The sequence below is a fragment of the Wolbachia endosymbiont (group B) of Dolichovespula media genome, from assembly GCF_947179505.1.
Lineage (GTDB): Bacteria > Pseudomonadota > Alphaproteobacteria > Rickettsiales > Anaplasmataceae > Wolbachia.
Map to the genome: position 1 here is coordinate 230686 of NZ_CAMXBR010000003.1, position 57671 is coordinate 288356.

The 57671-nt window shown below is 34.0% G+C and carries 48 protein-coding genes, 1 tRNA gene and 5 pseudogenes (2 of these 54 only partly in view); 26 read left to right on the forward strand and 28 right to left on the reverse strand.

The annotated features are described in order from the left end of the window. Positions 1–124: the beginning of a BON domain-containing protein gene (locus OM967_RS03665; RefSeq protein WP_211908509.1), read on the reverse strand. Its footprint begins 476 nt before the window's first position; 124 of the gene's 600 nt are visible here — the first part of the coding sequence; its start codon is at positions 122–124; its stop codon lies beyond the left edge, outside the window. A 256-nt stretch (positions 125–380) separates the two neighbouring features. Between OM967_RS03665 and OM967_RS03670 the strand changes: the two genes are divergently transcribed. The 5 genes from OM967_RS03670 (at position 381) to lon (ending at position 6348) form a co-directional block, all read left to right on the forward strand. Beyond that, a tRNA-Leu gene (locus OM967_RS03670) sits at positions 381–462 on the forward strand. A 155-nt stretch (positions 463–617) separates the two neighbouring features. Further along, a complete protein-coding gene (tig, locus tag OM967_RS03675; protein ID WP_264337641.1) occupies positions 618–1961 on the forward strand; it encodes a trigger factor in 1344 nt (447 codons plus the stop codon). Positions 1962–1972: 11 nt separating this feature from the next. Continuing rightward, positions 1973–2599, forward strand: coding sequence for an ATP-dependent Clp endopeptidase proteolytic subunit ClpP (gene clpP / locus OM967_RS03680; RefSeq protein ID WP_007301999.1), 627 nt, complete (start codon positions 1973–1975; stop codon positions 2597–2599). After that, positions 2599–3876 carry an ATP-dependent Clp protease ATP-binding subunit ClpX gene (clpX, locus tag OM967_RS03685; RefSeq protein ID WP_010406852.1) on the forward strand — a complete coding sequence of 426 codons (1278 nt, stop codon included), beginning with the start codon at positions 2599–2601 and terminating at the stop codon, positions 3874–3876. The genes clpP and clpX overlap by 1 nt, the downstream gene beginning before the upstream one ends. A gap of 15 nt (positions 3877–3891) precedes the next feature. Continuing rightward, positions 3892–6348, forward strand: coding sequence for an endopeptidase La (lon, locus tag OM967_RS03690; RefSeq protein WP_264337642.1), 2457 nt, complete (start codon positions 3892–3894; stop codon positions 6346–6348). 100 nt (positions 6349–6448) lie between these two features. On the opposite strand, the gene OM967_RS03695 is transcribed toward lon, so the two are convergent. Together OM967_RS03695 and OM967_RS03700 are read right to left on the reverse strand one after the other, a co-directional pair. Then, the gene (locus tag OM967_RS03695; RefSeq protein ID WP_211908515.1) at positions 6449–8005 is read right to left on the reverse strand and encodes a penicillin-binding transpeptidase domain-containing protein; all 1557 of its coding nucleotides are present in this window, start codon (positions 8003–8005) and stop codon (positions 6449–6451) included. Then, complete coding sequence (locus OM967_RS03700) at positions 7960–8796, reverse strand: polysaccharide deacetylase family protein (RefSeq protein ID WP_211908517.1); 837 nt, start codon at positions 8794–8796, stop codon at positions 7960–7962. The genes OM967_RS03695 and OM967_RS03700 overlap by 46 nt, the downstream gene beginning before the upstream one ends. 120 nt (positions 8797–8916) lie before the next feature. On the opposite strand from OM967_RS03700, the gene OM967_RS03705 reads away from it, so the two are divergent. The 4 genes from OM967_RS03705 to OM967_RS03720 all read left to right on the forward strand — a co-directional run bounded on the left by OM967_RS03705 (position 8917) and on the right by OM967_RS03720 (position 10626). Beyond that, entirely contained in the window at positions 8917–9039 is a 123-nt protein-coding gene (locus tag OM967_RS03705; protein WP_264337643.1) for a hypothetical protein, read from the forward strand. Positions 9040–9123: 84 nt separating this feature from the next. After that, positions 9124–9783 (forward strand): JAB domain-containing protein, encoded by a 660-nt coding sequence (locus tag OM967_RS03710; protein ID WP_012673223.1) that lies wholly within the window; start codon positions 9124–9126, stop codon positions 9781–9783. Positions 9784–9887: 104 nt separating this feature from the next. Then, positions 9888–10220, forward strand: coding sequence for a helix-turn-helix domain-containing protein (locus tag OM967_RS03715; RefSeq protein ID WP_041582615.1), 333 nt, complete (start codon positions 9888–9890; stop codon positions 10218–10220). A gap of 34 nt (positions 10221–10254) precedes the next feature. Then, a complete protein-coding gene (locus tag OM967_RS03720) occupies positions 10255–10626 on the forward strand; it encodes a helix-turn-helix domain-containing protein (RefSeq protein ID WP_041582616.1) in 372 nt (123 codons plus the stop codon). A gap of 136 nt (positions 10627–10762) precedes the next feature. On the opposite strand, the gene OM967_RS03725 is transcribed toward OM967_RS03720, so the two are convergent. Then, a complete protein-coding gene (locus tag OM967_RS03725) occupies positions 10763–11845 on the reverse strand; it encodes a hypothetical protein (protein ID WP_012673224.1) in 1083 nt (360 codons plus the stop codon). Positions 11846–12043: 198 nt separating this feature from the next. Between OM967_RS03725 and OM967_RS03730 the strand changes: the two genes are divergently transcribed. The 7 genes and pseudogenes from OM967_RS03730 to OM967_RS08130 form a co-directional block, all read left to right on the forward strand. After that, on the forward strand, positions 12044–12967 hold the full coding sequence (locus OM967_RS03730; RefSeq protein ID WP_264337644.1) for a hypothetical protein: 924 nt from the start codon (positions 12044–12046) through the stop codon (positions 12965–12967). 51 nt (positions 12968–13018) lie between these two features. Further along, positions 13019–13348: a helix-turn-helix domain-containing protein gene (locus OM967_RS03735; protein ID WP_007549995.1), complete on the forward strand. Its 330-nt coding sequence runs from the start codon at positions 13019–13021 to the stop codon at positions 13346–13348. Between the two features lie 22 nt (positions 13349–13370). Next, positions 13371–13745, forward strand: coding sequence for a helix-turn-helix domain-containing protein (locus OM967_RS03740; protein WP_007549999.1), 375 nt, complete (start codon positions 13371–13373; stop codon positions 13743–13745). Between the two features lie 297 nt (positions 13746–14042). After that, positions 14043–14174 (forward strand): ankyrin repeat domain-containing protein, encoded by a 132-nt coding sequence (locus tag OM967_RS03745; protein WP_007551899.1) that lies wholly within the window; start codon positions 14043–14045, stop codon positions 14172–14174. A gap of 9 nt (positions 14175–14183) precedes the next feature. After that, positions 14184–14303, forward strand: coding sequence for an ankyrin repeat domain-containing protein (locus OM967_RS08125; RefSeq protein WP_353285524.1), 120 nt, complete (start codon positions 14184–14186; stop codon positions 14301–14303). Positions 14304–14362: 59 nt separating this feature from the next. Next, positions 14363–14623: pseudogene (locus OM967_RS03750) on the forward strand (hypothetical protein); the annotation flags it as partial. Between the two features lie 50 nt (positions 14624–14673). Continuing rightward, a pseudogene (locus OM967_RS08130) lies at positions 14674–14793 on the forward strand (zinc ribbon domain-containing protein); the annotation flags it as partial. A 452-nt stretch (positions 14794–15245) separates the two neighbouring features. Here OM967_RS08130 and OM967_RS03755 read toward each other — a convergent pair. Next, positions 15246–18026 (reverse strand): ankyrin repeat domain-containing protein, encoded by a 2781-nt coding sequence (locus tag OM967_RS03755; RefSeq protein ID WP_264337645.1) that lies wholly within the window; start codon positions 18024–18026, stop codon positions 15246–15248. A gap of 617 nt (positions 18027–18643) precedes the next feature. Here OM967_RS03755 and OM967_RS03760 point away from each other — a divergent pair. Further along, complete coding sequence (locus tag OM967_RS03760; RefSeq protein WP_264337646.1) at positions 18644–19666, forward strand: IS110 family RNA-guided transposase; 1023 nt, start codon at positions 18644–18646, stop codon at positions 19664–19666. A gap of 287 nt (positions 19667–19953) precedes the next feature. Here the strand turns inward: OM967_RS03760 and OM967_RS03765 are convergent, their stop codons facing one another. Then, positions 19954–22212, reverse strand: coding sequence for a hypothetical protein (locus tag OM967_RS03765; protein WP_264337647.1), 2259 nt, complete (start codon positions 22210–22212; stop codon positions 19954–19956). 9 nt (positions 22213–22221) lie between these two features. Further along, positions 22222–23586, reverse strand: a complete 1365-nt coding sequence (locus OM967_RS03770; RefSeq protein WP_264337648.1) for a hypothetical protein — start codon at positions 23584–23586, stop codon at positions 22222–22224. A gap of 281 nt (positions 23587–23867) precedes the next feature. Here OM967_RS03770 and OM967_RS03775 point away from each other — a divergent pair, with 281 nt between their 5' ends. From OM967_RS03775 to OM967_RS03785, 3 genes are all read left to right on the forward strand, one after another. Continuing rightward, on the forward strand, positions 23868–24194 hold the full coding sequence (locus OM967_RS03775) for a hypothetical protein (protein WP_007549972.1): 327 nt from the start codon (positions 23868–23870) through the stop codon (positions 24192–24194). 391 nt (positions 24195–24585) lie between these two features. After that, positions 24586–25203: an ankyrin repeat domain-containing protein gene (locus tag OM967_RS03780; protein WP_007549519.1), complete on the forward strand. Its 618-nt coding sequence runs from the start codon at positions 24586–24588 to the stop codon at positions 25201–25203. 24 nt (positions 25204–25227) lie between these two features. After that, entirely contained in the window at positions 25228–25548 is a 321-nt protein-coding gene (locus tag OM967_RS03785) for an ankyrin repeat domain-containing protein (protein WP_191111447.1), read from the forward strand. Between the two features lie 15 nt (positions 25549–25563). On the opposite strand, the pseudogene OM967_RS03790 reads toward OM967_RS03785, so the two are convergent. Beyond that, positions 25564–26417 (reverse strand): annotated as a pseudogene (locus OM967_RS03790) (IS630 family transposase). Positions 26418–26534: 117 nt separating this feature from the next. Between OM967_RS03790 and tnpC the strand changes: the two are divergent. From tnpC to OM967_RS03805, 3 genes are all read left to right on the forward strand, one after another. Beyond that, positions 26535–27881, forward strand: a complete 1347-nt coding sequence (tnpC, locus tag OM967_RS03795) for an IS66 family transposase (protein ID WP_264337649.1) — start codon at positions 26535–26537, stop codon at positions 27879–27881. A gap of 46 nt (positions 27882–27927) precedes the next feature. After that, positions 27928–28101, forward strand: coding sequence for a hypothetical protein (locus OM967_RS03800; RefSeq protein WP_007549098.1), 174 nt, complete (start codon positions 27928–27930; stop codon positions 28099–28101). A gap of 72 nt (positions 28102–28173) precedes the next feature. Beyond that, positions 28174–28419 (forward strand): hypothetical protein, encoded by a 246-nt coding sequence (locus OM967_RS03805; RefSeq protein ID WP_264337650.1) that lies wholly within the window; start codon positions 28174–28176, stop codon positions 28417–28419. 310 nt (positions 28420–28729) lie between these two features. On the opposite strand, the gene OM967_RS03810 is transcribed toward OM967_RS03805, so the two are convergent. The 7 genes from OM967_RS03810 to OM967_RS03840 all read right to left on the reverse strand — a co-directional run bounded on the left by OM967_RS03810 (position 28730) and on the right by OM967_RS03840 (position 45721). Beyond that, complete coding sequence (locus OM967_RS03810; RefSeq protein ID WP_264337651.1) at positions 28730–29818, reverse strand: hypothetical protein; 1089 nt, start codon at positions 29816–29818, stop codon at positions 28730–28732. A 212-nt stretch (positions 29819–30030) separates the two neighbouring features. Beyond that, entirely contained in the window at positions 30031–30282 is a 252-nt protein-coding gene (locus OM967_RS03815) for an Hsp20/alpha crystallin family protein (protein ID WP_319606908.1), read from the reverse strand. A gap of 11 nt (positions 30283–30293) precedes the next feature. Beyond that, complete coding sequence (locus OM967_RS03820; RefSeq protein WP_264337652.1) at positions 30294–30485, reverse strand: hypothetical protein; 192 nt, start codon at positions 30483–30485, stop codon at positions 30294–30296. Between the two features lie 442 nt (positions 30486–30927). Then, positions 30928–33768 (reverse strand): ankyrin repeat domain-containing protein, encoded by a 2841-nt coding sequence (locus OM967_RS03825; protein ID WP_264337653.1) that lies wholly within the window; start codon positions 33766–33768, stop codon positions 30928–30930. A 380-nt stretch (positions 33769–34148) separates the two neighbouring features. Next, a complete protein-coding gene (locus OM967_RS03830) occupies positions 34149–41573 on the reverse strand; it encodes an ankyrin repeat domain-containing protein (protein ID WP_264337654.1) in 7425 nt (2474 codons plus the stop codon). Between the two features lie 372 nt (positions 41574–41945). Then, entirely contained in the window at positions 41946–43025 is a 1080-nt protein-coding gene (locus OM967_RS03835; RefSeq protein ID WP_174516910.1) for an ankyrin repeat domain-containing protein, read from the reverse strand. A 95-nt stretch (positions 43026–43120) separates the two neighbouring features. Continuing rightward, a complete protein-coding gene (locus OM967_RS03840; RefSeq protein ID WP_264337655.1) occupies positions 43121–45721 on the reverse strand; it encodes an ankyrin repeat domain-containing protein in 2601 nt (866 codons plus the stop codon). A gap of 516 nt (positions 45722–46237) precedes the next feature. On the opposite strand from OM967_RS03840, the gene OM967_RS03845 reads away from it, so the two are divergent. Then, entirely contained in the window at positions 46238–46390 is a 153-nt protein-coding gene (locus tag OM967_RS03845; protein WP_174516912.1) for a hypothetical protein, read from the forward strand. 201 nt (positions 46391–46591) lie between these two features. Here OM967_RS03845 and OM967_RS03850 read toward each other — a convergent pair. Continuing rightward, positions 46592–47143 (reverse strand): annotated as a pseudogene (locus OM967_RS03850) (patatin-like phospholipase family protein); the annotation flags it as partial. A gap of 220 nt (positions 47144–47363) precedes the next feature. Here OM967_RS03850 and OM967_RS03855 point away from each other — a divergent pair. Beyond that, the gene (locus tag OM967_RS03855) at positions 47364–48377 is read left to right on the forward strand and encodes an IS110 family RNA-guided transposase (RefSeq protein WP_264337377.1); all 1014 of its coding nucleotides are present in this window, start codon (positions 47364–47366) and stop codon (positions 48375–48377) included. A gap of 45 nt (positions 48378–48422) precedes the next feature. Here the strand turns inward: OM967_RS03855 and OM967_RS03860 are convergent, their stop codons facing one another. The 3 genes and pseudogenes from OM967_RS03860 to OM967_RS03870 all read right to left on the reverse strand — a co-directional run bounded on the left by OM967_RS03860 (position 48423) and on the right by OM967_RS03870 (position 50280). After that, entirely contained in the window at positions 48423–49352 is a 930-nt protein-coding gene (locus OM967_RS03860) for a patatin-like phospholipase family protein (RefSeq protein WP_264337378.1), read from the reverse strand. Between the two features lie 318 nt (positions 49353–49670). Continuing rightward, positions 49671–50057, reverse strand: a pseudogene (locus OM967_RS03865) (patatin-like phospholipase family protein); the annotation flags it as partial. Positions 50058–50061: 4 nt separating this feature from the next. Next, the gene (locus OM967_RS03870; protein ID WP_191110950.1) at positions 50062–50280 is read right to left on the reverse strand and encodes a hypothetical protein; all 219 of its coding nucleotides are present in this window, start codon (positions 50278–50280) and stop codon (positions 50062–50064) included. Between the two features lie 124 nt (positions 50281–50404). Between OM967_RS03870 and OM967_RS03875 the strand changes: the two genes are divergently transcribed. Beyond that, complete coding sequence (locus tag OM967_RS03875; RefSeq protein ID WP_264337656.1) at positions 50405–50941, forward strand: ankyrin repeat domain-containing protein; 537 nt, start codon at positions 50405–50407, stop codon at positions 50939–50941. Here the strand turns inward: OM967_RS03875 and OM967_RS03880 are convergent. The 9 genes from OM967_RS03880 to OM967_RS03920 form a co-directional block, all read right to left on the reverse strand. Then, complete coding sequence (locus OM967_RS03880; protein WP_264337657.1) at positions 50918–51886, reverse strand: phage late control D family protein; 969 nt, start codon at positions 51884–51886, stop codon at positions 50918–50920. The two genes, OM967_RS03875 and OM967_RS03880, sit on opposite strands and share 24 nt — an antisense overlap. A gap of 1 nt (position 51887) precedes the next feature. Then, positions 51888–52061, reverse strand: coding sequence for a tail protein X (locus tag OM967_RS03885; protein WP_255586148.1), 174 nt, complete (start codon positions 52059–52061; stop codon positions 51888–51890). A gap of 10 nt (positions 52062–52071) precedes the next feature. Next, positions 52072–52488 carry a phage tail protein gene (locus tag OM967_RS03890; protein WP_191110947.1) on the reverse strand — a complete coding sequence of 139 codons (417 nt, stop codon included), beginning with the start codon at positions 52486–52488 and terminating at the stop codon, positions 52072–52074. A 3-nt stretch (positions 52489–52491) separates the two neighbouring features. Continuing rightward, positions 52492–54663 (reverse strand): phage tail tape measure protein, encoded by a 2172-nt coding sequence (locus OM967_RS03895; RefSeq protein WP_264337658.1) that lies wholly within the window; start codon positions 54661–54663, stop codon positions 52492–52494. Positions 54664–54775: 112 nt separating this feature from the next. Then, entirely contained in the window at positions 54776–55027 is a 252-nt protein-coding gene (locus OM967_RS03900) for a phage tail assembly protein (protein ID WP_015588509.1), read from the reverse strand. A gap of 16 nt (positions 55028–55043) precedes the next feature. Beyond that, positions 55044–55544, reverse strand: coding sequence for a phage major tail tube protein (locus OM967_RS03905; protein WP_065094343.1), 501 nt, complete (start codon positions 55542–55544; stop codon positions 55044–55046). 14 nt (positions 55545–55558) lie between these two features. Then, a complete protein-coding gene (locus OM967_RS03910) occupies positions 55559–56716 on the reverse strand; it encodes a phage tail sheath subtilisin-like domain-containing protein (protein ID WP_208571641.1) in 1158 nt (385 codons plus the stop codon). Positions 56717–56731: 15 nt separating this feature from the next. Then, positions 56732–57289, reverse strand: a complete 558-nt coding sequence (locus tag OM967_RS03915; RefSeq protein ID WP_264330657.1) for a hypothetical protein — start codon at positions 57287–57289, stop codon at positions 56732–56734. A gap of 6 nt (positions 57290–57295) precedes the next feature. Continuing rightward, a protein-coding gene (locus tag OM967_RS03920; protein ID WP_264337659.1) for a coiled-coil domain-containing protein crosses the window boundary here: on the reverse strand, positions 57296–57671 show its 3' end. 1100 nt of this gene lie beyond the right edge of the window; only the last 376 of its 1476 coding nucleotides appear in the window; its start codon lies off the right edge, out of view — the gene reads right to left on this strand; its stop codon occupies positions 57296–57298.

A 57671-nucleotide genomic window follows, 5' to 3' on the forward strand; every position in this document is an offset into this window, starting at 1 on the left:
TATCTTGCATTGTTATTGCTGTAGCCGCTGCAGTTGCTGTTACCACTATACCACTCACAAGAGTCGTACAGCCACTCTGTGTAATCAGAAAAATTGCGAGTAAGAAGCTTGCTATTAATCTCATTATTAATCTCCAGAGTTTAGAGCTTTAATTAAAGAATATTAATAAGCTTTTTTTATTGTGTAAATACTATAAATTGAATAAGCCTTGAATATTTCTAAGACAGTACTTATCTTAATAATGTTAGTTAAAGTAATTCAGGCTTAGATTCATAGTGGAGTTAACCAGTATTATAAGTTCAGTCTGTAGTATTAAAATCTAATCTTTAAATTGCATAAGATGATAGAAGTGGTTATCTATAAGTTAATGAAGGGTTCTTGCGGATATGGCGAAATTGGTAGACGCGCCAGGTTTAGGTCCTGGTGAGCTTGCTCGTGGGGGTTCAAGTCCCTCTATCCGCACTTAAAGTCATGTAACTCAGGTTTTAAGAGAAAATTTATAATTACTAAGTACACTTTTGTTTGTATAAGAACCTGTTCTTAAGGATTGTATTTAACTTAAATTCTGGTAAAATGGCTTTATTAAAACATAAATAAAATATTGATAACAGGTTGTAATGTCTAGTAATATAACTCAAAATGCAGTCGAAGCAGATACATTAAGTAATATATATACCTATAAGGAACTTAGTGTAGATAAACTAAAGTATGAGTATGAAATCACAGTTAGTAGTGATTATATAGAACAAAAGATAAACTCTAGATTACAAGAAATAGCGAAGGATGCAAAACTGCCTGGATTTAGATCTGGAAAGATGCCTTACGATCTTGTTGTTACAAATTATAAAAACGAAGCTTTGGAATATGTGATAAAAGATACGATTGACTATTGCTCAAGTGATTTAATGAAAAAAATCGAAGTTAAGTCTCACATCCATCCTAAGGTTGATATTATGTCATTACCAAACCTGGATAAAAAGGATGAAAAAGGCGACTTTCTGTACAAATTATCTTTTGAATCGATGCCAAAAGTGCCAGTAATAGATCTTGATAAAATAAATTTGAAGAAAGTTAAGGCAAAAATCAAAGAAGGAGACATAAAAGAATTTATTGATTCTATAAAAACAAAATTTCCTAACCTTGTCTCTGTTAATGATGCTTCTTATCAAGCAAAAAACGAGGATAAACTGATAATTGACTTTGAAGGGCGAATTAGAAATAAGCTCTTTCAAGGTGGAAGTGGCAAAAATTTTACTGTTAATTTAGGATCTGGAACATTTATAAATGGTTTTGAAGATCAATTAATTGGCATGAAAAAAGGGGAAACAAAAAGCTTTAAGTTGAGATTTCCTGAAGATTATCAGGTAATTTCCCTTGCGGGGCAGGAGGCTGCTTTTTCTGTTCGAGTTAATGATATTCAGATTGCCAAAGATTTGCAAAGTGATAATGAAATAGCTAGGAGAATTGGTTTTGAAGATCATTCTTCGCTAATAAATCATGTAAAAGAAGTAATTGATAATCAGTGTAAAGAAATGGGAGATCTCTTAATTAAGAAAGAGCTATTTGATTGTTTGGATGCTAGTTATAGTTTTGATTTGCCTATAGAAGTAGTAAAACAGGAACAGCAGAGAGTGGAAAGAGAGTTGAATGCTAAAGATGATTCTTGTAAAGAAGCTGAAAGACGCGTAAAGCTTGCAATGCTATTTATGGAGTTCAGTAAAGAACATGAAATATCATTAACTCAAAGTGATATTATGAATGTTATTGTAAATCAATATGTCAGTAAAGATGTATCATTTGACAGAGTATTTAAACATTTTAAATCAGACGGACAATTTCAGGAATTAGTTAGAGGGCAAACGCTTGAGTATAAAGTGATAGATTATATGATAGAAAAAGCTAGTAAAGAAGAACAGATTGTTTCTGTGAAAGAATTAAAGGAATTATTTGATAATATTTGATAGGAAAAGGTATGACTCTTATACCAATTGTAGTTGAACAAACTAGTCGCGGTGAGCGGGCTTATGACATATATTCAAGGCTAGTAAAAGAAAGAATAATTTTCGTAACTGGCCCTATTGAAGACAACATGGCCAGCGTAATAGTAGCACAGCTTTTATTTTTAGAATCGGAAAATCCCGATAAAGACATTTGTATGTATATTAACTCACCAGGTGGTGTTGTAACTGCTGGTTTGTCGATCTACGATACAATGCAGTATATAAATCCAGACGTTTCAACTTTGTGTATAGGTCAAGCTGCATCTATGGGTTCTTTGTTGCTTACAGCTGGTGCAGAGGGTAAACGTTACTCGCTACCTCATTCAAGAATTATGATACATCAGCCATCTGGTGGTTATCATGGGCAAGCAACTGATATAGAAATACATGCTAATGAAATTTTGCGAGTTAAGAAAAAATTAAATCAAATTTATGAAAAACATACTGGAAATTCACTAAAGAAAATTGAAGAAATGATGGAAAGAGATAAATTCATGGATCCTGAAGAAGCAATGAAAACTGGCTTAATTGACAGAGTAATAGCTGAGCGTAAAGATATGAAGATTGAAAATATTAAAGTTAAACAAAAGGTAGTTTAATGGATAACAATAATGATTTACACTACTGTTCTTTTTGTAACAAGGCACAAAACGAAGTAGATAAATTGATTACTAACTCTTCAGATGGTTTAAAGGTGTTCATTTGTAATGAATGCATAGAGTTATCCCATAAAGCAATAAGTCAAAAGAAAGAGAGAGCTTTTAATTCAGATCATATATCTGATATGAAGCTATTACTAAAGAAACCTGAAGATATAAAAAATTTTCTTAGTAAGCATGTTGTAGGTCAGGAACATGCGCAACACGTTTTATCTGTGGCTATGTATAACCATTGTCAATCCATGGTGCAACTTCATTCTATAAGTGATATTGAAATTGAGAAGTCAAATATAATGCTTATTGGCCCTACTGGTTCTGGTAAGACTTTGCTAGCAAAAACACTTGCTAAAGTTTCAGATGTGCCATTTGCTATGGCCGATGCGACAACTTTGACTGAGGCAGGTTATGTAGGTGATGATGTAGAAAGCGTGTTGTCACGTCTATTACAAGCTGCAAATTATGATGTTGCAAAGGCACAGCATGGTATAGTGTTTATCGATGAAATAGACAAGATCACAAGAAAGTCTGAAAGCGCTTCAATAACCCGTGATGTTTCAGGTGAAGGGGTCCAACAAGCTCTACTAAAAATCATGGAAGGTACGGTTGCTTATGTTCCTCCACAAGGAGGGCGAAAACACCCGCAACAAGAGTTTATACAAGTAGACACTAGTAACATACTATTTATTTGTGGAGGAGCTTTTGAAGGCCTAAATAAAATTATTGAGGCAAGAAAAAAGGGAACATCAGTTGGCTTTGGAGCGGATATAAGTCAGTCTAAAGCACAAAAGAAAAAAAATGCTTTACGCGATGCTCAACCTGAGGACTTAATCAAATTCGGTTTGATACCCGAATTTGTAGGACGGGTTCCAATAACTGCCGTTCTAGATGAGCTTGATCACGAGGATTTAATACATGTGTTGACAGAGCCAAGAAATGCGCTAGTAAAACAATATAAAGCATTGCTTGCATTTAGTAAAGTAAACCTTGAGTTTTCAGATGAAGCAATATCAGCTATTGCTAAAAAAGCTATAAGCTATAAAACAGGTGCAAGGATGTTACGTGCTATCTTAGAGTCACTTTTGCTTGATGTTATGTATATATCCGGCAACGGAGGTTTTGAAGGTAGCACTATAACGGTTACTAAGAAAATGGTAGAATTAGGCAAAGCGACGATTAATCATAATAATAAGGGTAGTGTTATAACGGTTAATGATTAATTTGAGGCATATATTATGAATATTGGACATGCTGTAAACTTTAATTCTACTGTATTACCAGTATTACCTCTAAGAGATGTAGTAATTTTTCCAAATATAATGTTGCCTTTATTCGTAGGTAGAGAAAAATCTGTTCATGCACTAGAGTATGCAATAAGTAGCAGTAGTCACCAAAACGAGATTTTTCTCATAGCACAAAAAGATGGTTCTATTGATAATCCAGAGCCAGAGAATCTTTATGAAGTAGGCGTGTTAGCAAATATTATACAACCATTAATAAAACTGCCTGACAATGCAGTAAAAGTCATGATTCATGGGGTAAGAAGGGGAAGAGTTATAGAATATATTAGCTCTCACACTTTGTTAGAGGCCAGAGTAGCGTTGGATGGTCATTATGAGTATGGAGAAAATGAAGACAATATTGATTTAGAAGCTTTAAGGCGTTCTGTTATAGATGCATTCGACAATTGGTGTAAACTAAGCAAGAAAAGTCGGCCCGAGATTATTATTGACCCCATTGATCAAGTTAAAGAGGTTAATCAAATTGTAGATATGATAGCTTCGCACTTAAATATAAAGGTATCAGATAAGCAAAACATACTTGAAGTTTATAACCCAAAAGAGCGTTTAAAAAAAGTTTTTGCTCTTATTGAGAGAGAAATAAGTATTTTGAGTGCACAAAACCGCTTGTATAAGACAATTAAATCACAGGTTGAAAGTACTCAAAGAGTTTACTACCTTAATGAGCAATTAAAAGCTATACAGAAAGAATTAGGTGAGTTTGAAAATGGAGATGAAGGGAATATACTCAATGAATTTGAAAAAAAGATAAATGAAACAAAGCTTTCTGAAGAAGCAAAAGAGAAAGCCATAACTAACTTAAAGAGATATAAGAAAATGAATCCCATTTCTCCTGAAGCAACAGTTATATCTAGTTACTTGCATTGGTTGCTTGATTTACCATGGAGAAAGTACAAAGATGCAAAAATTAACTTAAATGCGGCTAAAAAAATCTTAGATGAAAATCATTATGGCATAGAGAAAGTAAAAGATAGAATAATAGAATTTTTAGCAGTATTAAAGAGAGTAAAAGAGATAAAGGGTCCTATACTTTGCTTAGTTGGACCACCTGGTGTTGGTAAAACTTCTTTAGCTAAGTCTATGGCAAAAGCAGTAGGAAGAGATTTTGTTCGCATATCTCTTGGTGGTATACGTGATGAGTCTGAAATACGAGGACACAGGAAAACTTATATTGGCTCAATGCCTGGTAAAATCATTCAACACATGAAAAAAGCTAATTCATGCAACCCGCTTTTCCTTCTTGATGAAATAGATAAGATGGGTTCTGATTCGCGTGGTGATCCTGCATCTGCATTACTTGAGGTTTTGGATACTGAGCACAATAAACATTTTACAGATCATTACTTGGAAGTTGAGTTTGATCTTTCAAGTGTAATGTTTGTAGCCACAGCAAATAGCTTAAATTTACCGCATCCTTTGCGTGATAGGATGGAAATTATACAATTATCTGGGTATAACGAAGACGAGAAGATCAGTATTGCTACACATCACCTTATTCCAAAATTAAAAAAAGAGCATGGTTTGCATCAGAAGGAGTGGGAAATAACCAATGAAGCATTATACGAGTTGATACGTTTATATACACGTGAAAGCGGCGTGCGAAGCATGGAAAGGGAACTTGCAAAACTCATGAGAAAAGCAGTTAAAGCAATATTAACTGATAAAAATAAGAAAATATCTGTAGAGATTGGTAATTTACAAGATTATCTAGGGGTACGTAAGTATACCTTTGGCATTGCAGAAAATGAGAGTTTGGTAGGGATAGTAACTGGTCTTGCCTATACTGAAACAGGTGGTGATATTTTGATGATAGAGTCAGTCCTAATTCCTGGTAAAGGGGAGATAAAATATACAGGAAAGCTTGGAGAAGTTATGCAAGAGTCTATAAAAGCTGCGTATAGTTATGTGCGATCAAATTGTTTATTTTTCGGTATAAAGCCCGAAAAATTTCAAAATAATGATATACATTTGCATGTACCTGAAGGTGCTGTGCCAAAAGATGGTCCCTCTGCTGGCAGTGCAGTATGTACGTCTATTGTTTCTCTCATGACAAATATATCAGTTAACAAAAGTGTTGCTATGACAGGCGAAGTAACATTGCGCGGTAGAGTTTTGGCTATCGGGGGCTTGAGAGAAAAATTGCTTGCTGCGCTAAGAGGATCAATCAAAACTGTGATTATACCAAGTGAAAATGAGAAAGATATGCAGGAGATTCCCGCAAATATTAAAGAAGGGATCAACGTAATTTTTGTTAAGAATATTGATGAAGTTATAAAAATTGCTTTAACTCGCCCTATTACTTCAATTGATGGTGATAGTCAAAATAGTCTACCTTCCTCCATAGAAAATAAAGATAGTACCTTCTCTGCGTTAGAAACATTAAAGCACTAAATTGAAAAGGTTTATGCAATTTTCGTTTCTTTTTTTTTAACCTCAAAGCTCTGATTTGAATACATAAATTACAAGTAACATATATGGCAATTTCATAAGTTCATTTTTCAAGCATATATTGCAATATCTCACTAGCAATTGCAACATCTTGGCGTGGAGTTTTGCCATGTTCTATAAACACTGAGATTGCATAGCGCGGATCATGGTAGGGGCCATAAGCGATAAACAATTTATGACTTTCACCTTTAGAGTTTATCTCTGGTGTACCGGTTTTGCCAGCAATTTGTATACTGCCTAGTCCTTTTCTATAGTTAGAATTCACCACGTCAAACATAGCTTTTCGAACTACACTAAGATGCTCATGATTCACATCAATATCAAGAAAGTCTTGCCCTGGTTTACTCATCTCAATGTGGGGAATTACCTCCTTTCCTGTTGCAACCCTCGCTGCAAGAACCGCAAGCTGTAATGGCGTTGTAAGTAAATACCCTTGTCCTATAACTAAGTTAATGGTATCACCTAAATACCACTCTGAATATAGCTTGCGTGCACGCCAATCCACATCAGGCAACAATCCCGGAGCTTCTTCCTTAAACATTCCAATTAATGGTCCACTTCCTATACCAAATTTGCTAGCCATTTCTAGTAGAGAATCTACATTTATTTTTTTTCCTATATTATAAAAGTAAGTGTTGCATGAGAAGGCCATTGCCTCGTTTAAAGATACATATCCATGGACTTTGCTTTTTAGGCAACGAAATTTTCGTTCACCTATTTTCATATATCCCCTACACGAGAACTTTTCTTCTGGTGTTATTATTCCATCTTTTAAACCCGCAAGCGCATCTATTATTTTAAATATTGAACCAGGTGGAATTTGATATGATAATGCACGGTTTACAAGCGGTAATGAAGGATTGTTTAAATTTTTCCAAGTTTCATTTGATAATCTGCTAGTGAAAAGATTATTATCGTAAGAAGGTGAATTATATAATGCTAAAATTTCTCCGTTATTTACATCAATTACCACTGTGGAACCTTGGTGGTCTTTAAATATCTCTGCAATTTTCTTCTGTAAATCAACATCAATTGTTAGCTGTATATCTTGTCCATCTTGCTGCGGTATGCTAGATAACTCTCTCATGATACGCTTCTTAGAATTTATTTCCTGCTCAGATTTTCCGGTCTTGCCTTTTAATACATGATCATATGTATATTCAATTCCACTAACCCCTGCTTCATTTATGTCTTGCTGTTTTTTTGTATATCCGATTATATGAGAACATATCGAACCAAACGGGTAATAACGTTTATAAAGAGCAGTTATTTTTGTATCTGATGATTTTGTTGTATCAGGTTTAATTTCTGATAACATCTGCAAATCAACTTCCCTAGTAAAGGTTTTTTGCCCATCAAATAAAACAATATACGAAATTTTGTTTACTGCGAGTTCAACGCTATTCCTATCCAAAATCCTGCCTCGTTTAGGCACAATAGTAACAACTTTTGTCCTATTATTATTGGATAGCACTTCATATTTTTGTCTATCTCGTACTTGTAAAGTATACAACCTATAACTAAAAATAGCAGAAATAGTAAGCTGAATACCACCTAATATGAATGCCCTGCGGTTGAAGACCTTGTTTTTTGTCCACATAGAATTCCTTTAGAATGCACTCCTTCTCCTTTTATTGGCATATTTCTAGCTTTCACCACATCACAAATCCTCTTTTCCCAATCACTTAAGGTAACAAGCTCATAACCCCATTTTTTTAGTATTTTAATAATCTGAGGTAAAGCTTCAACTGTATTTGATTTGTTATCGTGATCATGGAACAATATAATCGCTCCATTATGTACATTGCTTAAAACTCTTTCAACCAGAATCTCTGATTTATCGCCTTGCCAGTCCAGAGAATCAACTGTCCATAGTATGGAACACATATTTAATCGATTAGTATTTTCGATCAAATTATCATTGTGACATCCATATGGTGGACGAAACCATTTTACATTCTGTTCTGTTGCATTTTTAATTGCCACATTTGTCTTTTCCAGTTCTTGCAATTGCTCCTCACTTGAAAGTGATGTCAACTTCCTATGCGACCAAGAATGATTACCTAATTCATGACCTGCTTTATGGATTTTGTTTACTATTTCAGATGTTTTTTTATTTATACGCTCACCAAGCACAAAAAATGTCGCTTTTGTTTCATTGCTCTCTAGAATATTAATAATATCTCCTGCTCTATTATAAGACGGTCCATCATCAAACGTAAGTGCAACGAACTTATCTTTGTTATTCAATAATTTCTTTATATTACTTAAATTTCTATATGATAGATCCAAATCACAACTGAGCCCACGATATGGTAAGTTAAAGTTACAATCACTACAGAAAACTGCGCTTGAATATAGCAAAAGAAAAGCGATTATTCTTATAAACATATATAATCAGCAAAGTGATAGAGTACTACACTTTTTTGCTAAATTAAACCACTTTTAACAGCTACTGTTTACTTCGTTACTTTATCAATATATTATATTAATAACTTTATATAATATAGTATGATTGCAAATATAAATACCGTTGCACTTCAGGGAACCAGCACAGTAAATGTTAATGCACAAATTCACATGGCAAATGGTATTCCAGCTTTTAAAGCAACAAGGACAACATTGCAAATTTAGAGTTCAAAAGGGTTATTCCTCGAGAACTACTGCGTCAGAAAGCTGGCGTTGAATTTGTATATAATGTTGACCTTGGAGGTTTTTATGAATAATAGTGAGAGAAAAGAAAAATTGGAAACTCGCATTTTATCAAGTAGAGGCAGGTCTTTACTTGACCATGAGCTACTGGAACGTACTCTATCTGAATGTGAAGAAGGAAGAGAAGTGGCCAAAAAGCTAATAGAGCTCTTTAGTAGTTTAGGAAGGGTAATTAACGCTGACTTTCATGAGCTAAAAAATGTTACAGGAATGAATGATGGAGCAATAGCAAGTATCTTTTGTCTGAAAGAGATTTTCGATAGGATACTGAAAGGTAAGTTAAAAAAGCTGTCGATTCTTGATAACAGAGAAGAGCTACTAAAATACTTTAAAACAGCAATAGGGCAGTCACGAAAGGAAAGCTTGCGAGTAATATACTTAGATCGAAGTGGTCATTTGATATACGAGTATATTCAAGACTGTGGAACTATAGACAGAGTACCTCTATATGTGAGAGAAATAATCAAACAGGGATTACTGATCGATGCATCATCTATTGCAATTTCACATAATCATCCAAGTGGAGATACAGAACCATCAAAGGAGGATGAGGATAACACACTTACATTAGCTGCAACCTGCGAAAATGTAGGAATGAAATTAATAGATCACATAATCGTAACACAGAAGAGCCACTTTAGTTTTTATGATAGTGGTTTATTGTAATCTGTAGACCGGAAGGAAAGTTCTCCAACTTTCCTTCTTTTTTTTCTACTTCATAAATTAAAAAATTCAATATAAGCTTGAGCAGCTAAAATTAGTAATGAAAGGTGGAATTAGGCAAAAAAATAAAAGAACTTAGATTATACTGTGGTTTAACACAAACTGAGTTGGGAAAGAAAATAGGCGTTTCGTATAGACAAATACAAAGGTACGAAAATAGTTCAAACCAAATTTTGGCCAGTAGGCTATACGACTTAGCAAAAGCACTATCGATTAATGTGGCTGATTTTTTTACTGATGTGCATGTCGACTCACATGAAACTTATGATGAAGAAATACTAAAATTAGTCAAAGGATATAATGAAATTAAAAGCAAAAGGTTACGTAGCGTAGTTTATATATTGGTAAAATCTTTTTCTCAAAGTTACAATGAGAGTTAGTATTGCTTCAATACCTCAGTTAATATATTAATAAATGATTGTACAAGATGAACAACATCCTATTGATAAACAAATAGGTGAAAGAATAAGGAAGAGAAGGTTAATATGCGGTTTTAGCCAAAGAGACTTAGGAAAAAAGCTCGGAATTTCATTTCAGCATATACAAGGATATGAAACTGGAGAGGTAAGGCTTGTAATTGATAGATTGTATAATTTGGCAGAAGCTTTGTCCGTTGATATGTCATATTTTTTTACCAAAGCTTCTGAAGACTTACACGATAAGGCCTTTTGTAGCGATGTGGGTAGTGAAGAAATATCAAGGCTAGTGAGGGAATACAGGAAAATTAAGGATGAAACGTTGCGTGATATTGTGCATTCAGTGATAAAAGCGCTTGCCAATAAATAATATTGCCTGAATATATCTTCAATCCACTTCTACAAGCAATGCTAGTTAAGGTAAATTTTTTATGGTAATTTTGATTAAATTTCAAGAACTACTTTACTTTGCAATAATTATGGCTATGTAAAAACATAGCCACCAATCAAGAACGTCCTACAGATGTCGTTTTGGTATCTTTTAATTTGCTCACCCAAGAAAAGGTCTCACTACTTTTAGAATTTTGGTCGCCCCACCTTCCACATCTAGTAAAGCTGCCTTTTTCCACTACTTCTTTAACAGACATTCCACCAAATAAACAACCCTTTCCTACGATTTCTCCTATTTCTTGCAACTCGTTCCACATTTCTTCATCTTCTACCTCAACTTGTACTTGATGATAGTCTTCTGTGTCATGATATACCATTAAATTTAGCTCTCCTAGGCTAGTGCAAAGTGTTACTGTAAAAGCGCTGTTATCGGATATATCTACGTAATTTCTTTTACCGTCTTTCCCAGTTTTGACCTCAACTTCACCATCACCTATTTTTATGATACTACCGCCAAGGTTTAAGTCTCCTTTACTTAAGCCCAAATTTTTTGCACCTTCTACAACTTTGGCAACATCAACTATGCAGCTATGTGAAAATTCAATATAGAAGGTCTTATTATCGATTTCTACATCTTCAACAGTTCCTTCTATAGTAGCGTCTTCTCCAACTTCCCTAAGTTTCTTGAGCCTACTATATATTTGTGGCTCAATTTCTTTTTGCACTTTTTGATACATTTCAGCTATTTTCTTATCAACTTGTACATTAAAATCTGCTCCATGTAAGGCTAACTTTCTGATTATATCTTCTTGTTTATTTTCTTTGAATTCATCACGATACATCTTAAACATTGTAACGTTAGTGAAGCTAAAGCCATCTTCGTTGCGAGCGTTTACTCTTATTCCTAAATCCAAAGCTTCATCGACGATTTTACTTAATTTGTCTAGATTTTCAGCTGCAATAGCTTTTTCCAAGAATTCATTTAATTTCACATTTTCATATTCACTTAGCCTTATCTTGCATAAAGCTGATCGAAATGGATTGAGCTCCTCAGGATATGTTAAGACAGGTAATTTACTAATCTTTTTATTTGCTGTTGGAGCAGCTTTTATAAAATTAGGTAATAACCCTTCTTTTGCTATTCGCTCTACCGCTTTTAACATTTTACTAGACAATTTTTTACCATTTATTTTTTTCATTGTAACCCTCACTTAATTTCATTACTATTCGATCATATCGTGATAAATATTATTTAATTGTTAATATTATACGACTTATTGATTTACTATATATTATAATAACAAGTTTTGCGGGCATCTACACTAGAAAAACACATCCTATAAAAATTATTTCAGTTTCAACAAAAATGGGGTATCGTAATCGTAAAATTGAAAAAAATGGATATCCTATCTTACTCTACTGAAAAGCTGAAAAAGCATTGTCAGCTACTTGATGATGAAGAAAAAATAGTTCTATATGAGCAGCTGCTAGACAAGGCTAAAGATATACTTGAAAACTCAAGAGATGATATTGCAAAGTTGAAAGAGGTAAGCAAAGCAGTTGTAGCAATAGAGGAAACTACCGATAAGCAGTTACTAGAAAAGTTTAATGATGATCACCCGCTAAGAGAAGTGGACATTTTAATCTACTCTCCTCAAGGAAATACTGAATATCTATTCAGCATAGATAACTCATCAGAGCTTTATGATTTAAAAGAAGATAAAGAAAAAGCTCTTTATAATGCAGTAAAGTTAAATGATGTTGAGCTTGTAAAAAAGCTGCTAATGATCCTTTCACCTACAGAAGTAAGTAATTTTGACACGAAATACTTGGAAGAATTGAAAATATTGCTGTCAGTAATTCACAAAGAATTGCAATTATCACAAGATATGAAAAATTATCTTGAGAAGACGATAAAGTTCTATAGTTTTTTATGTAGTAATTTTAACTTACTAGTTACAAATCCTACTGACGTAAAAGCCATAATTGATCTATTTGCTGCTCAACCAAATATTGATTACCAAATAGATAAGCTTCTACTTTCTTTTATTGTAAGAGATGTTGAGGAAAAAAAGCTAAACTTTGAAATTAGTCATATGATAGAACTTCTTGAGCAACACGAAAGATTTGCTGAGCTCGAATACAAGGTTAGAAGATTAAGATCAGAGTTTGCAAGTGGCAAAAGCAGATACTCGGCTGAAGTAATACGAAATAGCATTGCAGAACGAGAAAAAGAGATGAGGGAAATTGAGAAAAAATACGTAAGGCCAAACGATTTAATTAGCGAGAGGCAGAAATTATTAAAGCAATTACTTTGCTAGCTTTTTTTCCACTTCATAAAATTTGTTGTAAATTTGAATAAGAGGTGAAAAGTGCAATTAGGTAAAAAAATAAAACAACTTAGGTTAGATCGTGCTTTGACACAGACCGAATTGGGAAAGAGAATAGGTGTTTCGTATAGACAGATACAAAAGTACGAAAATGGTTCAAATTGTGTTTTGGCCAGTAGATTATATGATTTAGCAAAAGCACTATCGATAGATGTTGCTAACTTTTTTACTGATATGCACACTGACTCACATGAAGCTTATGATGAAGAAATACTAAAGTTAGTCAAAGGATATAACGAAATTAAGAGCAAAAGGTTACGTAGTGCAGTTTATATATTGGTAAAATCTTTTTCTCAAAGTGATAATACATAGTTAATATTACCTGATACGTAAAATGACTATACAACATCCTATCGATAAACAAATAGGGGAAAGAATAAGGAAAAGAAGGCTAATGTGTGGTTTTAGTCAAAGAGACTTAGGAAAAAAGCTTGAAATTTCATTTCAGCATGTACAAGGATATGAAAGCGGAGAGATTAGGCTTGTAGTTGATAGGTTATATAAATTAGCAGAAGTACTATCGGTTGATATGTCGTATTTTTTTACCAAAGCCTCTGAAGACTTACATGATAAGGCCTTCCATAGCGATGTAGGCAGCGAAGAAATATCAAGGCTAGTGAGGGAATATAGAAAAATTGAGGATGAAACTCTGCGTGACATTGTTCATTTAGTGATTAAGGCTCTTGCTAATACAGGCTTTAAAGCATAAATTCTCTCCTTGAGTCGTTGAAGAAAACTTAAACTTTCATTTTCTTCATCATTTTGCTTTTCTTTCACTTTGATGCGTGTAGTTATACCCTACACAAAGTATAATGTTTTAAAAATAAAAACCTGCACCATAAAATATTGAGATTTAGAATATTAACTTATAAAGTCTTTTCGGCAGTTTTAGCGAGGGTTTATTAGCAAGGATGTTGGAGGTTAGCAATGACTATATCTGAAGGTGTAATACAGCGTATAAGGCATAATGATAAGAACGCGATAGGGGGATGATTTTTTGGTCAAGGTGGCTGTGCACCATCCAGCTAAGTTTGATAGCTTAGAAGTAACAAAATTTTTAGTAAATAATAAAGGTGTAAGTTTTAACGCTAAAACTAATGACGAAAACAAGCCTATTCATATTGCAGCTGATTTTTGAAATATCGATATTGTAAAATTTTCTCTTAATAAGGGAGTAGAAGTTGGTACAAAAGGTAAAAACAATTGGACTCCTTTGCATTATGCTACCAATAAAGGATATCTAGGGATTGTAAAGCTTCTAATATAAAAGCAACAACAAGAATCATTTATTAATTCTAAAACCACAGATCAGTCTACTATGCTGCCAAGGAAGGACATTTATCAGCTGTAGAGTTTCTCATAGAAAAAGGAGCAAGAATTGATATTAAAAATTCCAATAATAGATCACCATTGGAACTTGCAAATGATGGAGGACATGAAGAAGTTGAAAGTTTACTAAGAAATGAATTACTTCTTGATGCTGTCAAGAGAAAAGACCGCAGTGGAGTAGAAGCTCAACTTGATAAAGGGGCTAATGTTAATTATGTACGTCGAGAAGATGGCTGTGCACCATGCTGTCAGTTATAACCATGAAAATCTTGAGTTTGTGAAGTTCTTAATAGGGAAAGAAAAGGTGAAATTATTTAGCACCAAAGATTAAAGAAGATATAGTAAATGGGAGGCAGCCAAGAAATTTGAAATTAGTTGATTTGAGAGAAATACCGGTGTTGTGGAGTGAGCAGATGGAAAAATTGTAAGGAATGGCGTCTTAATTTACAAAAGTAACAGAAAGAGTACGTGCCAGAAGGAGCTGATACGAAGGGCCATTCCAAAAGATGTTGAGGAAGTCAAGATTGATGTAAAAAAGCAAATCAATTTTATAAAAGCTGACACTCAATTATGCAAAAATATCAATATAAATGACGAAGATTTTAGCATGCTAGATACGACAATGGCAGAAAATGTATCGAATTTTAGCTGCACATTTTAATAATAGATCTGGGGAAAAATTCTATAGAAATCGAAAAATGCAACGTACAATACTCTAAATCCCAGCATACAACTCGAGAAAGTAGTACATGTGGACTAATCTACAGCTTCCTTTGAACCTGAAAGCGTACTTGAAAATTCATAAGTGCTAAGTAAATTCTTTTTTAACCATCTAAATAAACTTCCTCCATCATTGCTGTGTAACAAGTCATATACGGAGCTATGATCCACTTACAAGTAGTGACTTATGTTGGTGAGATTCTATCTTTAACTCGTCCATACTACACCTTGGTAAGCTTGAATAGCATTTTGCCAAGATTTTATTACTATTAAACAGTGGTTCAAAATGATCATGTCCCTTATTTACTATATGTAAGACATTATTGTCATCATAATCTATCCTATTATACTCACCTGTACTTCTTGATCCTAAACTATCTATTAGTTGATGCAAGGATGGATCTTGTTGTTCATCAGTAGCATGTAATGGATTACTCTCTACAACATGCAATTTTACACCATACTTTCCGCAAAGTATTCTACCTTCAACCTCAGGATCACCCCATCTATTGTTATTTAGAATATTTTTTGCATAAAAATCTGGAGTTTCCCTACGCACCACGCCATTATTATCATGACTGTTAGTAATAGCATTTATGAACCATTCTGGTGGGTTATTTCGTGCAAACTCTTTACAATATTGTCGCAATTGCTCAACAGTAGCTTTTATCCCTAATTGTTGTTCTAGTTCTTGTCTAAACGAATCAAAAAAACAGTTTCCATCTTCAATTGCTTGTCCTAAATAGAAATTATCAGGTATGTTTGATTTTTGTTCTTTATCACCTTGTTTTTCTGCTTTTTCAATAACTCCTTTCTCTAAACCAAAAATCTTACTCCAGTTATATTTACCTTCTAACCCCAATTTTTTACTTTCCTTTTCTGCTGCTTTAGCTAAGTCTGTTTTAGAAATATCCCCTTTTTCTTCACAGAATCTAGATAAAGTTTTAAAGATTTCTACCAGGTGAGTTTTTATGTCAAAATTCTTCTCCTTTTTTACAATATTAGACTCAATATAGCGTAAATCCTGTAATAGTTGTTGCTTTTCATTTACAGTTTGAGCAGCTGAACTAACTGTTTCGGAATATTGACAAAGTTTTCCTGATCTAGTAAAGAAACCTCGTTCTATGGCTTGATCAATTGGTAACCCCCCTAGTAAGCAATTCTTACCTATTTTTTCGTTACAATTTTTTAATTCCTCCAGTAAATCTTGATCGTTCACCTCTACTCTTATTAGATCTTTATTTTGTGTATCAGGATATAACCTGACCTCTAGTTCCCCCTGAATGGTATAGAAAGTTAATACTATATCACCACCTTCTGTAAGATCTGTGTAATTCCTTACACCATCTTTTGTGATAATCTCTACTTCACTATTACCGATCTTTACTATATTTCTTCCACACTTTACATCTCCATGGGTTAGCCCTAAATCCCTTGTTCCATCTGTAATTTGTGCAACATCTATTGTACTGTCCTCTGAATATTCTAAGTAAAAAGTAGCGTTATCCATTTTTGCACGATTTAACTTGCCGTTGGTCGCATTTTTTGCGATTTTCAGGAATTTCTGAGTACAATTAACATACTTTTCATGAGCTTTTATCATATTAGCTTTGTGATCTTTAAATTCTAATTCCAGTTCGCCAATTACATCTATACTGTTTTTAGTATAGCACGCTGCTCCCCACGATACCAACTTACATACTATATCACTTGCAACTTTAGGATTCTTTTCTAATCTACTAATTTCTTTTATTACATAATCTGTAAAGTTGTACTTTTCACCTTGAGAAGATTTTTTAGCGAAATTTAACATTACTCCGAAATCTATAGCTCTATCTACAACTTTTTCCAGTTGATCCATACTTTCAACTTGAGATATGTCATTTAAAAATCCACCTAGCACTATCTGTTGGTTTGGGATACTCCATAAAGTCCTAGGTGGAAGCAAACACTTTTTCTTCTTATTGCACATATTTGCATCTTTTTTAGGATCAGTTGCTCCTGCCTTTAGAAGTAAATCCACTGCTTCTTTGCAAGTAGCTCTAGCATAACTAAGTACTTTTGACATACCTACTCTATCCTGAACAATGAAAATCATTTTGAGATCCTGACTATTCTTATGTTTATCCAGAAACTTGCCTAAATTTTCAATAGCCTGACGATTAAAAACTTCACCTATAACATGAGGTTTTTTATAATCTTCAGGCGAGAGTATACCTAAAAGTATATCATACAGCTCTTTACTCAACTTTTTCTGATTGTCAGTTAAGAAGCATTCTAAAATGTGGCAGTTATTATTATCAATAGCAGTTTGTAATGGGGTTTTTCGTTTATTGTCCCGTATGTTAGGATCAGCTTTTCCCTCCAAGAGTAGATTTATAGTGAGATACCTATAGTTACTATCAGCAGCATAATGTAAAGGTGTTTTCCCTTCATTGCTTTCTATATTAGGATCAGCCCCTGCTTGTAGAAGTAAATTGACTAAAGTAGGACCGCTCTGATCATCATTGAGTCTTGAAGCAGCATGCAATAACGTTAATCCTGACTCTCCCCTTTTAAGGTTAAGAACAACTTTTAAATCTTGATCGTCCTTGTTATTTTTTAAAAAATTTTCAAGTTTTTTAGTATCGTACTCATGAAGATAAGAACCTATACCCTTAAGAGTTTTTAGTAATTCTTTATTTAACTTTTTTTGATTCTCGTTCAAATTTGTTGTATGAGCAAGCCATATACACACCAGCTCCTCAAATGAACATTGACCATCAACTAGAGATCTACCTCCATTTAATTCAGATGGAACCCATAAATATTTTTTAATTAACTCGTACTCTTCATCCAATAGTTTGTCTGTTTCTGACCACTCTTGTCCAGGACTTAATTTCTCTTCTAGCTTTTTGCTCGCTTGTTTACTTTGCCCGTTGATAGCTTCAGCAATAACCATATTTTCCTCCTAGCTTGATATATTATGTACAATATATAATATGAGTCAAGCTGATTTTAATATAATATTTTTATTATTTTGCAATTTTTGAGTTTTTGTAGTAAGTTCAGGTGTTTACATAAACTTTCTTTTAACCTAATAAAGATGCCTGATAGGATAGTAAACTTGCAACCTTGATTCAGAGTGTTAAGCAATCAACATAGCAGAATTTATAGTCTCTTTCCTTCCACATCAACTTCAACTTGACACTTCTATAAAATTCTCCGACATTGATTTTGAACTTACTACACGGATTTTTTTGCCTGCCCATCTGTAATCCACTACTCAATAAAGCCGATCTGGTTACAAAATGAAGTAGTCAATATAACACTATCAACCAATTCTAACTATAAACCTTGTATCTTGAAAAAAGCATCTAATGTTTTAAGCTTAAGCATTAGTTGGAGAAGGGAGGAACTCTGATATAAACCTTAGATATAAAATCTGTTTTGCAGATAAGAGCTCCCTCTCAAAAGTATAGGCTGGACGGCGTCTTAGAAAGACCTAAATGGTTCTAATTCTGTATTAACAAGGTTAGCCTTACTTTTCATTTTTAATGGTAACGTATGGGGTTATATATGATCAACAACTTTCTTGGCATAGATGTATCAAAAGATCGCTTTGATGTTTTTCTCTCATTTATAAGTAAAAAAGGAAAACGTGAAACTAGGAAAAGGAGCTTTAAGAACGATGATCATGGGTTTCAAGGTTTACTGAGCTTTCTACAAAAACATAATGTAGAACAAGTAAAAGCCTGCATGGAAGCTACCGGTTGTTATAGTGAAGCTTTGGCTGAATTTCTACACAATACTGGACATTTTGTTAGTGTTGTAAATCCTTATTGCATAAAATCCTACGCAAGAAGTAAGCTTACACGGCAAAAAAATGATCAGACTGATGCAGAAATTATTGCTGATTGTTGCCAAAGACAGGAACCTACTCGTTGGACACCACCTTCTCCTGAACTGAAAAAATTAAAACATCTTTATCGTTGCTCGGTTGCGTTAAAAGATGAATTGATATTAGTAAATAACCACTTAGAAAAAAAAGAGAGACTGCCCAAAGAAGTTGCAAATGCTTGGGAAGACCTTGCAATGAATATAGCTCAAAAAATAGAAACAATAAAAAACTCCGTACGTGAACTATTAAAGCAACACAAAGAGTTGTTGGAAAATTTTCAACTTCTACTGACTATTCCAGGAATAGGAGGGGAATCAGCAGTAGCTATTTTAGCTGAGGTTCCTGACATAGAAGTTTTTAGAAATGCCAGACAATTGGCAGCATATGCAGGAGTTATACCGAGAAATATAACATCAGGTTCATCTGTATATGCCAAACCCAGATTAAGTAAATCCGGTTCACAACCATTACGTAAGGCACTTTTCTTTCCTGCCATAGTAGCTAAGAATCACAATCCTATTATTATGAGCTTTTGCCAGAGATTAAAGGAAAAGGGTAAGCATAATATGGCCATAGTTGGGTCTGCAATGCGTAAGTTACTTCATATTGTTTTTGGTATTTTAAGATCAAAAAAGGCTTTTGATCCTGACCATATCAAAAACTACAGGGCCAGGAGGTTAACTGAAGGTTTAGTACTTTAAAATCAAAAAATGCTTCCATTCTATCTTATGTAAAATGGCATCTTACACAAATTCATTGAATGTAATTGGTATGTTGATAAGTAAATTAGTTTTATATATACAAGACAGCAGAAATTTACTTATCAACATAACTATAATCTGTATCCGCTATACAGGATGTGAGTTGGAAGTATTTTTTAGTTTTACAATACAGCCTAGGCAATGAGACAATTTTTATAATTTTTTTGTTGACTGACAAGACGGCGTCTGCTATTTATGACAGGCAATTAAACTCTCAATAATCCCTTTTATCTATAAGGAAAGTCGTCCACAGTGTCAATTCCTAAGTTATCTTTTATGCGTAGAACATTACTAACTGCTATAAGGGTATTTGGGACATTTTGTGCTGGTGCTTGATCATTAAATACGGCATACGAGAAAACCATTTTATCTCCATCAGTAATGCGATCAAACCCTCTACTCTGCAGATAACCCTCCACCTGTTCATCTGCTTCTTCTTCTCTATTTTGTACGTCTGCTTCAGTGGCAGCAAACTTTAGCTCTGTTCCAATTGGATGAGTACCTCCCATCCTTCCTATAGCTCGTGACAATACTAAGTCTAACTTTCCTCCTCCTCCAACCTGAAATTCACTAACTACCCTAGCAGGATTATCGCAAGTGTAAAATAATCCATGCAATGCAGCATGAAACCCAGCTTCTCTAGCATTATCTCTGTTCACTACCCATGCTAATGATTGGAGTCCTGCATTATTTGGCTGGGGTGGATTTAGCACGTTGGAAATTGCTTGGTAAAACCGTTCATGACTGTCTGGATCTTCATTTTCCCAGCCAGTATTCATCATTACATTTGCAGCGCGATGCACATTACTAACGCCACCTATTCGTAAAAGCTCACCTTGAAAAGGCTGATTACCTCTATCAAGCAGGTAGTCAGCAGGCGAGTCAAATGTTTCTACATTAACAGTTAAACCAAGATTATCATTTACTCCTCTTGTCCTTCTATTTATGGTCAAATTACACACCACTTCATGTACCATAGCATTCGGCCAACGCGATAGATCCAATCCATTGTCCGGAAAAAGTTGATTAGCCAATACGTGGCGAACATGAAATACGATCACCTCCTCCTTCTGGTCTCTACCTCGTGATACATGCAAAACCATAGTCAAAGCACGATCTCCAATATTTACTTGTGTATTGTATCTTTGCTCATCTAACATTTTTGCATTACCGTCATAGTGAAACAAGTGCTTATCTACTATTGCACGATTTCCTTCTATTGGCACAGTTCCTTTTGCAAATGCAATACTTGCGAAAGCAAATCCACTTGTATAGAGAAATATTCTTCTATCTCTAGCGTTAACACCACCCCTATTCCTAATACCTGGTACAGCAGGTACACCAAAGGCTGGATGGAGTAGATAATCCCTAACATTTTCTCCAATCTCCTCATCCTCTACAGGTTCAAATAATCTTTCCATTAAAGAAGAACCTTTTGCTAAAAAAGCCCTCACACCAAGCTGTAAACGTCCTGGGTTACCAAAATCGAAATTCACTCCAGCGCAGACAGCTCTTGGTGATAATGTTGGAATAGATATGGATGAAACGGGACATCCATTAACATAATTTCCAGCCTGCTCTAATGCACGGCCAGCATTCCTATCTGCTCTTCTGCCTGCCTTAAGTTCAGTTACACAGGGAACAGAATTAATTAACCTCTGTGTACCACGTACAATAGAAGTAATATCTGCATATCCACCACCTACAAACAGCTCAAGGTAAATATTGGCTACATTGCGATATCTAAAATGCATCAAAACACCGGAAACAAAACCATGATAGTCAGACTCTCTACCATAGAAGTCCAATGCCTGACTATATCTATCGTAGACACCAATAATATGCTGAAACACTTCCTCAGTAGTGTCGTGTACATCATCTGCATCATCACTTTCTAGCTGATTCATCAAATCCGGTAAATAATTATTTTGCAGCCCAGGTGTTCTGGTAATCTCTTGAAAACTATGTCTACGAGTTAAATAAGATGCATGATTTCCAGTAAACGGCCCTTGTCCTGCCTGAAATATCCTACATCTTACTGCTTCCTCTTCTTCATCTTCACCTTGATTATCCGCCCATATAAATGTTTTATACTCTTGCCATTCAAGCTCTTCATCTCGCAGGATACCTTCCAGCTGCTCCCTTTCCTGCTGGCTAAACCTAGAACCGTAGCTATTCTCTCTGTCAGCAATAGTATAGCACCTTACAACTCTTCTGTTATTTCCATCAGTTGTTAGAATTGCAACCTTTAGATTTCCCCTTCCAGGACTACCTGGATCATTATCAAAACGAAAGAAGATTCTTTCATCATTGTTTGCAACACCAGAATCATGTGCAGTAGCAAACATGCCAAAAAAGAACGCAGGAAAAAAGTGATCTTTGCCAACTGAATGCAGAAAAGATGGACATGAATCCAAGAAATATTCAAACTTTTCCGTGAATTCTCCACAATTTCCATTTATTAAACTTCTAACTAACCCATGCATAAAATACTCCTACTTATTGCGACCAGAAAAACTACTAACTTCAGTGCTTCCTAGTGTAGACTGTGGGTCACCAGCTCCACCAAAATCACCTCTTCCGTTAGGCACGGATACCGTATCTAATTCAGCAAGCAACTTTTCTGCTAATTTACCATAGTCTATATTTTTTCTCATACCATCCCTACCAACCATTTTTAGGTTATCAACAACAGATTTTTTAAAATACATAAAACTTTCAACTGCACAAAACTCTTTGGCAAACTGTAGTACCTTTAACACCTCTTCCTTTTTTGTACAACCAAGTTGCCAATCGACAATCAATCCTGCAAGCGCACGCTTAATCGGAACCCTTCCATTAGAAAAAAATACCGCAGCTTTTTCCTCACGCCCCTCATGATTATTGAAATTACCACACTTTATAAGGTTCATTATAGCTTCCCTAGCTTGAATAGTTGACTCAGAATTTTCGAGCATCATGTCCGAAAGTGAGGAGAGAAGAAGAGTATAACTCCTAGGTGAAAGTATCTTATCCTCCAGTATTTTATCTTTAAACATCGGAAGTATAGCTTGCATCGTATCAAAAAAACCTTGATGTATCAACGCGCTAAAGAGAGAGTACACTCCTTTATCTTTTTTTGATAGCTCAGAATCTTTAAACAGCTTGTTTTTTGCTTGATCGCTCATTTTACTAAGACAAAAGTCTAAAGTAACAGCACCATTATGGTCACATTGAACAGAGGATAATATAGTAACTGCATCAGTAATTTTCCTTTCTCTTTCTTTTTCATTTAGAAGGCTATAAAAATATTCTACTCCTTCGCTCCACTTAAGTTCTATAGCTTTCTTAAATCCTTCTGTTGCGCTGACATGCTTCTTAAATTCTCCAGATTTTTTATCAACCCAAAAGCTAAATACAGGGTCTTGACTCTTCATATAACCCAACAACTCACTCTTTACATATTTGTTATTGCTAGTTGCAGGCTTACCATCATCATCTATCTCTTCAGAAGAGAAGCTACTTTTGTAAGATTCAAACTGCTTCTGAAAGAGCAAAGGAATTTTATCTATCACGCAGTATCGACATGCCATATCATATATAGGAAGAGGGTTCTTTATTTCGCCTATTTTTTCTTCAGTAAACCTCTGTCCTAAGATTGTATTGTTCAATCTCGTACCTGACCAACAACTTTCATCGCGAAATATGTTGTATAAGAATTGTAGCTTATCATCTTTAAGATATTCTACCTGCCTAATGTAAGTTTTTACCCATCTTTCAATAGCTGAACGCCTTTCAGCCATGACCTTGGAATCTGTATGTTGAATAACACTCTTTAACTTACTAAGCACTGCAGCATGACGCTCCATCTTTTTTGGCATTGTACCTCCTATATAAAAATATTGAGAGTACTATGCAAAAGTTAGAATTAAATAGCAACACTAAAATCACCAAAGATAGAAAAAACTCCATGCAAAATATTTTCTATGTTCGAACAAATACAAAAATTCTATTGGAATTATAAGAAATACAAAAGAAAACATCCTTTACCGTTCAAGAAGTTAAACAAGAATCACAAGCGATAAAAGATATACTTACGTTATCATCACAGTCTAAAAATCTAGGCTATAACAATCAAAAAATAAGCGCAAAACCAAAAATAGTGGGAGCGGTTCTTAAAAAATCAGTTAAAAGTAAATCGATAGTACCATTAAGAGCTGAGAATCAAGATTATAGACAAGTAGTGCCAAAAGTGGAGGTGCCTGTTATAGTGGTTAATCGCAAGATGAAAAGTAAAGTAAAAGCAACAGTGGAAAATTTTGAGCAAAACCAAGCAAGAGAATGTGTAGGTATGCAACCCGCTAAAAGTAGTGCCATTATAGCAGCACAATCAGATGTTGGTATAAAGAAAAATCCATTAAAAGTTGCTTCCCAAGCTCAGTCATCCTTTATGAGAAATAAAAGATCTCTAGAAAATCCTGCAAAGTAGCAGTTTGATCATGAGCCTTGTGAAAGCTCTCTTAATTACACATGTAAACGTAAAGCAGTTAGTTACACAGTTTGAAAGACACCTAGAAATAGAGTGAATCCAAATAGATTCTCTAAAAATAGAGTTAAATTTGTTACTTGTTATAATTACAACTTCTATAGACCTGTTGCAAAAGGAAAGCTGCTGTTTTTTACGGTAGTTATTTTCAAAAAAAATCTGATTTACTTTACAGCAGGTCTTATATTATTTTGGAACTTGTTTTTCTACTCTAACTGCCTATTCTGTAAAACCTAAAGAGGTATGCATAAAAACTACTTGCATTGCTAATGTTATTCATTAGCATATAATCAAATCTAATATAGGTTTCTATATAAAATAGGCAGTGGAATTTATGCTCAAAGTGGAGCGTTCAATAGATTACTTAGAAAAAGAAAAAAATAATTCAGAAGCTTCCAAAATATTAGAGAAAGTACAACGTATAGGACAAGCTTATAAATCTTCTGAACTTAAACGTTATCGTAGGTTTGATAGTGATGGTGAAAGAGAGAAAAATACAGAGCTATTTTCTGCTATAAGAAATGGCAACCTGCAGAAAGTACAAGATCTTTTAAAAGCAGGAGTAAAGCTTAACATCATTGATAAAAATAATAAAGATAATACACCTTTACACTATGCTGTTGAAAGGGATAAAAAAGAAATAGTTAGAAAATTACTGCAAGAATGGAAGGCAGATGTTAACGCTAAAAACAATAAAGGTGATACACCTTTGCATATTGCTGTTTCCAGAAATAACAAAAAACTTGTATCGCTACTTCTAGATAAACAAGCAAGAAGTGATATCAAAAATAATGAGGGTAAAGAGCCATATGAATTAGCTAAAAATCAAGAGGTAAGCTATATTTTTAAACATAGGAGCTCTCATTCTTCTGACTATAATGATATTATGAGTCAAGCCAATCTTAATGAGGAGTTGATAAAAATTGTTAAGAGTAGCACCTCAGAAAAATAAAAATCAAACGACATTGAAGATCTTTTGAAGAAAGGAGCGAACATTAATTTTCAGGACGCTAATTATGAGTTAAATACACCGTTACATGCGGCTGTTCGCAAACAGGAACCTAAAGTAGTTAAGCTGCTTGTCAAAAATGGAGCAATACAAATCAAGAATAGTAAAGGTAAAATGCCACTAGATATTGCTAAAAGTCTTAATAACGAAGGTATTATTCAAGAATTAGGCAGAGCTTCACTTCTAAAAAGGGCAAATACTGGAGAAAACAAGCCAGAAATTGGTTCTTCTAAAAAGCCAAGAATTTCCGTAATCGCTCACAGAGATAAGGTGATTTACAAAGTATAGCTCTTCTCATAATAGTCAGAACAAAAAAGCAGAATCAACAGCATGACGGAAAGACTTAAAAATAGGGATATTTTTTCTAGCTCTGTTCTTTATAGCAAACCACTGATGCTCAATTTTGTTAAAGTCTGGAGAATATGGAGGAAGATAAAGAATTTCAGCACCAACTCCTTTAGCAAGATCATCTATTTTTTTAGATTTATGAAAAGTAGCGTTATCAAGAATTACAGTTTGGCCAGACCTTAAAATTGGAGTTAAAAACTGCTCAAACCAAGCCTCGAAAACATCCTTATTGCAATATCCTTCAAAGGTCAATGGAGCAATGATTTTCTCTTTATTTAGAGCTGCAATCATACTGACGCGCTGAGCTTTTTTACCTGATTTTAGTGAATGAAACCTCTCTCCTTTTCTGCAGTATCCGTATGGGTAGTCTTCTGTATTATCTATTCCAGATTCGTCAATATATACAAGATTTTCATGACGTTTTGTTGCTATAACCTTTGAAAAGTGAGCTCGCTTCTCTTCATTTCTTTCTTTATATCCGTAGGTCTTTTTTTCTTGTAAATCCAATATTTTTAAGTGCACGGTGAATCGTTTGTCTACTGATATTGCCCCAGAGTTTAGCCATCTCTGACTGAGTTTTGCCACCATGGTTTTTTGCAAATTTGGTAAAAACATTCCAGTCAGTAATTTTATGCTACGCTTCCAGGCTTTTTTGACTGAAAATCTCCCATTTCCTTACGTCTTTTCTGCCACTCATATAGAGTCGTTTTTCCAATTTTAAATCTCTCGGCAACATTTGCTCTACTTTCTCCTTCATCCAATGCTTCCATTGCTTTTTTCCTTAAGTCGTAACTATACGCTGCTGGCATACAAACCCCACTACCATAAATCCATATCTTAACTTGTTTGGATTATTATGAGAAGAGCTATAAATATAAAAGTGTAAAGAAATAGGAAGCTAAATATGGAATGGGTAAATAACAAAAGTGCTGCAAGAAAAGATTGTAGCAGAAAACGCTAATCTCAAGGAAGAAATAAAAGCGCTGATCAGAGAAAATGACAGCTTGAAAGCAAAAATAGTTGAATTACAAGACAAATTGGGCTTAAATTCGCAAAATTCATCGCTGCCACCATCACGAGATATATATCGTAAGAAAGCAAAAAAGAAAAGTGATAAAAAACCAGGAGGTCAGCCAGGACATAAGGGGCATAAGCGTGAATTAATGGCTGCAGACGAGGTAGTGAGCTGCACAATTGATACGATTTGTATGTGTGGAGGTAAGGTTACTTTAGAAGATGAAATTATTCATCAGAAGGCAGAATTGCCAGAAATTAAGCCAACTGTAACTGAGTACAGATTGCAAAGAGGACATTGTAGAGTATGTAATAAAAGAATTACAGCAAATTTACCCGAAGGTGTTGCAAGAGATCTTCTAGGATCTAATGCTAAAACAATTATAAGCAGCCTTAGCGGCTTTTTTATTAACTCAAAAAGAGAGGTACAGCAAATTTTAGGCAGTATTTTTAATCTAAATATAAGCCTTGGTTTAGTCTCAAATACTGAACGCAGGGCATCGAAGAAGTGTGCATCTGAATATGAGAAAATGAAGGAAGAGTTACAAGGAAGCGAATATTTGCATATAGACGAAACAGGACACAGAAATCAAGGAAAGAGAGGCTGGAGTTGGGTAATAACGAACAAAGCGTTGACACTTCTGAAGGTAAGCGAGTCTCGTGGTAAGAAGGTGTTGAAGAGTTTACTGCCAGAATATGATGGCATAGTTGTGAGCAATAGATACGCTGTATACAATTACTTCAATCGTGAAAATAGACAGATATGTTGGACACATTTGGCAAGAGATTTTGAGAGATTTGCCCATAGTAAAAATGTTGAAGTGAGCAAAATTGGCCAAGCACTAAAATCGCTCAGCAATAAGGTGTTTGTAGTAGACAAGGCAAAAAAACACAATTCGATAGATAATTTGAGATTTTATCGACTGATGCGAAAAATTCGGAAAAGGGTAAAACATTTTTTGCGTAAAATGACGAGGGTTGTAAATAGCACTCAAGCTTCAAGAATGGCCGCTAAGATGTTACGGTCTGAGGATATGATGTGGAAGTTTTTAAGAAAACCTGAAGTGATAGAAACAACCAACAACCTTGCAGAACGGCAAATTAGACGGTACGTAATTTATCGTAAAAACAGCTTTTTCACCTGGTCAGAACGTGGGGAAAGATTCGTGGAAAGAATGTTGTCAATATTTTTGACATCACGTCTAAATGGCCAAAACCCCTTTCAAAAGCTACAGAATCTACTAGCTGTCACTGCTTAGTTCTTTATTCATTCTCACAATCCGTGAACGGTTACGAATTTCCTTCATGAAAAAAGAAGAGCCTGAAGGAACAAAAATCGAAGAGGATGAATCAAGAACATACCTTGCTTCTGGATTAAATAATACTCTTCATGGCAACATTTACCAGCTAAAATTGTTAATGTTATTTTTAAAGCGTGGACTAGATAAAAGCTACTCTTTTCGTTTGGCTACAGAGTAGAATAATGCTGAAAAATTTGATGATTTGGTTTTTATATGTAATAATTCAAAATCAAAAAAAATATATCGTTTTTTGCAAGCAAAACACAAGCAAAATAAGGAGGATAATAAAATTAGAATAAGCGATTTACTCACAAAAAATAAAGATGGTGAATTTAATTTGGCAAAGTATTTCATTTCCTACTTAAAGATTAAATACAATCAAGACTTTATCAATGGTGAACTGAAAGATTTTGTTATTTGTACCAACATTGATTTTGATCTAGATCAAAGCAGAACACAAGATGCAGTAAAAAAGTTGAAAGTGCAAAAAAAATAAAGGAAAGGAAATTTTGGTTGAAACAATTAAAGATAATGATGTCTTCTTTAAAGATGGCGGTGAGAGATATAAGCTTTCTTATGAAGTATATAACAATGTTACAAAAAATAATATCATAGAATTCAGTAGGATTATTCCTAGGATGTTTCTATGTTCCAAAAGAGGAAACTTAAATAACAAAATAAATACCCTTTTAATATACACAAAAGGCATTCTATAGCTAACTTAAGTAACCAGATACAACTATAACTTTTATTGTTTAATAACATTTGTGCCATTCTCTCTAACTTGAGCTTATGGTTTAAAGTACTTAATGACCAAGAGCATAATTATTACTACAAATAGGTGGTCTTAGGCTTTCAAGATGACTATTTACTTTCAGCGAATCGTCCAAATCATGCTCTATTTTTTGTGTTTTTATCTCGAATTTAAATCCTAATTTTTCGCAGAATTTTTGAAAATATTCTTTAATAACATCAAACAAGTTTCTACTTTCCCCTTTATAATTTTTTAGTTCCTTAGGAATAGTAAGTAATAATTTGCCATCTTTATAGGTTACACCATCTTTACCATCTTGAGACTCAAGTACAAATTCAAGTGAAGTCGATAGATCGAATATTTTTTCTCCTGGGTTATCAAACTTCGTTACGAACACTAACATATCAGATTTTACTTTTGTACTGATTGGATCAGCACAATCAATACACATTGTTTTATTCTTGCTATATTCCCCTTTTAATCCATATTCCAAGAGTGAACTTTCAAGAATAGGGATGCTTACAGCAAATTCATACCCCGCTTGGTTACAATTAGTGATTATTTCTTCTAAAATAGGGTCATTCGGAACACTTGCTTCTGCGTATTGGAACATTTCCTTAAAGACTTCTTTTACAAATGGGCGATAGTTCTTATTCTCATCTCCTACTTTTAGTAATAGATGCAGATGCTCTCTTCCAGCATTGTAAAATCTCTCAAAATCTTTCCCATATGAGGTGGTTTTCTGATAATCAGGAATTTCAGAATTTTTGCAGTGACTTTTCCATAATTCACATAACGCATTATGTGCAAGTTCCTTTTCAAGATCCTTGAGGACTGAATCAACAAAAGCTCTACCATAATCTGTATCTATTTCTCTTTGTTTTTCTCTTGCGGTTTCACTACTGTATATATCATAACTATTAAAAAGGTTGCTTTTGCGATATTGAGCTCCTTCAATTAATGCAGAGGTTAAAACTGTATCTATAATTTTTCCATTAATAACAAAGTTCATTCTTGGAAAATCGAAATACATTGTTTCACCAGAGTTTGCTGATTTATTGCTCTCACCAGCCTTTAATTCACTAAAACCAAATTCTTTAATTTTAGCCTTCAATGTAACTATTGGATTTGCCTCACTCATACTCCCTCTTTCTTCAAAGTCAATTATACCATAAGAGTTATTAATAGATTATTGACAATATGTAAGCTTAACAAAGGCTTTACACTATCTGTATAATAAATACGCTAAGACAAAAATTTAGATCTAGAAAAGATAATTGAACTTTATTACATTCCATCTATAATAATTTAAAGTAGCAAGCCTCAAACTAGAAGCCTGCTATTACTTACTGGTTACTTTACATCAATTCTCTTGATATGTTTCTCCGACTTAGGTATGGTTACGTGCAATATTCCATCTGAAAAATTAGCAGACACTTTATCTTGCTCTACATTTACTGGAAGCTGAATAGACCTATAGAAAGATCCATAGTATCTTTCTCGATGGTAAAACTGCTTATCTTTTGACTCGTTATTACACGTCTTTTCACCCTTCACTATTAAGCTGTCGCTAGATATACTAACGTCTATGCTTTCTTTGGAAATACCTGGTAGCTCTAGTGAGAGACAATAGCTTTCTTTTGTTCATAAAAATCGCAAGCTGGTAATAGACTACTACCTCTTCTGGAAAGCTCTGAGTCCCATCCTGTAAAGAAGCTATCAAATATGTTATCAACGGCTCTTTGTAGTCCTCTTACACTAAAGTTATCACATTTATTGTTTTTATTTAAATGAACTATATTACTCATGTTGTACCTCCTTTCACTAATATATGCATTACGTAATCATTCTACTTACTAATTTCAATCCTAAATCTAAAGTCAGAGCTTTTGTTAGATGTGAAAAGTTGTTCCAATTTACTATGACTTGATTATGAGAAAAAAATCTTATTTGGATTACCATGGGTAATGCTATAAACTAGATTAATTGTAGTACGTAGAGTTATTGCATTCCTCCCATTTCTGCGATTATTTTCTTCATCTTCATTTGATAAGTATTTTACTTTCCAAACTTACCTCCAATGATTTATTTAATATTCCCCAACTTTTAGTGCACTAAATTTGCTCATTTTTCCTTAACTTGACACGTATACTTTTTTGAATATTTCCATAAAACCTTTAAAATAATCTTTAAATTACTAAAGCCATTACTTAATGTTGAAAGTAGCTTGTTCTGCTATTTTTCCTTAACTTAAACGTACTGTACTTGAGATGTACTTGAGGTAATCACTACATTGTTAATATTAGTATTAGGATTACTGATGCTAAGAGGGTTACAAGCATCTATCAAAATTCTTAAGTCTTCGTTACTCAGGTAGCTAAATATTTTTTCAGTACAGTCATATGGTAACTCAGGAAAATTGTTAAAGAGAAAATGGAAAATTTTATTGCCTTGTTCAAGTAACTCTTTTCTTTCCATACCCTTTCTGAAATGACTTTCGATCATACTAGCATATATTGGAAATTTTGTTTTATAGTCGTCTGATTTTAAAACCTGCACTATATTTTCATTCCTCATATATATTGCTAATGAGCTTGTACCTTTTGCCAAGATATCATAAAATGAAATGTTAGGATTATTAATCTTCTCACTCTTCATCCTTGCTATTTCTTCCTCACATTCATCCTGAAAGCCACTTATTTCACCACTGATACTCATTGATAGTAAATTTTTTTCACTTACATATAAATTTGCGGTTTTCATTTTAACTATGTGGCGTTTAAGAGCTTCAGCAGTTACTTCACACGAACAGACACCACGATCAGGATCGTAATAACCATCATCATCAGAGTCATAGTTGTTGAGTTGACTATAGAATGACCTTATACCAGCCATAGCAGAATCAAGTGGTGTATGATTATTTCTACTCGTAATATTAATATCAGAGCCATATTCCAAAAGAGTTGTAACAACTTCTTCATGTCCTTCTTTAGAAGCAATGTGAAGTGCTGTTCTGCCATACTCATCTCTAGAGTTAATATCAGCACCAAATTTCAAGACAGTCTCAATAATTTCCTGGTAACCTTTTTGAGCAGCCAGGTGCAGTGGTGTTATGTCACTTTTAATTTTAGAACCAACTTTAGCACCGCATTCTAGCAATACTTTTACAACCTCTTTATGGCCTTTTTGAGTTGCAATATGAAGCGCAGTTATTCCATCTTTTTGCTTAGCGTTTGCGTTAGCTCCTTTGTTCAAGAGCATTTTGCTAATTACTTCATTTCCTTGTTGAGCAGAAAGATGGAGAGGTGTTATATCACTTTTAACTGTAGAATTAACATCTGCATTATATTCTAAAAGAGCTTCAACAACTTTCGTATATCCTTTCTGAGCAGCAGCATGAAGCGTCGTAATACCATTTTTGGTTTGAGCATTTATATTAGCTCCCTTACTTAGAAGCAGTTTAGCAATTTCTCCCTTAATATTAATATCAGGATCTTCATTAGTAAGAAATCCAAAAAAACCTTCACTCTCACTTAAAGCAGTAAAATGCAATGCTGTTCTTCCATATTTATCACTAGCGTTAATATCAGTATCGTGTTGCAAAAGAGCTTCAACGATTTCTATGCATTCCTTCTTAACAGCAATATTCAATAGCTCAGGATTATCTTTTACATTAGCTCTATTAGTTAAAAGTAGCTTGGTAATTTTTAAATCGGCATTCTCAGTAGCATAAAATATTGGAGTTTTTCCAGTTTTGTCTTGAGCATTTATATCAGCTCCATAGCTTATCAATAATTTAGCTACTTCTTCCTGTTTGTTTTTGGCTGCACTATGTAAAGGTGTAAAACCTTCTTTAGATGTTGAATTGTGTAACGTATTAACATCAGCACCATACTTCAATAGGTCTTCAACAATTTTCAAATATCCTTTTTCAACAGCAGCATGTAATAACTTAGGATTATTTGCATCTTCGAGATTAACAATAAGACCATATTCTAGAAGAGCCTCAACAATCTTTTTATACTCTTCTCCATAGCCGTGCACTGCGATTTTAAGAGAGCTTCTGTTACTTTGATGATTAATATCAGGACAATACTTTAAAACATCCTCAACAATCATTAAATATCCTTTTTCAACAGCGAGGTGTAGTGTGGTTTTACCATCTTTGTCCTGATTATCAACTTTAGCTCCATGTTGTAAGAGCAGCTTTACAACTGTTTTACGTCCTGTTTTGGTAGCAATATGAAGTGGCGTTAAATTACTATTTGTGCTAGCATTAATATCAGCACCTTTATTCAAGAATAATTTCACAGCTTCTTCATTGCCTAGTTCAGAAGCAAAATGTAGTGGCGTATATCCTTCCTTCAATATGAAAGAATGAATACAAGCACCATGGTTTAGAAGATCTTCGGCAATATGCATATATCCTTTCTTAGCAGCAATATGAAGAGGGGTTATACTATCTTCCCCTTTAACATCAACATTAGCACCTCTACTTAAAAGCAACGTGATAACTTCTTTACTACCTTTTTCAACAGCAAAGTGCAGTGGTGCATAACCTTTTTTCCATGTTGAAGTACACACACAATTAACATAAGCTCCATATTTTAAAAGATGCTCAACAATCTGTAAATACTCTCTCTCAGCTGCAATATGAAGAGGAGTTATACCATCATTGCTTCTGACGTTAATGTTAGCTCCACGATTTAAAAGTAGTTCGGTAATTTCCATTTTCTTATTTTCAATCGCATTGTGAAGCGGAGTTCTGCCATACTGATTTTTAGCATCAATGTTAGCACCTCTGTCTAGAAGCATCTTAACAATTTCTATGTCACCATTTATAGCAGCAAAATGAAGTGGAGTATTAGAAGGTCTTTTGTTTTTGCTGTTAACTTTAGAACCGTTTGTTAAAAGTAGTTTAGTAACCGCTGTATGTTTATTCTCAATAGCATCACGAAGTAAAACATATCCTTCTGACCATGCTTGTGAATAAGATAGTCCAAAAGAATTAATTAACTCCCTTGCTCTTTCTAGTCTTCCTTCACGAACTGCAGAAATTAAACTGTAGCTTGTATTATCATTGCCTAGCATAACTACTTACCCTCCAGATTATAACATTTTCCTTATATTAATATAATCATAAATAGATGATATATTATCCACAGTATATAATATAAGTCAAACTAGTTTAAACATAATATTTTTACTATCTTGCAGTGTTTTAGTTTCTGTAATAAATCCAGGTGTTTACATATACTCTCCTTTAACGCAATAAATATGTCTAATAGAATAAAATGGTAAACTTGTAGCTGTGATGTGGAGTATAAAGTAGCCCATGTACCAAAAATTTGTACTTTTTTCTATATCTACTTTCCTTAATTTGACTCTATGGCTTGCTGAAACTCAGATATTGTAACTGATTTAAGTATAATATTAACTTAGGTTATATATAAATATTTCAATAGTATTATTCAAAGTTTCAAACTTTTAACTCCACTTTCTATATTGACGTCTTGTAAATTTTGATCTGGCTCCTTCAGCATTTTTAACAATTTAGTTGCAATATTCTTATGTTTATTGGCTATAGCAACTTGCAATAATGTATTCCCTTGATTATTACGAGCATTTGTTACAGCTATAAACTCATCAGGTTTTACTGCTTTAAGCTTGCTGATAATTTCAACATTACCTTTTTTTGCATCTCCAAACAATTCTTCAATTAATTTCAGTAGGTTAGTAACTTTTTGGTCCTTAGAAAGATCAATAGGTATTTTACCTTCTTTGTTCTCAATGTTATAAATTGCACCATGTTTTAATAAAGATTTTACAACTTCCAAGGAGCCACCTTTAGCTGCAACATGAAGTGATGTAGTACCACTAGAAGTAGTTTTAGCATTAACAAAGTCATTTAATTTATCACGACTGATATGTTGTAACAGAACCTCAACAATTTCTTTGTAACATTTGGAAGTAGCAGTGTGTAATGGTGTATTACCTTTATTAGTAACTTGACTAACATTAGCTCCATTTGTTAGTAAGATGTTTACAATATCTATGTGTCCATTGCTAACAGCGTAATGCAACGGTGTTCTTCCATCAATATCTTTATCGTTGGCATCAGCTCCATCTTTTAACAGACGCTGAACAGTTCGTATATCACCTTTACTAGCAGCAATGTTGATATCTTTCTGCAGATGCTGGAGAACCTCTGATGCTTCGCTACCCTCAAGCTTAAATCTAAAATTAATCATCTCTATCTTTTTTAAAATATCTAAAACACTCGGATGACTTGGTCCAAAAACAGCTTTTCTTTGATCAAAACTTTCTCTGTAGACTTTAAGTGCGCTGATCCATTTCCCTTGAGCAAAAAGTACATTTGCTATGTTGTATTGAATATTCAAGGTTTCTGGGTGATTTTGTTGTAAAGCTTTTTTCTGGATATTTAAAACCTCTTGAAAAGCTTTCAAGGCTTCATGATATTTATTTTGATTGAAGAGTACCCCAGCAATGTTATGTAACGTTCTCAAGGTATCAGCATGATTAATACCTAAAATTATTTTCTTCTTTTCAAAAACCTCTTTATAGATTTTTAAAGACTCTTCGTATTTACCTTGGTTAGCTAGTACCATTGCTATATTATTTTTGGCACTCACAGTGGCTAGATCATGTGTACCTAGTGTTTCTTTCCTCTTTTCAAAAACTGCCCTATTGATATTTAACGCTTCTTCATATTTTCCCTGTTTATCTAATACTAATGCCATGTGAAACTGAGTATTTAAGGTATCTGAATGATTTGACCCTAGTATTTCCTTTTGTCTCTGATAGACTTCTTGATAAATATTAAAAGCTTCTTCATCTTTCCCCTGTCTATGCAGCACTAAAGCGATTGTACTTCTTGTACTTAAAGTATCCTTATCGTTTAAACCCAGCATTTCTTTTTGTTTCTGAAAAATCTCTTCAAGCATATTTAAAGCTTCTTGGTAAATTCCTTGCTTATATAGCACTTTGGCTATATATGTCTGAATATCTAAAGTACCAGGATTGTCTGGTCCTAGTATTTCTTTTCTTCTTTCAAATGCGCTTCTGAAAATACTTAAGGCTTTTTGGTAATTGCCTTGATTCAAGAGCACTAAAGCTGTATCAATCTGAGCGGATACGTCACTTTGCAATATCTGCTTCAACTGCTCGACTTTTGAAAAGTTACTATGTACTGCAGCAACTACTAACGTTTTGTTCTCTCTATTACGAGCACTCATCACTGCTTTTACTGTATCAATATCCTTTATCTTATTTAGGTCATTAATAACTTGAGCATTACCATCTTTAACCTTTTTAAATGATTCACTGACTAGTTTAAATAAGCTAGTTATACTTTTATCCACAGTAAAATCTGATGGTGTTTTCCCACTGTCAGAGACAGCATTGTATACTGCACCATTAGACAATAGGGCCTTTACAACTTTTAAGTGAGAGAACTTAGCAGCATAATGCAGAGGAGTAAACCCCTTGTTACCAACCACATTAGGATTAGCTTTATTTTGTAATAGAATATTGACAACTCCATCATAGCCCTTCCATGCAGCATAATATAATGGTGTTACACTATCAGCATTTTTGGCATTAACAAACGCTCCTGCTTTAATGTAATTCTCAACCTCTGAAGAGCTATTACGTTTTACAGCCTCAAATAATTTCTCAGTTGATGCTAATAGATTGATAACGTCTTTATCGTTAGTCATTTCTAATGGTCTTCTACAAAGCTTGTCAACAGCGTTATAAACTGCACCATTTTTTAATAAAACTTCAATAACGTCTTTATAACCAAAATTAGCAGCAATATGCATAGGAGTTAAGCCATTAGTATCTTTAGCATTAACGTCAGCACCTTGTGCTATCAAATACTTTACAACTTCTAACCGACCTTTCATTGCAGCATAGTGTAGTAATGTCTGGTTAGCTGTACCAAGCTCATTAATACTCAACCCCTTGCTAAGGAAAAACTCTACGGTATCTTTATAACCTTCTCTAGCTGCAATGTGTATAGGCTTTGATCCAGAGGCATTTTTAGCATTAATATTAGACCCTTCATCTACTAGACATTTTACCATTTCCAAGTTACTTTCCTGTGAAGCAATGTGCAGTATAGTCCAATCATCATTGCCTTTAGCATTCATATCTACTTTTTTATACTGCAGTAACATTTTAACCACTTGCAAATGACCATGTGCAACTGCTAATTCTAAAGGTGTTCTGCTCTTATTATCCTTAACATTAACTTTTGCTCGATTACTTAATAGGACTTCAACAACATTAACATGGCCGTGTCCTGCAGCTATATGTAGTGGAGTACCTTCAACATTTACAAAGTTAACATTAGCCTTGTTTGCTATCAAAACTTCAGCAACTTCTTCATGGCCTTCTTGTGCCGCAAGATATAATGGTGTTATACTATTAATAGTCATAGCATCAACATTGGCTCCCCTTTCTATCAGAGCATTTACTATCCCCTTATGTCCTCTTTTAGCAGCCAAATGTAATATTGTAGCATCTTCAGGACCTTTTATATCAATATGGGCCTTGTTTTTTAGCAAAATCTCTACAATATCCCTATAACCAGCGAGTACTGCTAATGATAAAGGTTCACCACCTTCTGCATTAACACTAGCTCCATTTTCTACAAGAACTTCAACGATCTCCTTATGATTATGCTTAATAGCAGAAAGCAATGGTGTTAGGTTGTTACTCTTAACATTAACACTGGCTCTATTTGCTACCAAAATTCCAACGATTTCCTTATGACCTCCTTCCACAGCTACATGTAATGGTGTACTACCTGCAATACCTTCTGTGTTAACTTTAGCTTTATTTTTTATTAAAAGATTCACAATATCTTTGTGACCTCCCACAATAGCTGCATGTAAAGGTGTAAGACCATAATTAGCACTAGTATTGACTTCAGCTTTACTTTTGATTAGAAAAGCAATAGCGTCTTTATGTCCACTTAGAGCAGCTACATGCAATGGCGTTATGCCATCATTAGTTCTAGCATCAACTTCAGCTTTATTTTTTATTAGAAGATCAATAATATCTTTGCTACCATTCATCGCAGCTGCATGTAACGGTGTACTACCCTTAATGTCTTGAGCTCTAACTTCAGCTTTATTTCTTATTAGGAGTTCAATAATATCTTTGTGACCTTTCAGAGCAGCTACATGTAATGGTGTTAGATTATTATTGGCTTTATCATTGATTTCTACTCCATTTTTTATTAAAAGCTCAGCAACTGCCTTATGACCACTCTCTGCTGCATAGTGTAATGGCGTAGCATTATTTTTATCTTTAGCGCGAATGTTAACCCCATGCTCGAGAAGAGCAACAACTATCTTCAAGTGGCCACTCTGAACTGCAAAATGTAGTGGGGTTATACCTTCCACAGTGGCAATACTAGCATTTGCCTTATTTGTCAGTAAAGCCTTAACAATTTTCTCATGTCCATCTTTTGCTGCGTAGTGCAAAGGTGTGTTATTATAGGTTTTGTCAACAACATTAACATTAGCTCCATGCTTCAATAAAATATTAGCTATCTTTTCATGACCGTTTTCTATTGCATAGTGTAATGGTGTACAACCATCTATAACTCTGGAGTTAACATCGGCTCCTTTGAGAATTAAAGCATTCACTACTTCTAGGTGGCCATTTAGTGCTGCTGTATGTAATGGTATTCCCTCCTTATCGTTTCTTGCATTAACATTTGCCTCATTTTTCAGTAAAAAATTAACTAGCCCTAGATAACCACTTTCTGCAGCTATATGTAGTGAAGTAAAGCCACCCATAGTTTCGTTGATGTCAACATTCGCTTCTTTTTCCAGCATAATCTTAGCAACATCAATATGATTGTTTTTTATTGCATAGTGTAAAGGTGAAAAACCAGCTATATCTTTGGTATTAGTATTAGCATTATTTTTTAGTAGAATTTCAACAGCATCTTTGTGACCATTTTTAGCTGCAATATGTAGTGATGTTTTGCCACTATTATCTAGATCATCAACATATACACCTGTTTTTCCTATAAAAAATTCCACAATATTTTTCCTTCCATATGCAGCAGCAATATGTAGTGGGCTTTGACCATTAATATCTTTAACATTAACGTCTAAGTTTTGATTAAGAACAAATTTTATAATTTCAAGACTAGGTCCCTTAGCAGCAAAATGTAATGTAGTCCATGAGTTAATACTTCTAGCATTGATGTCTGCTCCTTTTTTGAGATAACTCTTTAAGTCTTCAAGATTTCCTTCTTCCAACGCAGCAAACATTTTTTCCTGATTAGTAATAGTGATAAGGTTTTGATCGTATTTATCTTTCAGCTTGGAAGGATCATCTTTTACCGACTTGCCAATTTTCTTCTTACTTTTTATTACATTTTCTGAAATAAGTTTTTTAGCGTTCAAGATAACTGCTATTGAGGGATCAGATAACAATACATCAACTAAGGTATTATCGTGTGCTAAATGATTACGCAAATATTTTCCAGTTAATAAAGGAGTGTTATCATCTAAAAAAAGTAGATTGTTTTCTAGATGCTTCTCTGATCTACCTAAAATTGACATTATATCCAGAACAAGCATTTCTACTACTGCTTGCAACTTTTTATTCCTCTTGTAGAAAGGAAGCTTTTCAGTTAACTTGCCACTTAATGCGTTATTCCTCAAAATACTTTTCAGTTCAGATAACTTCAGTTCAAGCTGGTTATTGTATTTTTCTTCTGTTATGTTGTAAGCCTTCCTTTGTTTATGTATAGGAATAAACGAACCTTTCTCATTCAACTTGTTTCTTAATTCCTCAATCCATTTAAGGTCACCTGTTCCAAGTTCAGCAATGTAAAAAATCTCACAAGTTAATCTATTTACTTTATCAAGGTTGTCATCCTGTATTCTTGACCTAACACTATGAGAAATTTTCATTGATAGTTCGGCTATTTCTTTAAGATTGTGAGACTCTATTTGGGAAGGAATATTCTCTAGTGTTTTATTAACAAAGAATTTTATTCCTCTAATACCATTATGGTCAATCTTATTGTCATTCAAACCAACATCTAAGCTCTTTAATGATATAAACGCCGTAACATAATCAGTTCTGATATTTTTTGATTTAGTTTTTGCAAAATTGATTATGTTATCAATTTTATTAAACAGCTCCTTTTCATAATTCGTCTTTTCAGTTATATTATTGCTTAATTCTTTTATGAGTTTTTCAAGCTTATCATGTTCCATCACTTTAAAACTCTCTGTAATCATTTCATCTAATTCAACGTTACTAAATATTCCAGCAACTTCTTTTATCTCGTCTAAGTTTTCACTACTGGTAATTTTCTTTAGCAACATTATGACTATTTTAATCTTGTTATTGTAAAGAATATCAGTAATTACATTATCGATTCTTTTAGTATCATTTTGAACACCAATAAAAAAGTTAACATCTGTATTTTCCTCAATCTCTGTTCTTTTAGAGAGCGAGTAAGCATGTGACAGTGAATTACGTAAATCTATAATGACTTCTCTTGTGTTCTTTGGTAATGATAGTAGAAGAAGCTCGCTTGTAGTGCTAGATAACTTGGGAGATTCTAGAGTGTTTTTTAAATATTCACCAATAACCTGTAAAACCCTTGTAATAATTAACTGTCCTTCCCTTTCTTTAGGATTAGCTGATAATGCCAACTTTATATAATCACTTATTTTCTCTAAAGAATGAATATCCCTAATTTGTTGATAATCGCTATACAACTCTCCAAATTGAGGATAATTGCTAACGATCTCTGCAACAACCCTCTCACGTTTTAACTTCGGGAGATCAGCAAATTTACCAATGTCCACACCTTCTATAATATCTTTTTCTTCTTTAAGTTTCTTTGCAAAATTTTCCAAGTGGTCTAGTATTTTACTTTTATTCAATGTGGCATTATAGAATAGATTCATTTCCTGTCGTTTTATGTGAGAAGAAACAAAACTGATCAAACAAAATTCCATTTCTTCCCAAGGTAGTCTATCGTAGGTTGATTTCAACTGCCGCTTTAATATATGAATATTTTGTGCAATAAATTTTGCTATGAATAAAAACTTTTCATCTACTTTTTCTGTGTTTGAATACTCTGCCTTTAACAGGCTAATATTTTGAAGTACTAACTCAATCCGCTCTCTTATGTTATTAAGATAACTCTTCACATTCTGATCTTGTCCAGAAGCACTAGAGAAAAAACGGAGGTTTATCAATTTATTTTCAACAAAAATTTCTATCTCTTCTGATAATAATACGTTCTTTAGCTTTAATTCCTCATAAGCTCGTGAAAGAATTTCATCTAATTCCCTGAAATGAACAGCAAAATAATTACCTGGCCATTTATTAATGAGTGTATCAAGAAGTTCAACATTACCTGAACGTATAGCATAATAAAACGCATTATGGCATGTTTCATCCTCATCATCTGGTAATATAGTAGTTTCTCTGATGCCAACAGATAAATTACTGAGAATTTTACTATTATTGCCAAGTAGGTATTCTAAAATCTTTACCTTATTGTGTTTACAAGCTAAGATAACTAAGTTAGTACTCTTAACAGGATTGTTAGCATTATCATAATAGTCTCTCAAAGTTACTTGATCTTCTGCATCACTTATGTAATCAATAAAATTGCTTAATTTTTTTAAGCTGTCGACATTACCATCTGATATTGCCTCTTCGAGTTCAGTTAAAACCAGGAGATAAAGTTCTTCAGCTTTTGCTTTTCTGCGGTAGAGCTTTTTATATTCTCTAATAAACTCCTCTTTTGATGTGTAAGAACGTGATAAAAACTGTTTATCTTCTTGATAAAAACTGGTTTGTTGTTTAGGTACATGCATAAACCCTCTCTGAGATATATTTACACCAGTATTAGAATAGCAAAGTTTACTTAATATGGCAAAAATTAAAATAGCATCTTTTGTTAATAAAATATTTTTGAGAGAATATCTACTAATCCTGCAATTTCAGGACGAAAAGCCTTCACAACATTTGATTTTGGGTGTGGGAAATGTGTTGGTTGTTTAAATTTTTAGTAACACCTACTAATAATAACCCGTTTGAAAACAACAAAGAGAAATGATGATCAACTTACATAAAAAAGCACTAAGTTTAGTGTTTTGGCATTATAGCAATCTCTTATGTATCACCTCTCTGGAACCATACGACTAATTGTTGTTCATAAAAAACTCTAGTACTGACAAAAAATGTATTTATTCTAATCTTGCACGTTTGGTATCATTACTTATAGAAGTTTCATAAAGTCTTGTACCAGGCTCTACGAGATTATTTAAGGAACTTAAAGATTGAAAAGTACGTTTATTGGAATCATCAAACGCTACTATAAAGTTTAACAAGTTATCATTAGATAGATATTCAGTTATATTATATGTAGAATCATGATCCAGAATAATTTTCTTTTCTTTGGCATCTTGATCTGCCACATCTAATTTAGTATAAAATTGTATCTTACTTAACTTATTTAACAAATCTGCTCTTTCTAAAAAAGGTTTTACCTTATCTAATATGATATCATTATATATAGGATAGCGTATGGAATAATCAATTTTTGCTAGTCTTACAGATAATTGATTATTATATAGTACATGTATGTTGAAGTTATTTGTAACAAATTCATATAGTGGAAGGCTATCTTTTATTTCATCTGTTTTCATTTGAAGAATTTCACAAACACAGTCATCTAGATAACTTGATAATTTACTGTAATTACTGCATCCTTTATAAGGAGATAAGTCAATAATTTTTCCGTAATCCTTATTGAAGTTCCTTACTAAAGTAAATTTAATCAACAATTTAGCGCATGCTAGATCACTTACAGCGTTATCTAAAGATGTGGAACAATTATCATAAAGCCGTCGTTCACGATTTCTTATATTAATATCAGCTCCATATTCTAATAGTTCTTTAACTACTTCCAGATTTTTACCACTTTTTTTTACAGCATGGTTCAGTGCAGTATTGCCTTTACGGTTTGTTGCATTTACATCAGCACCATGTTTCAGAAGTTCTCTAACTAATTCTAATTCCTTCCCCAGTGTTATAGCAGAATGTAGTGGAGTTTCACTATACATGTTTCTTGAATTGACTTCGGCACCACCTAACAAAAGCTCTTTAGTAATTTCTACACTACTAGTAGTATGAAGTAACGTATCTCTATTCCTTTCTACTCTAAGGTTAGCATTAGCACCTGCAGACAAAAGAGCTTTAACTTTTTCTAAGTTTCGTTCATAGACTGCTTTTTCTAATTCTTTGTTAATATTATTATTTAGCATATTTTTAAAATCCTCCTAAATTTCACTATTTTGTAACAAAATTTTTGTATATTTTCTAGATCTTGGCACCCTCATTAGAGTTTCATTTAAGAGAGCTATAACTTTAAACTCTTTACTCGATTTTCTACGCTGACATCTTGTAAACTCTGATCTGGACTTTTTAATATTTCTAATAATCTACTTGCAAGGTTTGAGTGTTTATTGATTACTGCAACCTGGACTAATGACTTGCCTTGATCATCACGAGCATTTGTTACAGCTACGCGCTCATCGGGTTTTATTGCTCTCAGCTTACTGATAATTTCAACATTACCATTTTTTGCATTTTCAAATAGCTCTTCTACTAATTTCAATAGGTTAGTAATATTCTGGTCTCGAGAAAGATCAAGTGGTGTTTTACCTTCTTTATTCTTGATGTTATAAATTGCACCATGTTTCAACAAAGATTTTACAGCTTCGAAAAAGCTATTTTCAGTAGCAACATGCAACGATGTAGTGCCTTTAACTATTGTTTTAGCATTAATAAAATCACTCAATTTATTGTGGCTTACACGTTGTAACAAAGCTTCAATAATTTCTTTATGACCTTTGGAAGCAGCAGTGTGTAATGGTGTATTACCCTTGTTAGTAACTTGAGTAGCATCAGCTCCATTTGCTAGCAAGATATTTACAACTTTTATGTGCCCATTATTAACAGCATAATGTAATGGCGTTCTTCCATCCACGTTCTTCGAATCAATGATTGCTCCATCTCTAATGGAACTCTCAATTCCTAAATAATTATTATCTTCTATAGCCTTAAATAACTTCTCAACCAATTTTAGTAATTTTATTACTTCTGGGTTTCCTCTTCTTTCCGCAAAGTGTAATGGTAAAACATATCTACCTCCTTCAGCTCTAGCATTAAAGTATGCTCCGCTCATAAGTAGAGACCTAACTATATCTAAATTACCAATTTGTGCCCCTAAGTGTAAAGGCGTAGCATTTTTATCCATTTTTGCATTAACATCCGCTCCATTTATAATAAGAGTTTTAACTACCTTAGGATGACCATATTGAGCTGCAAGATGTAGGGCTGTGCCTTTATTTTGATTTTCTTTTACATTTACATCAGCACCATGTTTCAATAGAACGGTTGCTATCTGATCATAACCTTTTTCTGCTGCAAAATGTAAAGGAGTCCAATTTGTGTGATCTAAAGCATTAATATCTGCTTCCTTTTCTAAGAGCAATTCAACCACCTCTAAATGATCATGGTCTACTGCAAAGTGTAGAGGTGTAGTACTTTTAACTGTTTTAGCATTAATGTCTGCTCCTTTATCAAGCAAAGATTTAGCAACTTCTAAATTACCATCATATGCTGCACAATGTAGAGGAGTCCAACTTCTGTTATCTAGAGCATTAATATCTGCTCCATTTTCAATCAAGAAATTCATTATTTCCAAGCGATTATGTTCTGCTGCCAAATGTAGAGCTCTTCTACCATCATCCATCTTTGCATTTATATTTGCTCCTTTTGCAATTAAGCTCTCTACTATTTTTAAAGAAAAACCATTATATGCTGCATTATGTAAAGGAGTCCAATTCTGATCATCCACGGTGTTAATGTTTGCTCCATTTTTAATTAAAAAATCACTCACCTCGAAATGACTTTGCTGAATTGCTAGATGCAAAGGTGTAAAACCTTCGTTTTTTTTAGCATGAACATTGGCTTTTTTCTCTATTAGTAGCTTCACTACTTCTAAGTGACCATTCTGAGATCCTATATGTAAAGCTGTGGAATTATCGTGGTCCTTAGCATTAACATCAATTCCCCTTACGAGAAGAAGAGACTTAACTACTCCAAAGTGATTACGTTCTGCTGCTAAATGTAGAGGTGTAAGATTCTCATAATCCTTAGCATTAACATTAGATTTTGCTTTTAGTAAAATGTCTACTAACTCTAAAAAGCCATTTTGAGACGCTAAATGTAGAGGTGTAATCTTATCATCTGTTTTTGCATTAACGTTTGCTCCCGCTTCAAGCAGAACTTTAACTATATCTAACCTACCAGTTTGTGTTCCCAGATGTAAGGGTGTAATGTTTGCATCAACTTTACGATTACCTATGCCTGAAGATCCAGCGTTAATATTAGACCCTTGTGAAATAAGAGCTTTAACTACTTCGAGGTTACCATTTTGTACTGCAGAATGCAAAGGTCTTGCTCGATCATTATTTACAGCATTAACATCTAATCCCTTTTCAATAAAAACATTTACTATATCTAGATGACCATTCTCTGCTGCTAGGTGTAAAGGTGTATTAAGTTTATCTGTTTTAGTACTAAGATCTGCTCCATTTGCAATCAAGGTGTTGACTATATCTAAATATCCTTGCTGGGATGCAAAACTTAAAGGTGTAAAGCCTAGAATGGCCCTATGGTTTACATCTGCTCCATGAGCAATAAGAAAGTTAACCATCTCTAAGTGATTTTTTGCAATTGCAAAATACAGTGGCGTAAAGCCATCGTACTTAATCTCTGAGTTAATATCTAAACCCCCTCCTAATAAAGTGTTGACTAAATCCAACTGACCATTTCCTGCTGCTAAATGTAGTGGTGTAAGACTAAGATGTTTCTGAGTTTCATAATTTTCGTTTAAAAACTCTACAAAAAATTGTAGCTGATCCAGATTATTAGATATTCTATTAGTAAACATAAAGGCCTCGCATGAAGAATTTATGTAAAATATAGTATCTACAAGTTTTTAAGCAAGATAAATCTTCTTCTTAAAAAAGATACTGTGATCCAATCTGTGTGCTTATAACTTTTTTATTTGATCATGAGTGATCAGCTGTCTCAGCTGCAATAGAGACACCTGCCTTAAGTAGTTACATCAATTTTCTCTGTTTTTGCCCCTTTTTTTTCTGATGAAGATGTCTTCATTCTTCTCAGTAGCCAACATTCTTTTTAAAGTATAATCGTTACGGCACCAAAGCATTAATAATTATACACAATTGTGAAGAAATATTCAATCTTTTTATTGTTTTGAATGTGTTGATGAAAAAAACGTCTGTCAGAGATCATCTGAGAATTGCATTTTAGGCTTTAGATGTAGAAGGGGTCTTATCGTCTTTTTATAAATACTCTAAAAATAGGCTTAAATCGCCAAGAGATGGATATCATGAATTTAGTAGCGTAAAAACATCAAAGATACCTCATATCATAAAGTTTAATGTCAACATTTGGTGCAACATTCCTGATTTACAAAGCAGAGTCAATAAAGGTTGCAAATAATCTACTTATGTTGGACGTTTCTGTTAATGCTATTTCTAAAATAACAGATTTATCTATTGAGGAACTTGAAAATCATGCTTCCAAAACTTAACCTGAATTAAAAGCAACATTAGTTTACTGATTTCTACACAATATATTAAAATACCAACAAAGGTGATTACATAATTAATTATCTGCATTACTGGATGAAATTCTTGTGCTTCTGTATTCAATATATAATATTAAAAAAATATTTTAGTAAATTTATTAAAGTAGATACTAGAAACTCGCTTATTTTGTTTTTCTAGCTCAGTTATAGTTTTCGATTTTGCTTGCAGAATTTGTCTATCACTTTCTGGTTATCCTCTATCATTTTACTTGCCTCTTGCTGAAGAAATTTGATATTTTTGAGTGTAATATTGTCCATCTCAGTCGATGCTACTTTCAATTGCGATTGTATTCTTATGTATTTATCATCTATTACTTGTTCTAGTTGATAATCAACGCAATCCAATCCAGAAGCGAACATCACATTCAGTAGTGGCTTGATCCACCCTATTTTGCCAAATTTCCTTGAGTTAGCATACTTTATACTTCTATCTGTTCCACCAGTGCCTATTGATAGCAGTATAATCTCATCATTTGGAAATAATCTCTTGCCACTTGCATATGCACAAGCTGCTGGATTATTAGCAAACACTCCGCCATCTATCAACACTCTCTCTGTTTGGCTAATTTTCAGACGTTTTGGTGTGAAGTACGTTGGAGCAGCTGTTGTAGCTCTGAGTGCATCTTTCAACTTAATGTTTTTTTCTTTCCAACTTTTGAAGAAAAATTCACAACTATTGTGAATGTCATAACTTGTATCTTGTAAAAAGCATCTAGTGTTTTAAGCTTAAGCATTAGGTGGAGAAGGGAAGAACTCTGAGTCATAACTTAGATATAAAATCTGTTGACCAGATAAGAGTCCCCTTCTCAAAAGTATAGGCTGGACGGTATCGTAGAAAGACCTCAATGGTTCTAATTCTGTATTCACAAGGTAAGCCTTACTTTTCATTTTAAAATAGTAACGTATGGAGTTATATATGATCAACAACTTTCTTGGTATAGATGTTTCAAAAGAACGCTTTGACGTTTTTCTTTCGTTTATAAGTAAAAAAGGAAAACGTGAAACTAGAAAAAGGAAATTTAAAAACGATGATTCTCGATTTCAAGGCCTGGCAAACTTTCTACAAAAACATAACATAGAAGAGGTAAAAGCCTGTATGGAAGCTACTGGTTGCTATAGTGAAGCTTTGGCTGAATTTCTCCACAATGCCGGATATTTCGTTAGTGTTGTAAATCCTTATTGCATAAAATCTTATGCAAGGAGTAAGCTGAAACGACAAAAGAATGACCAGTATGATGCAGAGATTATTGCAGATTATTGTCAAAGACAGGAACCTTCTCGTTGGACACCACCTTCTCCTGAAAAGAAAAAATTAAAACATCTTTATCGTTGCTCAGATGCATTAAAAGATGAGTTAACACTAGCAAATAATCATTTAGAAAAAAAAGAGAGACTTCCTGAAGAAGTTGTAAATGCTTGGGAAAGCCTTGCAATGAACATAGAACAATCAACAGAAACAATAAAAAACTCCGTACGTGAACTATTAAATCAACACAAAGAATTGTTGGAAAATTTTCAACTTCTATTGACTATTCCAGGCATAGGAGAAGAATCAGCAATAGCTATTTTAGCTGAAATTCCTGATATAAAAACTTTTATAAATGCCAGGCAATTGGCAGCATATGCTGGAACTATACCACAAAATATAACATCAGGCTCATCTGTACATGCCAAGCCCAGATTAAGTAAAACCGGTTCACGCATATTACGTAAGGCAACGTACTTTCCTGCTATAGTAGCTAAAAATCACAATCCTATCATTATGACTTTTTGTGAGAAGTTAAAAGAGAAAGGCAAGCATAATATGGCCATTGTGGGAGCTGCAATGCGTAAATTACTCCATATAGTTTTTGGTGTTTTAAGTTCAAGGAAGGCTTTTAATCCAGATCATATCAAGAACTATAGAGTTAGGAGGTTTACTGAAGCTTAAAAGGAAACGTCCAAAAATGCGAGTTCTAGATTAAAAGGTTAAAGTTTATGATACTACTGTACAGAATTTATCTATTGCTTTTTGATTACATTCAATCATCATTTGTGCTTCTTTTTTTAAACACTTGATATTTTCGTATGTTGTATTGTCCATCTCCGTTGATGCTACTTTTAGCTGCGATTGAATTCTGATATAGCTATTGTTAATAATCTGGTCTAGCTGATAATTTACACAATCTAGTCCAGAGGCAAACATTACGTTTATCAATGGCTTAATCCAGGATATTTTGCCAAGTCTTTTCGATCTGAGGTATTTAATGGAATGAGACGATCTGCCAGTGCCGATGGACAGAAGTACTACATCATCGTTAGGAAATAGCTTTCTGCTGCTTGCATAGCTACATGCTGCTGGATTATTGGCAAAAACTCCTCCATCTATTAATACCATTTCCTTTTGGTTGATTTTTAAATATTTAGGTGCAAAGTAAGTAGGTGCTGCAGTTGCTGCTCTTAATACATCCCTTAATTTAATAAAATTTCTATCCTCTTTCCAGCTTTTGAAGAAAAATGGGCAATTATTGTGAATATCGTAACTCGTAATCAACACATTACTTAAAGTGTTTTTAAGGATATCATCGCCAAAATATTTATGAAGTACATGTTCAATATTTTTACTGGGGTATTGTGCACCGTTAATCCAAGAAAATATTGATCTTCTTAGAAATGAAGACTTAAAAATATAAGGTCCGTACTCCTGATAAAGATTAACCAAGTCATCAGCTGAATATTGTAGCTTTCCTTTGCTATCTTTTTTACATAATCCTGCTACAATAGTACCACCAGTTGAAGTACCCACCAATAAATCAAAAATTTGAGAAATAGGTTTACCCGTTTTTTGCTCTATTCCGGATAATATCATTGCTGGAATAATTCCTCTTATTCCACCACCATCAATTGAGAGAATATATTTTGTCATTTGTACTAAACTTTAGATGTTCTTGAGTATCTTTATTACCTGGTTACAATTGCTGCTTGTTTTATAAGAGACAGATTCGCTGAACGTATAACTGATGCACTGCCTCTCACATTGACTTTAACAGAGTTGCTTAGTAACTTTGTAAAACAATTCTCATAAAACTAAGAAGGCACAGTAAAAAATTAGTGTAACTATTTATAAGTACGCCACACAAACTGAAAGTACTTATAAATAGTTACACTAGTTTATAGAAGGTATCAGCCTAAATTAAAACTTTTTGTTATTTTTTATTCTTTTTAGCTAAATAATTTGTTGACAATAAAGACGGTATCTGGTGAGCAGTAGATTACTTGCAACATCGGCCATAGTACTTTCACCAAAGTATTTGTTGAGAATAAATTCCATATTTCTATACAAGTACTGAGAACCACTCAGCCAAGAAGCAATTGATTTTCTCCAAAATGATGATTGAAAGATATAAGCTCCATACTCTTGGTAAAGTCCAACTAAATCATTGGCAGAGTATTGAGGTTTATTGCTTTTACAAAGTCCAGCAACAATAATCCCACCGGTTGAGGTTCCTGCCATTAAGTCAAAAATCTGGGAAATTGGCTTTCTTGTTCTAGATTCAATTTCTGCTAGAATAATGGCAGGAATGATTCCTCTAATTCCACCTCCATCAACGGATAAAATATACTTTGCCACTTTTTTATTTGTGTTTCTGCTCAAGTTCATTAACTTCTTCAGCAAGATTTTTAACTCTTTCTTCAAGGCGATAGATGATTTCTGTAGTCCTTTGATTTTGCTCTATAAATTTATCATGCATATGCACTCTTAAGTCGAGCTTAGCTAGCCACCAGATCAATGCTATTGTTTGTATCACCATAGTAGCAATTACTGCCATAGGAATCTTTCCTGTGTTTGTCATCTTTTTTAAAGGAAAAGTTGTATATATACATATACAAGATTCATCAAAAATACGTCCAAAAAATCTTTTCTAAAATAAAGTTAATTAGTTGCACTAAACAAGCGATGTAAATAATATAATCAACATGAAATCTAGCCTTTTTTGGAAATTGTTAACAAGTTCAATAATACCGATGATATGCGTTATTGTTCTGTATCAGCACTTTAGTACAGACCAATTATCAAAAGATGTGCCAATAAAAAGTAAGGCAAGTGGCAATGATCTGGAAACATTATCTACTGCAGCTGAAAAATGTAATTTAGATACTGTAAGATCCTTAATAAAAAATGTAGTAGATATCAATGCTACTCATCATTTTGGTGCAACATCATTACACTATGCTACAAGCGGAGGCTGTTTGGAAGTTGTAAAATTTCTAATTGAAGAAGGCATTAATGTAAACACTACTGATGCTTTTGGCTGGACAGCTTTGCACTATGCTGCACAGGAAGGACGCTTGGAAATTGTTAAATTTCTACTGAAAAATGGAGCAAATCCTCTTGCTAAAAACAAAGATAAAAAAACTCCTTTAGATCTTGCTGTAGAGGAATTAAACAATAATAAAGAAAAAAAAGATATTTATGAGGAAATTATCAATTTATTTTCCCATAACTACTGTTAATATAGTACGATAGCCAAGGTTATCAATTACATGCTCAGCCCTATTTATTATCCATTTACCATAAACTCCTTTGCGAAATCCAGAAAGATTAATCTTTGCTTCAGCAAATAATTCAGGATTTCCTGGCATTGTGACATTGAGTGTTGCTGCATTACTCATCAGCTGATTCAACTTCGCAGATGCTGCACTTTGTGCCAAATCACTACTTGCATAAATATCTCGCAAAATATAGCTTGGTTCTTGATCACCTACTTTTTCCGTTATTGTCTCTGCTTTTTCATAATCATACCAGTAAGCAATAACCGAGCCATATTGATTACGCTCATTAAATTTTACTTTCCAATTTGTAATATCTCTAGGTGTTAAAGTAATAGTGCTTAAAGTTTTTCCGGTAACTGACTTTGCTTTTCCTTTTGAAACAAACAGTAAATACCCTCCAGCAGGTTTTGCTATTGCTCCATAAATTTGAGCAAGCCTGGTTAAAAAATGCATATCGCTCTCTGCAGTCTGATCAATATGTGATATCATGATATTTGCAAACTCTGCAGCAACCTTAGCTTGATAGCCATGTTTGTCTGCAATCTTTTTTACCAAATCATTTAAGGTGATTTGATGCCACTCATTAAACACTTGTTCCTTTAATGACTCTTTTAGATCCGCTGCATGACTCTTGATTTTTAGTCCTTGTGGCGGGCCTTGTAGCGTAATTTCATTCACTATGTAATCTCCCATCGGCACAATGCCAGTTTCTTTATACCCAAGTAAAATATTTAGCTTTGCCCCAGTTCTAGGAATTTCAAATAATGAATCACGGTCATCAAGATGAATTACAGCAGTATCACTTATTACTCCAGCTTCATCAGTAATATGCATTGATACTAACCGACTTTTTATCAACTCAGTGATTAAAATTCCCTCTACTGAAATACTAAAGTCTGGTGTCATTTTAATCCCATAGTTTTACTACTTGCTTTTGTGTCTCTTTTTGAATAACAGGAAGTTTAATGATTAATCCTGCAGGAAGAAGTTCGTACTCTGAAAGCCCAGGATTAGCTCTTAACACAATCTCAACTGCTCCTGAGCTGAATCCATAGTAGTTCCAGCAGATTAAATCTAACATATCATTTTCCTTAGTTTTGTAATATATCATTATCAAGTTGTATATCATCAACTGGATTATTTAGTGATCCGTCTGACAACACGTTATCATAGTGCTTCAAACTTAAGTGAAACTCAATCTTTCTTGCTTCACCATTTGGAAAAAAATATCTCTGCGTTTCTTCTATTTTCACAATAACAAAATGGCCTAAAATGTTACCTTGGCCATCAATGAGTAAAAGAGGTTTCGATAAATTTCGCATATTATTTATTTGTCCCAGTCCTCCTGAATAGATTACTCCCGCAAGCTCAATAACGTCCTCTCCAGGACCAATACTTTGAAGTAATGGCTTTTCTCCAATACGCTCAAGTGCAGGCCAGCGATATTCATTCCTGCGTGTGAAACCTCGCTCAGTTAATGAAAATCTATATGGACCAAGAGACAGCATAATTTAATTTATATCATAAAGTGCGCCACTAAATTGCTCTCTAATTCGCTCCATTACTTCATCAGCAATACTACGTACGTCTTGTCCAGAGCTTGGGTGAATATTAACATTAAAGTGATTATTGTGTGTTTTATTCTCTATAGTCTTATTGTGCGCTGCAATTGGGTGCTTAAGGGCGTCGCTTATAGTATTACTTACAGATCTAACTTCTAGTTTAGCCTCATTTTTTTTGCTCCATAGATTATTGATTGTTTTAAAAGGCTGAGTAATATTATTCCAAAACTTTCCTACCCAATCAGAAAAAGATTTCCATACAATTTTTACCGATTCCCAGATAGTAACAAAAAAGTTCTTTACCACTTGCCATTTGGTAATTATCAAAGTTGCAGCAACAGCAAGACCACCAATAATCAGCCCCATAGGGTTGCTCATTACGGCAATTGTCAATGCTTTAAATCCAGCAATTATTGCTGGAAAAACTGCAGAAAGACCTATTTTTACCAAAGTAACAACAGATCCAAACATTTTCCAAGTAGATAAAAGAGCAAATAAGGAACCTTTTACAAAAGTCCAAGCATATCCAAGAGATATGGCTGCTATTTTAATACTAATCAATGTTGCAATCGTACTTATGATCACTGTAGTCAGTACTGGATATTCCTTGGCACAAAGTGCTACTTGTGTAGTTGCTGACCTCAGAAGATTAACAGTAAAATTTAAAGGTGGTAATAGTACAGAACCAAGATTCATTCCTACTTCTGCTATTGAGTTTTTAAGTAACTGAAGGTTGTTTGCTGTAGTATTTGCTCTATTTTCAAACTCCCTTTGCATTGAGCCCTTATATTCCCCGTTTATTAATCGTAAAGATTTTTTGTATTCATCAAGACTACCAATAAGTAGTGCTATATCATCTTGATATTCAAGGCCAAAGAGATCAAAGAGAACGCTAGAACGTTCTTGCTTATCTAGTTTTGCAATTGTTTCTAAAAACTTAACTAATGTGCCTTGTGCATTCTTGCCAATTGCTTTCTCAAATTCCTTAGCATTTATTTTTAGCTGCTGAAAAGCTTTTTGAAAGTTTCCACCCTGTTTACTTGCTGTTTGCAGCTTGCTAAGCATTGCATTGATTGCCGTACCTGCTTTTTCAGGAGTTTTGCCAAGACTAATGAAGCTACTTGCCAGAGCTCCTGCTTCCGCTACAGTTAAGCCAAATTGCCTTGCCGTACCACCAATTCTGTTTAGTGCAGGAACAATGTCCTTAGCTTTTGCGGCAGTGTTATCAGAGATATGATTTATCGCATCACCAACGCTTTTCATTTCACCAATTTTAATTTGGTAAATATTAGAGAGCTTAGCAATAGCATCTCCTGCCTCTTCTGCTGACATATCAAATGCAGTTGCCATCTTGGCCACAGTGTCTGTGAAAACCGTAAGATCCTTAGCTTCAATACCAAGCTGCCCACCACTTGCAGTAATTTGCGCAAGTTCTGCTGCAGATAGCGGAATTGCTCGTGACATCCCCTTTAATGTTTCACCAAGTTTTGTCAAGCCATTTACATCTGTATCTTCAAACTTTACAACTTTCTTTACATCAGCCATGGCACTCTCAAAACTAATTGCAGCCTTAAGTGGTGCTGCAAGGGTGAGGCCAAGTGCCACAGCATCCATCATTTGAGCTTTGAAATTTGCTCTTTGCGCTAAAACTCCTTTACGTTTTTGCATTACGGAATTTAAAGCTGTATAGTTATTTTTAAGCTTTTCAATAGAAGAGCCAAGTTTAACTTGATCTCCAATAAGAGATTTTATATCTCTACCACTTTTACTGAACTCAGTGCGTAGTAGGTGGAGAGCACTTCTTTTTTGTAAATAAGCCGTTTTAGCTTTCAGTGCTGCAGCTTTGGATCTTGTAAATTCATTTTGCAGGCTCTTACTTGGTGCTTCTACATTTTTTATCTGTTTAGCCAGAGATTTTGTTTTTATTTCCAGTTCATTCCAAGAACGCCTAGCAAGCAGAGCATCGTGGCTTAATTGTTTAAACTTGAATACTGATTTACTTGATGATTCAAGTTGTTTTATCGTACTACCAATACGAGAAAGTTGCTTCGTGCTACCTGCTATCGTACTATTAAAACTGCTTTGCAGTGTTGCTCCAATTACTATAGAAATTGCCTTCATTTGTATAATTTTCCGCTACTTTCAAACCAAGTAATAAATTCTTCAATATCCATATCAAGCCACTGATTGATTCCACCACCAACCATTGAGCTAAGTGATAATATGCTCAACCTCAATTCTTCTGCTGAGACAAAAAACCTTGTAACGTTTCTTGAATCTTATTGTAGTCTGCTAAATCAAATTCTTCTACTGCTTCTCTTGAAATACTTGCAAGATTTGCAATCAGTGCTACTTCTTTCTCTGCATCGCTATTACCCATACGTTCAACAGCTAAACGATCTCGAACTTTTGGACGGCGTAGAGTTAGCTCTGAAACTAAAATTCCATCGATTTTTATTGGTTCAGTTAATTTAATTTTTTGCATTGTTTTACCCTTTTAGTTAAATTCCTAAAGCTGTGCGCATAGAAGTCATTTGATCAACACCATCGATCTTGCGAATCATATTCTCAGCGTCAATTTCAATCAATTCTCTGCCATCAATGGTAAGCTTATAATAGTTGGCAGCAATTATACATTTTAGTGTTGCTTTTTCAGCAGCCTTCCAGTTACCAAAATCAAGTTCCTTAAAGAGCCCTCTTAAGTTAATTACTACTGATTCGGCATCACTACTTCCCTGCAAACCTCCTCTTAAAGTAAGAGAAACAGCATTATTGTTTATCAATCCGAAAAGTCTAAAGAGCTCAGAGTCATATTCAGAAAAAGTGAAATCTGCTTCAAGCTTTTCCATGCCCATATCAATATTTATTGGAATATCCATACCACCAGCTCTGTATTCTTCTGTTTTTATGGTAAGTTTTGGCAAGGTTACTTCATCTATTTTTCCTGCATAGCCACGACCATCAACAAATACGTTAAAATTCTTTAGGATCTTTGGTAACATCTCTCTTTCTCCTTTTACAATATTGCGCCACTCACAAGGTGTGACCTGAAAGTAATCTGTTCAGCTGGATATGGTGGCGTGAACTCAAAATCAAAAGACACTTTTCCGCTTGCAATATTTGTTGGTGTATTGAGCTCTGGAGTTGCATAACATTTTCCGCTAATAATCGCCCCTTGCGCTTTTAAATTTGCAAGATAAGAATTTACCCCCTCAATCACATCATCTATATAAGTTTTGGTAATATTGCGATCAACTGCCCATAAATGAGCTCGAAGTAGACTATCGTTGATTAAATCTGCAGTCCTTCTCACTGACAAAAAAGCCCATTTTGAGTCATTTGAACATGTTCTATTTCCCCAAAGCCTATAGCCATTTTGATGAATTATCGTTGTTACTTCATTTTCATTCAAGTGGTTTGCTCTACAATTTATATTACCGAGCGTAAAATCAATAGGCCTGCTTGTTCCAACAATACCATTTATCTCTTTATTTGAAGGTGAGTGCCAGAAGCCTTGCTCGCTATCTATCTTAGCTATTAAACCAGCTACAAATGAACTTGGAGGGAGAATTTCTTCTTTTCCTTCAATAAAAACCTTAACCCACGGATCAACAACATAAACTCTTGAGCTGCCTACACTTTTTCTCCATTTTATTGCTTCTTCATCATTGGTATTTGGTCCATCTGCTACTATTATTGCTCTTAGCTTTTCTGCTATAGGAATTAAAGCGCTAACCACTGGATTTCCAGCATCTCCAGATAATTGATGAGTAAACTGAGGTGCAATTAGTATTCTTGGCGCAACATGAACTATGCTTTCACTGCTTAAGAACGCTTGAATTCCCTGATATTCTCCAGTTTCTTCGTTAACTCCACCAATGACATTGCTGAGCGTCTCTTCTACTTTCTCCTCAACTCGAATAACTACTACTGTTGCACCAATTTGGGAAAAAATTGCATTAATAGCTGAAGGCAAAGTCCCAGATTGACCAAGTTTTGCTGCTTCTTTTAAGCTTCCTGCTATTAATATTGGTTTATTTAGTGGAAACTTTTGCCCGTCAGCATCAGGTGCAGTACCAATTACTCCAATTACCGATGATTTAGCTGTTCGTACTGTCCTCGCTCCTGAGGTAACCTCGATAACATTTACTCCATGTAGAAACTGTTCTGTCATTTCTTTTTCCCCTTTTCAACTTTCTTGCATTTTTTGTTTACAATCATCTAGCAAAGTTTGCAGCTCTTCCTTACTTTTAGCTTCACCGATTTCCCTTTCAGCTATATCCACCAATTCTTCGCACTTGATTATTGCTTTTTTCGCTCTTTTTGCTTTTTCCTGAATTATTCTTGCCATTTCTACTACTGAAATTCCTCGGACTTTTGCTAATGGCTCTATAATTTCTGCATCTTTTTTGTCTATAGATTCTGGTGCTGCTAAAATGTTCTCTGCGGCTTTTGCTTGTATTTCGTACGACTTAGACTTCTGATGAGAATATCCTGCGTATTGGTGAGTATAGTTATCATAATAAGCATGAAGATTAGAAAGTGCAGAAAACTTCGCATTTTGTAGTAACTCCAATTCAATATCTTCTTGATTCCGCTGAGCAATTTTGCCTCCTTCTGTTAAACAATAGCTTTTTTGCCAATCAAAATCTTCTGGTGCTTCATACCAATCATTTTCAGTTGGCTTGCTTTCAAGTGTTGTTGTTTCTACTTGTTTATCATTTTCAAATCTAATGTAGATAGACATTGTTTGTTACCTCCAAATCTCATACGTGTTAGATAATCCTGGACATTGCCAAGCTTTTAGCGTTCTCTCCACATCTACTTCAAGTCCTGTAGTTAGAACATTGCTACGTATGTTATAAATCCCCCACTGAATAAATTGACCATAGTTGTGTACATAATTTGATGCAAGCATACCTTGACTAACTTGTGTTCTGGAATACAGATAAGATGATGTGTAAAGTAATATTGCAACTGTTTTTCCTGCTGGAATCTCCACATTACCAGATCCGGCTAACTTGCTATCAGAACTCATGTATTGGTAAACATTTTTCCATACTATTTTTGAAATACTTGATTTATTAGAATTAGTGTTATCAGGAGTTCCCACAAATAATCCTGCTCCC

Excerpts from the sequence above, each read along its gene's own strand:
- OM967_RS03720 (WP_041582616.1), top strand. The coding sequence starts at position 10,255 with ATGATTGTACAAGATGAACAACATCCTATTGATAAACAAATAGGTGAA.
- OM967_RS03695 (WP_211908515.1), bottom strand. The coding sequence starts at position 8,005 with ATGTGGACAAAAAACAAGGTCTTCAACCGCAGGGCATTCATATTAGGT.
- OM967_RS03845 (WP_174516912.1), top strand. The coding sequence starts at position 46,238 with ATGTCAACATTTGGTGCAACATTCCTGATTTACAAAGCAGAGTCAATA.
- tig (WP_264337641.1), top strand. The coding sequence starts at position 618 with ATGTCTAGTAATATAACTCAAAATGCAGTCGAAGCAGATACATTAAGT.
- OM967_RS03840 (WP_264337655.1), bottom strand. The coding sequence starts at position 45,721 with ATGTTTACTAATAGAATATCTAATAATCTGGATCAGCTACAATTTTTT.
- OM967_RS03780 (WP_007549519.1), top strand. The coding sequence starts at position 24,586 with ATGCTCAAAGTGGAGCGTTCAATAGATTACTTAGAAAAAGAAAAAAAT.
- OM967_RS03855 (WP_264337377.1), top strand. The coding sequence starts at position 47,364 with ATGATCAACAACTTTCTTGGTATAGATGTTTCAAAAGAACGCTTTGAC.
- lon (WP_264337642.1), top strand. The coding sequence starts at position 3,892 with ATGAATATTGGACATGCTGTAAACTTTAATTCTACTGTATTACCAGTA.
- OM967_RS03910 (WP_208571641.1), bottom strand. The coding sequence starts at position 56,716 with ATGACAGAACAGTTTCTACATGGAGTAAATGTTATCGAGGTTACCTCA.
- OM967_RS03915 (WP_264330657.1), bottom strand. The coding sequence starts at position 57,289 with ATGTCTATCTACATTAGATTTGAAAATGATAAACAAGTAGAAACAACA.
- OM967_RS03810 (WP_264337651.1), bottom strand. The coding sequence starts at position 29,818 with ATGAGTGAGGCAAATCCAATAGTTACATTGAAGGCTAAAATTAAAGAA.
- OM967_RS03890 (WP_191110947.1), bottom strand. The coding sequence starts at position 52,488 with ATGCTGTCTCTTGGTCCATATAGATTTTCATTAACTGAGCGAGGTTTC.
- OM967_RS03905 (WP_065094343.1), bottom strand. The coding sequence starts at position 55,544 with ATGTTACCAAAGATCCTAAAGAATTTTAACGTATTTGTTGATGGTCGT.
- OM967_RS03755 (WP_264337645.1), bottom strand. The coding sequence starts at position 18,026 with ATGGTTATTGCTGAAGCTATCAACGGGCAAAGTAAACAAGCGAGCAAA.
- OM967_RS03700 (WP_211908517.1), bottom strand. The coding sequence starts at position 8,796 with ATGTTTATAAGAATAATCGCTTTTCTTTTGCTATATTCAAGCGCAGTT.
- OM967_RS03770 (WP_264337648.1), bottom strand. The coding sequence starts at position 23,586 with ATGCCAAAAAAGATGGAGCGTCATGCTGCAGTGCTTAGTAAGTTAAAG.
- OM967_RS03885 (WP_255586148.1), bottom strand. The coding sequence starts at position 52,061 with ATGTTAGATTTAATCTGCTGGAACTACTATGGATTCAGCTCAGGAGCA.
- OM967_RS03705 (WP_264337643.1), top strand. The coding sequence starts at position 8,917 with ATGATTGCAAATATAAATACCGTTGCACTTCAGGGAACCAGCACAGTA.
- OM967_RS03740 (WP_007549999.1), top strand. The coding sequence starts at position 13,371 with ATGACTATACAACATCCTATCGATAAACAAATAGGGGAAAGAATAAGG.
- OM967_RS03875 (WP_264337656.1), top strand. The coding sequence starts at position 50,405 with ATGAAATCTAGCCTTTTTTGGAAATTGTTAACAAGTTCAATAATACCG.
- OM967_RS03765 (WP_264337647.1), bottom strand. The coding sequence starts at position 22,212 with ATGCATGGGTTAGTTAGAAGTTTAATAAATGGAAATTGTGGAGAATTC.
- OM967_RS03725 (WP_012673224.1), bottom strand. The coding sequence starts at position 11,845 with ATGAAAAAAATAAATGGTAAAAAATTGTCTAGTAAAATGTTAAAAGCG.
- OM967_RS03870 (WP_191110950.1), bottom strand. The coding sequence starts at position 50,280 with ATGACAAACACAGGAAAGATTCCTATGGCAGTAATTGCTACTATGGTG.
- OM967_RS03820 (WP_264337652.1), bottom strand. The coding sequence starts at position 30,485 with ATGAGTAATATAGTTCATTTAAATAAAAACAATAAATGTGATAACTTT.
- OM967_RS03880 (WP_264337657.1), bottom strand. The coding sequence starts at position 51,886 with ATGACACCAGACTTTAGTATTTCAGTAGAGGGAATTTTAATCACTGAG.
- OM967_RS03895 (WP_264337658.1), bottom strand. The coding sequence starts at position 54,663 with ATGAAGGCAATTTCTATAGTAATTGGAGCAACACTGCAAAGCAGTTTT.
- clpX (WP_010406852.1), top strand. The coding sequence starts at position 2,599 with ATGGATAACAATAATGATTTACACTACTGTTCTTTTTGTAACAAGGCA.
- OM967_RS03760 (WP_264337646.1), top strand. The coding sequence starts at position 18,644 with ATGATCAACAACTTTCTTGGCATAGATGTATCAAAAGATCGCTTTGAT.
- OM967_RS03830 (WP_264337654.1), bottom strand. The coding sequence starts at position 41,573 with ATGCATGTACCTAAACAACAAACCAGTTTTTATCAAGAAGATAAACAG.
- OM967_RS03860 (WP_264337378.1), bottom strand. The coding sequence starts at position 49,352 with ATGACAAAATATATTCTCTCAATTGATGGTGGTGGAATAAGAGGAATT.
- OM967_RS03835 (WP_174516910.1), bottom strand. The coding sequence starts at position 43,025 with ATGCTAAATAATAATATTAACAAAGAATTAGAAAAAGCAGTCTATGAA.
- OM967_RS03730 (WP_264337644.1), top strand. The coding sequence starts at position 12,044 with ATGGATATCCTATCTTACTCTACTGAAAAGCTGAAAAAGCATTGTCAG.
- OM967_RS03825 (WP_264337653.1), bottom strand. The coding sequence starts at position 33,768 with ATGCTAGGCAATGATAATACAAGCTACAGTTTAATTTCTGCAGTTCGT.
- OM967_RS03800 (WP_007549098.1), top strand. The coding sequence starts at position 27,928 with ATGAAAAAAGAAGAGCCTGAAGGAACAAAAATCGAAGAGGATGAATCA.
- OM967_RS03900 (WP_015588509.1), bottom strand. The coding sequence starts at position 55,027 with ATGCAAAAAATTAAATTAACTGAACCAATAAAAATCGATGGAATTTTA.
- OM967_RS03710 (WP_012673223.1), top strand. The coding sequence starts at position 9,124 with ATGAATAATAGTGAGAGAAAAGAAAAATTGGAAACTCGCATTTTATCA.
- clpP (WP_007301999.1), top strand. The coding sequence starts at position 1,973 with ATGACTCTTATACCAATTGTAGTTGAACAAACTAGTCGCGGTGAGCGG.